59 protein-coding genes are annotated in these 42,406 nt (G+C 36.8%); 5 read left to right on the top strand and 54 right to left on the bottom strand.

Features of this window, described 5'->3' with window-relative positions; genetic code table 11:
* Positions 1 to 347: 347 nt before the first annotated feature.
* From BM203_RS07660 to BM203_RS07400, 54 genes are all read right to left on the bottom strand, one after another.
* On the bottom strand, positions 348 to 848 hold the full coding sequence (locus BM203_RS07660) for a hypothetical protein (RefSeq protein ID WP_090094052.1): 501 nt from the start codon (positions 846 to 848) through the stop codon (positions 348 to 350).
* A gap of 204 nt (positions 849 to 1,052) precedes the next feature.
* The gene (locus BM203_RS07655; RefSeq protein ID WP_090094050.1) at positions 1,053 to 1,862 is read right to left on the bottom strand and encodes a DUF1828 domain-containing protein; all 810 of its coding nucleotides are present in this window, start codon (positions 1,860 to 1,862) and stop codon (positions 1,053 to 1,055) included.
* A gap of 24 nt (positions 1,863 to 1,886) precedes the next feature.
* Positions 1,887 to 2,360 (bottom strand): DUF6978 family protein, encoded by a 474-nt coding sequence (locus BM203_RS08535; RefSeq protein ID WP_205755868.1) that lies wholly within the window; start codon positions 2,358 to 2,360, stop codon positions 1,887 to 1,889.
* 121 nt (positions 2,361 to 2,481) lie between these two features.
* A complete protein-coding gene (locus BM203_RS07645) occupies positions 2,482 to 3,027 on the bottom strand; it encodes a peptidoglycan recognition protein family protein (protein ID WP_159428302.1) in 546 nt (181 codons plus the stop codon).
* On the bottom strand, positions 2,993 to 3,343 hold the full coding sequence (locus BM203_RS07640) for a phage holin, LLH family (RefSeq protein ID WP_090094046.1): 351 nt from the start codon (positions 3,341 to 3,343) through the stop codon (positions 2,993 to 2,995). The genes BM203_RS07645 and BM203_RS07640 overlap by 35 nt, the downstream gene beginning before the upstream one ends.
* Before the next feature lie 3 nt (positions 3,344 to 3,346).
* Positions 3,347 to 3,703 (bottom strand): hypothetical protein, encoded by a 357-nt coding sequence (locus BM203_RS07635; protein ID WP_133158286.1) that lies wholly within the window; start codon positions 3,701 to 3,703, stop codon positions 3,347 to 3,349.
* 56 nt (positions 3,704 to 3,759) lie between these two features.
* Complete coding sequence (locus BM203_RS07630; RefSeq protein ID WP_090094043.1) at positions 3,760 to 3,921, bottom strand: XkdX family protein; 162 nt, start codon at positions 3,919 to 3,921, stop codon at positions 3,760 to 3,762.
* A complete protein-coding gene (locus BM203_RS07625) occupies positions 3,921 to 4,325 on the bottom strand; it encodes a hypothetical protein (RefSeq protein WP_090094041.1) in 405 nt (134 codons plus the stop codon). The genes BM203_RS07630 and BM203_RS07625 overlap by 1 nt, the downstream gene beginning before the upstream one ends.
* Before the next feature lie 27 nt (positions 4,326 to 4,352).
* Positions 4,353 to 6,257, bottom strand: coding sequence for a hypothetical protein (locus BM203_RS07620; protein WP_090094039.1), 1,905 nt, complete (start codon positions 6,255 to 6,257; stop codon positions 4,353 to 4,355).
* The gene (locus BM203_RS07615; RefSeq protein WP_090094037.1) at positions 6,254 to 6,835 is read right to left on the bottom strand and encodes a hypothetical protein; all 582 of its coding nucleotides are present in this window, start codon (positions 6,833 to 6,835) and stop codon (positions 6,254 to 6,256) included. The genes BM203_RS07620 and BM203_RS07615 overlap by 4 nt, the downstream gene beginning before the upstream one ends.
* The gene (locus BM203_RS07610) at positions 6,825 to 8,009 is read right to left on the bottom strand and encodes a baseplate J/gp47 family protein (protein ID WP_228150096.1); all 1,185 of its coding nucleotides are present in this window, start codon (positions 8,007 to 8,009) and stop codon (positions 6,825 to 6,827) included. Before BM203_RS07610 ends, BM203_RS07615 begins: the two co-directional genes overlap by 11 nt.
* A complete protein-coding gene (locus BM203_RS07605; RefSeq protein ID WP_090094035.1) occupies positions 7,999 to 8,382 on the bottom strand; it encodes a contractile injection system sheath initiator in 384 nt (127 codons plus the stop codon). Before BM203_RS07605 ends, BM203_RS07610 begins: the two co-directional genes overlap by 11 nt.
* On the bottom strand, positions 8,382 to 8,828 hold the full coding sequence (locus BM203_RS07600) for a hypothetical protein (protein WP_090094033.1): 447 nt from the start codon (positions 8,826 to 8,828) through the stop codon (positions 8,382 to 8,384). The genes BM203_RS07605 and BM203_RS07600 overlap by 1 nt, the downstream gene beginning before the upstream one ends.
* Before the next feature lie 10 nt (positions 8,829 to 8,838).
* Positions 8,839 to 9,879 carry a hypothetical protein gene (locus tag BM203_RS07595; protein WP_090094031.1) on the bottom strand — a complete coding sequence of 347 codons (1,041 nt, stop codon included), beginning with the start codon at positions 9,877 to 9,879 and terminating at the stop codon, positions 8,839 to 8,841.
* A complete protein-coding gene (locus BM203_RS07590; protein WP_090094029.1) occupies positions 9,879 to 10,289 on the bottom strand; it encodes a phage baseplate plug family protein in 411 nt (136 codons plus the stop codon). The genes BM203_RS07595 and BM203_RS07590 overlap by 1 nt, the downstream gene beginning before the upstream one ends.
* A gap of 30 nt (positions 10,290 to 10,319) precedes the next feature.
* Positions 10,320 to 11,279, bottom strand: coding sequence for a LysM peptidoglycan-binding domain-containing protein (locus BM203_RS07585; RefSeq protein ID WP_159428301.1), 960 nt, complete (start codon positions 11,277 to 11,279; stop codon positions 10,320 to 10,322).
* Between the two features lie 12 nt (positions 11,280 to 11,291).
* Positions 11,292 to 16,604 (bottom strand): phage tail tape measure protein, encoded by a 5,313-nt coding sequence (locus BM203_RS07580; RefSeq protein ID WP_090094025.1) that lies wholly within the window; start codon positions 16,602 to 16,604, stop codon positions 11,292 to 11,294.
* On the bottom strand, positions 16,604 to 16,750 hold the full coding sequence (locus BM203_RS08465; protein ID WP_159428300.1) for a hypothetical protein: 147 nt from the start codon (positions 16,748 to 16,750) through the stop codon (positions 16,604 to 16,606). The genes BM203_RS07580 and BM203_RS08465 overlap by 1 nt, the downstream gene beginning before the upstream one ends.
* Before the next feature lie 64 nt (positions 16,751 to 16,814).
* A complete protein-coding gene (locus BM203_RS07575; RefSeq protein ID WP_090094023.1) occupies positions 16,815 to 17,186 on the bottom strand; it encodes a hypothetical protein in 372 nt (123 codons plus the stop codon).
* A gap of 11 nt (positions 17,187 to 17,197) precedes the next feature.
* Entirely contained in the window at positions 17,198 to 17,617 is a 420-nt protein-coding gene (locus BM203_RS07570) for a hypothetical protein (protein ID WP_090094022.1), read from the bottom strand.
* Positions 17,618 to 17,634: 17 nt separating this feature from the next.
* The gene (locus tag BM203_RS07565) at positions 17,635 to 18,750 is read right to left on the bottom strand and encodes a DUF3383 family protein (protein WP_090094021.1); all 1,116 of its coding nucleotides are present in this window, start codon (positions 18,748 to 18,750) and stop codon (positions 17,635 to 17,637) included.
* Positions 18,750 to 19,304, bottom strand: coding sequence for a phage neck terminator protein (locus BM203_RS07560; RefSeq protein ID WP_090094020.1), 555 nt, complete (start codon positions 19,302 to 19,304; stop codon positions 18,750 to 18,752). Before BM203_RS07560 ends, BM203_RS07565 begins: the two co-directional genes overlap by 1 nt.
* Positions 19,291 to 19,665 carry a hypothetical protein gene (locus BM203_RS07555; protein WP_090094019.1) on the bottom strand — a complete coding sequence of 125 codons (375 nt, stop codon included), beginning with the start codon at positions 19,663 to 19,665 and terminating at the stop codon, positions 19,291 to 19,293. Before BM203_RS07555 ends, BM203_RS07560 begins: the two co-directional genes overlap by 14 nt.
* 13 nt (positions 19,666 to 19,678) lie before the next feature.
* A complete protein-coding gene (locus BM203_RS07550) occupies positions 19,679 to 20,281 on the bottom strand; it encodes a phage virion morphogenesis protein (protein ID WP_090094018.1) in 603 nt (200 codons plus the stop codon).
* A gap of 1 nt (position 20,282) precedes the next feature.
* A complete protein-coding gene (locus BM203_RS07545) occupies positions 20,283 to 20,681 on the bottom strand; it encodes a DUF4054 domain-containing protein (protein WP_090094017.1) in 399 nt (132 codons plus the stop codon).
* Between the two features lie 19 nt (positions 20,682 to 20,700).
* Positions 20,701 to 21,579 (bottom strand): encapsulin, encoded by an 879-nt coding sequence (locus tag BM203_RS07540; protein WP_090094016.1) that lies wholly within the window; start codon positions 21,577 to 21,579, stop codon positions 20,701 to 20,703.
* The gene (locus tag BM203_RS07535) at positions 21,579 to 22,094 is read right to left on the bottom strand and encodes a structural cement protein Gp24 (protein WP_090094015.1); all 516 of its coding nucleotides are present in this window, start codon (positions 22,092 to 22,094) and stop codon (positions 21,579 to 21,581) included. Before BM203_RS07535 ends, BM203_RS07540 begins: the two co-directional genes overlap by 1 nt.
* The gene (locus tag BM203_RS07530; protein WP_228150097.1) at positions 22,094 to 23,260 is read right to left on the bottom strand and encodes a DUF2213 domain-containing protein; all 1,167 of its coding nucleotides are present in this window, start codon (positions 23,258 to 23,260) and stop codon (positions 22,094 to 22,096) included. The genes BM203_RS07535 and BM203_RS07530 overlap by 1 nt, the downstream gene beginning before the upstream one ends.
* 2 nt (positions 23,261 to 23,262) lie before the next feature.
* Positions 23,263 to 23,670, bottom strand: coding sequence for a LysM peptidoglycan-binding domain-containing protein (locus BM203_RS07525; RefSeq protein WP_159428299.1), 408 nt, complete (start codon positions 23,668 to 23,670; stop codon positions 23,263 to 23,265).
* 75 nt (positions 23,671 to 23,745) lie between these two features.
* Positions 23,746 to 24,144 (bottom strand): type II toxin-antitoxin system HicB family antitoxin, encoded by a 399-nt coding sequence (locus tag BM203_RS07520; protein ID WP_090094012.1) that lies wholly within the window; start codon positions 24,142 to 24,144, stop codon positions 23,746 to 23,748.
* A gap of 40 nt (positions 24,145 to 24,184) precedes the next feature.
* Positions 24,185 to 24,367: a type II toxin-antitoxin system HicA family toxin gene (locus BM203_RS07515; RefSeq protein WP_090094010.1), complete on the bottom strand. Its 183-nt coding sequence runs from the start codon at positions 24,365 to 24,367 to the stop codon at positions 24,185 to 24,187.
* Positions 24,368 to 24,455: 88 nt separating this feature from the next.
* Positions 24,456 to 25,301, bottom strand: a complete 846-nt coding sequence (locus BM203_RS07510; protein ID WP_159428298.1) for a phage minor head protein — start codon at positions 25,299 to 25,301, stop codon at positions 24,456 to 24,458.
* Entirely contained in the window at positions 25,276 to 26,703 is a 1,428-nt protein-coding gene (locus BM203_RS07505; protein ID WP_090094007.1) for an anti-CBASS protein Acb1 family protein, read from the bottom strand. The genes BM203_RS07510 and BM203_RS07505 overlap by 26 nt, the downstream gene beginning before the upstream one ends.
* Positions 26,704 to 26,715: 12 nt before the next feature.
* Positions 26,716 to 28,164: a phage terminase large subunit gene (terL, locus tag BM203_RS07500; RefSeq protein WP_090094058.1), complete on the bottom strand. Its 1,449-nt coding sequence runs from the start codon at positions 28,162 to 28,164 to the stop codon at positions 26,716 to 26,718.
* Complete coding sequence (locus BM203_RS07495; RefSeq protein ID WP_133158287.1) at positions 28,157 to 28,666, bottom strand: helix-turn-helix domain-containing protein; 510 nt, start codon at positions 28,664 to 28,666, stop codon at positions 28,157 to 28,159. The genes terL and BM203_RS07495 overlap by 8 nt, the downstream gene beginning before the upstream one ends.
* Before the next feature lie 356 nt (positions 28,667 to 29,022).
* On the bottom strand, positions 29,023 to 29,496 hold the full coding sequence (locus BM203_RS07490; RefSeq protein ID WP_090094005.1) for an ArpU family phage packaging/lysis transcriptional regulator: 474 nt from the start codon (positions 29,494 to 29,496) through the stop codon (positions 29,023 to 29,025).
* An 11-nt stretch (positions 29,497 to 29,507) separates the two neighbouring features.
* Positions 29,508 to 30,002: a hypothetical protein gene (locus BM203_RS07485; RefSeq protein ID WP_090094004.1), complete on the bottom strand. Its 495-nt coding sequence runs from the start codon at positions 30,000 to 30,002 to the stop codon at positions 29,508 to 29,510.
* A gap of 5 nt (positions 30,003 to 30,007) precedes the next feature.
* The gene (locus BM203_RS07480; protein WP_090094002.1) at positions 30,008 to 30,205 is read right to left on the bottom strand and encodes a hypothetical protein; all 198 of its coding nucleotides are present in this window, start codon (positions 30,203 to 30,205) and stop codon (positions 30,008 to 30,010) included.
* On the bottom strand, positions 30,195 to 30,536 hold the full coding sequence (locus tag BM203_RS07475; protein ID WP_090094000.1) for a VRR-NUC domain-containing protein: 342 nt from the start codon (positions 30,534 to 30,536) through the stop codon (positions 30,195 to 30,197). Before BM203_RS07475 ends, BM203_RS07480 begins: the two co-directional genes overlap by 11 nt.
* A gap of 5 nt (positions 30,537 to 30,541) precedes the next feature.
* Entirely contained in the window at positions 30,542 to 30,763 is a 222-nt protein-coding gene (locus BM203_RS07470) for a hypothetical protein (RefSeq protein WP_090093999.1), read from the bottom strand.
* Positions 30,756 to 31,154 (bottom strand): hypothetical protein, encoded by a 399-nt coding sequence (locus tag BM203_RS07465; protein ID WP_090093998.1) that lies wholly within the window; start codon positions 31,152 to 31,154, stop codon positions 30,756 to 30,758. Before BM203_RS07465 ends, BM203_RS07470 begins: the two co-directional genes overlap by 8 nt.
* The gene (locus BM203_RS07460; protein ID WP_090093997.1) at positions 31,147 to 31,413 is read right to left on the bottom strand and encodes a hypothetical protein; all 267 of its coding nucleotides are present in this window, start codon (positions 31,411 to 31,413) and stop codon (positions 31,147 to 31,149) included. The genes BM203_RS07465 and BM203_RS07460 overlap by 8 nt, the downstream gene beginning before the upstream one ends.
* Positions 31,414 to 31,593, bottom strand: a complete 180-nt coding sequence (locus BM203_RS07455) for a hypothetical protein (protein ID WP_090093995.1) — start codon at positions 31,591 to 31,593, stop codon at positions 31,414 to 31,416.
* A gap of 192 nt (positions 31,594 to 31,785) precedes the next feature.
* Positions 31,786 to 31,929, bottom strand: coding sequence for a hypothetical protein (locus BM203_RS08460; RefSeq protein ID WP_159428297.1), 144 nt, complete (start codon positions 31,927 to 31,929; stop codon positions 31,786 to 31,788).
* Between the two features lie 13 nt (positions 31,930 to 31,942).
* A complete protein-coding gene (locus tag BM203_RS07445) occupies positions 31,943 to 32,695 on the bottom strand; it encodes a DNA-methyltransferase (RefSeq protein ID WP_228150098.1) in 753 nt (250 codons plus the stop codon).
* A 2-nt stretch (positions 32,696 to 32,697) separates the two neighbouring features.
* Entirely contained in the window at positions 32,698 to 32,919 is a 222-nt protein-coding gene (locus tag BM203_RS07440; RefSeq protein WP_090093993.1) for a hypothetical protein, read from the bottom strand.
* On the bottom strand, positions 32,873 to 33,679 hold the full coding sequence (locus tag BM203_RS07435) for a DnaA ATPase domain-containing protein (RefSeq protein WP_090093992.1): 807 nt from the start codon (positions 33,677 to 33,679) through the stop codon (positions 32,873 to 32,875). The genes BM203_RS07440 and BM203_RS07435 overlap by 47 nt, the downstream gene beginning before the upstream one ends.
* A gap of 9 nt (positions 33,680 to 33,688) precedes the next feature.
* The gene (locus BM203_RS07430) at positions 33,689 to 34,513 is read right to left on the bottom strand and encodes a conserved phage C-terminal domain-containing protein (RefSeq protein ID WP_228150099.1); all 825 of its coding nucleotides are present in this window, start codon (positions 34,511 to 34,513) and stop codon (positions 33,689 to 33,691) included.
* 4 nt (positions 34,514 to 34,517) lie between these two features.
* Positions 34,518 to 35,357, bottom strand: a complete 840-nt coding sequence (locus BM203_RS07425; protein WP_090093991.1) for an ERF family protein — start codon at positions 35,355 to 35,357, stop codon at positions 34,518 to 34,520.
* On the bottom strand, positions 35,358 to 36,386 hold the full coding sequence (locus tag BM203_RS07420) for a DUF1351 domain-containing protein (RefSeq protein ID WP_090093990.1): 1,029 nt from the start codon (positions 36,384 to 36,386) through the stop codon (positions 35,358 to 35,360). It lies immediately after the preceding gene.
* Positions 36,387 to 36,458: 72 nt separating this feature from the next.
* On the bottom strand, positions 36,459 to 36,686 hold the full coding sequence (locus tag BM203_RS07415; RefSeq protein WP_090093988.1) for a hypothetical protein: 228 nt from the start codon (positions 36,684 to 36,686) through the stop codon (positions 36,459 to 36,461).
* Positions 36,687 to 36,698: 12 nt separating this feature from the next.
* Entirely contained in the window at positions 36,699 to 37,034 is a 336-nt protein-coding gene (locus tag BM203_RS07410; protein ID WP_133158289.1) for a hypothetical protein, read from the bottom strand.
* Positions 37,035 to 37,125: 91 nt separating this feature from the next.
* Positions 37,126 to 37,932 (bottom strand): ORF6N domain-containing protein, encoded by an 807-nt coding sequence (locus BM203_RS07405; protein ID WP_090093985.1) that lies wholly within the window; start codon positions 37,930 to 37,932, stop codon positions 37,126 to 37,128.
* Positions 37,925 to 38,137, bottom strand: a complete 213-nt coding sequence (locus BM203_RS07400) for a helix-turn-helix domain-containing protein (protein ID WP_090093984.1) — start codon at positions 38,135 to 38,137, stop codon at positions 37,925 to 37,927. The genes BM203_RS07405 and BM203_RS07400 overlap by 8 nt, the downstream gene beginning before the upstream one ends.
* 235 nt (positions 38,138 to 38,372) lie before the next feature.
* Between BM203_RS07400 and BM203_RS07395 the strand changes: the two genes are divergently transcribed.
* From BM203_RS07395 to BM203_RS07380, 5 genes are all read left to right on the top strand, one after another.
* Positions 38,373 to 38,732, top strand: coding sequence for a helix-turn-helix transcriptional regulator (locus BM203_RS07395; RefSeq protein WP_090093982.1), 360 nt, complete (start codon positions 38,373 to 38,375; stop codon positions 38,730 to 38,732).
* Between the two features lie 3 nt (positions 38,733 to 38,735).
* Positions 38,736 to 39,557 (top strand): ImmA/IrrE family metallo-endopeptidase, encoded by an 822-nt coding sequence (locus BM203_RS07390; RefSeq protein WP_090093981.1) that lies wholly within the window; start codon positions 38,736 to 38,738, stop codon positions 39,555 to 39,557.
* A 59-nt stretch (positions 39,558 to 39,616) separates the two neighbouring features.
* Positions 39,617 to 39,775 (top strand): hypothetical protein, encoded by a 159-nt coding sequence (locus BM203_RS08455; protein WP_159428295.1) that lies wholly within the window; start codon positions 39,617 to 39,619, stop codon positions 39,773 to 39,775.
* Positions 39,776 to 39,972: 197 nt separating this feature from the next.
* Positions 39,973 to 40,956, top strand: a complete 984-nt coding sequence (locus tag BM203_RS07385; protein ID WP_090093979.1) for a hypothetical protein — start codon at positions 39,973 to 39,975, stop codon at positions 40,954 to 40,956.
* Positions 40,957 to 41,115: 159 nt separating this feature from the next.
* Complete coding sequence (locus BM203_RS07380) at positions 41,116 to 42,243, top strand: tyrosine-type recombinase/integrase (protein WP_090093978.1); 1,128 nt, start codon at positions 41,116 to 41,118, stop codon at positions 42,241 to 42,243.
* The last annotated feature ends 163 nt before the right edge of the window (positions 42,244 to 42,406 follow it).

Here is a 42,406-nt window from a genome sequence, read left to right as displayed (position 1 = left end):
AATGACCCCGGTGGTCTATTTAATATATATTTTAGAAAACCTTAGAAAATAAAAATGCTTATCTAAAGGATTTTTTAGTTCCAAGAAGCCTTTAGAAAACTTAAAAAACAAAAAAGTTGGCTAACATTTTGGCTAACATAAAAGCCACTCTGTAAAGAGTGGCTTTTTTATTTGTTTTTTCTTGCATTTAATTTTTTTGCATAAAATCAAATAAATATTTTTATTTGAAACGTTGATGTATCAGGCTTTATGATATATTATCGAATATAAATTATTTTTTGCATAAAAAAAGCCACCCAGAATCTAATCTGAGTGGCGTTTAATTTTATTATTGTGCGCTTGAATTATCAGTATTTAAAACCTAAATAACGCTGATTCTTTAATTGTCTTGCAAGTTTTAATGATTTGTACGAATGGCTTGAACCACTAATTGGTTCTCCTATTGCAGTAGTTAATACATAATGACCATTAAGTTTCGAAACATTGTAATGTGTTCCAAAGCCCATCATTGCATTCCAACCTTTTATAGTAATCCATCTTCTACCATTGACTTGTCCACGATCAAAAAAATAAATCCAATTTTGTGTTTTATTAGACATCTTAGAATTGTTATGTCTGACATGTAAATAACTTACATATTTGTGACCACCATCATAAGATATATATTTCTTAGGAGTAATAACAGTTTTATTACCATTTCCACTATACCATGTACCCCGTATTTTTTTCGGAAAAACTGCAGTATTAATCTTTGCATCAACAATTTTGGCATTATTAATTGTGCAGACTGTACTTACTCCCATAGTCGCAATTAACACAATTGCAATTATATATTTCTTTATTTTCATTTCTTTCCTCCTTGCTAAAACTGTACCAAATAATTATATTATTATACTTATAAATAAGCCACCCCAGAGTATTAACTCCAGAGTGGCTTATTTAGCTTATTTATTTGTTGAAACATGACAAAATATATCATTTTAGTAAAAAGATAGACTTTACTCAATTCGTAAGCTTAAAAACTGATATATAAGCATTTTACAAAAATTATTTTATGCTGCAAAACCATATTTCTTTTTCAGTTTATCTTTCCTAGTAAAGTCCATTACTGGAATATCATGACTCCTAAGACTATCAGCTAAATTAAAATCATTATCAGTTTTTAGATTTGGTACAATAAGGGAATATGATGCGTTTTTGTTCTTATCCCTAAACTTCTCTGTATCAAAATAAATTCCTATCGTTTTCTCAACCAACCCTTTTGAAAGAGAGTCTACTACTTGTGCTATATCACTTTTACCGTTTTTATGATTAAATAAAAAATCAATATCATAAGTTAAATTAGATTTCCCACTCATTTTTAAATCAGCTAGATACTTAAAACTTTTATTAGACTTGAAATATTCATTGACATCATCTATAAATATTTTCTGCGTATTAGTTACATTAGAGAATGCTAAATTAGATACTTTCAATACTGCTTGAGTAACGTCATTTAACATTTGAGGTATATTTTTATCAGTTCCTATTTGAAATATTTCATTATCATCAGAAGAAAGTTTCACATTTTCAAATTCCACAATTGAATTTAATATCTGATTTCTTTTAGAGTTTTTACTTTTAACATTTATGTTTCTTACTGTTAAATTCCAAATAGTATACCCCTGATCAGTAACCTTATAATAATTTCCGTCTCTACTTATCATTAAAGATATACTATCTCCAAAAGGGTCTGTAATTGGGGTATCTACATTAACATGACTATTATCTATTAGTCTAAATTTGTTTTCATTACTAACAAATTTAAGCCATTCACTAGCTATCACATCTACATCTATTGTATCAGTTGCTTTTGTTGTCATTTTTATACTCCCTTCTCTACAAAATTACAGAACTTTAATAAGATTAAAATAAACATTAACTTTATTACTTTTTACGACATTAGCATAAGTTAATAGACTATTTAGAGCGTCACTAAAGTCATCTGTTTTCTTAAAACTTTTATATGGAAGCTTATATGCTTTCCAATAAGTAAATCCATCATTTTTTTGATTATATTCCTTTTCAGAAAATAACTCTACTCTATTTCCCCTTATTATTTCTTTATCAGCATTTTTATGAAACTTAGTGTCCAAATTTATTCTTACTAATGTCAATTTAGTTTTATCATCAGTAAAATTTAAATGAATATCATTCAATTTATATCTATAATACAGATTAAATTTATGCTTACCACTCTTGGAACTAATCAATATCTTACCAACTGGTGAGGTATCAAGATTAATGTCACATTTTTTAAGAATAACTTTGGCCAAATTAATTAAATCTTGAGCTTGTTTATCCGTTAAAGCTAATACCATTTTATTTATCCATCTTTTCTAGGTAATCTTAATCCTATGTAATTTTAACAGATATTAATTAATTCAACTAAAAAAACCGTCTATAGAGCAATTATACTCTATAGACGGTCCTCTTTTTAGTTTATTTAGTTAATGCAATGTTAGTGCCAGAAAAACCTTTAGTTAAGTCTTTAGCAAACTTGGCCTTTGATACACCAATTTTAGGCAGGTATTGCCATGGGTCAACGTGGTCGGTATTACTGTAGCCGTGCTGTACAAGCCATGAGTGTGTCTTAATGCCACGATATGAGTTAGTGTCTAGAGCTAATGGTATGCCATACTTTTTAGCTGACCATCTGAGCCAATTTACATAGTGTTTGTAGGCTTTTAGGGCTCTTCTGTGATTGCTAAACTCACACAACTCAATTTGTACTGGTGCCAAACTATTAGCTGGACTACCAGCACCCCATGCTACATAGCCAAGCTCTCCCACTTGATATATGCTTTTATCATCAATAACTAAGTGAACATAAGTCTGGCTTACATTGATACCTGTCTTCATATTGTGCGCAATCGCCCACGCCTCGCCATTTGGTGTAGCTGTTGAGTGGGCAATAATAAATCTAGGTGTGGCTAACTGGCTACTACCTTCGTTACTTGCCAGATTGTACTTGTTGTTTATCTTCAACTTTGGCATCCTCCTTTTTTTCTGTATTCATCTTTGCTACTTCTTTTTCAGCAAACGCTCTGATTACAGCTTCAAGTGTGGCATCCACTTTTATACCATGACTCACTAAGGCATCTTCAACACCTGAAATAACATTATCCATTTTTGTTTGTCCGTCTAAGTCAGTGGTTTCAGCTTGTCTAACAAAGGCTGCAGCTAAGTCCTCTATGAAGAGTAGTGCCTTGTTTTTCGTTGCATGCTTACTAGCATATAAACCAGTAAAAATTGCCAATAAAAATAACCCTGCGTAAACAGAGTCAAAGATTAATTTTGTCATGTTTTAATTCTCCTTTTGCTTAATCGGTAGTTTTGAAACCTGTTCATAGAGCTTAGTTCCAGAACCGTTACCACCCAGTGTGTGGTACGTGTTGTAAATCTGCGTTAGTCGATTGTACTGTTGCTCTGTCTGGTAGCCCTGTTCTTCAATCTGGTGGGCTAGTTCGTCTAATTCAACGTGTAAATCTTCTGTTTCTCCTTTTTTAAGCTGGTCGACCGTCCCTTGAATCTCATGAATGGCGTCAATGATTTGTGGTAGTTGATCTTCCAACTTCTTTCTCTGTTGGTGATTGGTGTAATAATTTTTGATTAATTGGGCAATCCAGCCAAAGAATCCCACAGATGCCAGAAAGTCGAACACGTACTCCCAATCGAGGTTGATAAAATGTATCACTTGCCAATATCATCCCTTTCTGCTTATACCACTGGACTAGCCACATAGTCGTCACCTGTGATTGCCTTGTAATCGTCAGCTGTAATAGCATTATAGCCAACAAAGTAAGCCACATTATTATTGGTATAACAGCCAAAATTATAATAAAACTTTATCAAATTAAACATAATTTCGTGTGTGTCCATTATTTATTACCTCCGTCAGTTGGTACTTGTGGCGTTGTTGGTGTGGTAGTTGCAGATGGTGCTGCTGGCTTACCAACAATTTTAGGGGTTAACATTTGTAACAGTTTTGCCTGGTTTTTGGCGAGGTCGCTCAAATTAGTGGCATTATTACTGTTAGCATTTTTGATTTGTGTGACGGTTTGCTTCAAGTCGTTTAATTGTGCCGCTTGGCTTACCTCTGTGTTTTCTACCCATTTTTGCCCTTCCCAAATAAAGATAGGTGCCTTAATGCTTGGTTCTGGTGCTATTTCAGTAAATGGATATTTCACTTCAGCTTCTTTGGGTGCGAACCAGATTTCAAATGGTACTTCTCCCGTTGACTTGTAGACTTGTTTGAATGTGTTGTTGGTATTATTTTCGGTCATTTTAGTCTGTTCTCCTTTTTATTCTTTTTATTTTAAAATCTGCTTAAAGCTGTTATTAAAATAATTTTTTGCATTAAATCCTCTAATGTATACGCCTATAACATCATTAAATGTTCCTGTAAGAATAAGTCGCTCTAGCATGGCACCATTATAATTGCTTACTATTAGCCAGCCGTAATTATATGTTGACAAATTTACGTTTACAAAAGTGTCACTCCCGTTGTTACTAGATATTAATGAGCAACCATTTAATACAAAAACACCCGAAGCGACTTTGTCAACATCAAGTGTCTCATTGGTGGAAATAACGAAGTCTGGTTGATCTAAAGTGCTTAATTTACTTTTTAATTTTCTAGTAACGTCACCGGTGGTTTCATATGTGCCATTTAGAGTTATATTTCCATTTGAGTCCGGTCTATATCCATCTATTGTCTTAACTCCACCAGTATCATCTGGACTTGGCAGCCATGTCATATCTGGTGGCGTGTTGTTGTCTTGCCATTGACTAGCTTTAAGACAGCTATATTTCCCTGTGTAGCTAGAGTTGCTAGTGAGTAGAATTTTCACCCAAGGGCAGTTGGGCAGTGTTGTAAAGGTAATGCTTACTCTGCCCTTAGTGCCCTCTGCAATTGTTTCACTGTCTACTAGTATTCCACGGTTATTTACTTGCAACTTACACCCAGCTGTACCAGATGGACAATTGCCATAGTCTATATCAACGGCAACTGTATACTTAGTGTTGCTAAAAGTGGTTAGATGGATAACATCAGTTGAGGTATTTGGTGGTATATCTCGGGTTTGTTCACTGGTACCTTTTAAAAGGTTGGCGGCATAAGTTGGAACCGATACGTTGCCACTACCATCTGGCTTTACACCATTTACTGCACCAACTTTACCTGCAATCGATTCCGTTAAACCACCTAAATCTGCTTTTTGGGCAAATTGATCTGTTAAATCAACATTACCAGATTGATCAGGTATATGGTTATTTACCTTTTTAACGAATCCCGATAAATCAGGTTGTGGGATATTTACGTGAGCTACCCCCGTTTCGTCAGGTTCAACTGGCGTATCACCGTTAACGCTAATCTTTTTAAGTTTCCCAGCTTGATCTAATTTTTCGTTAATATCGTTAATTACGTCATCAAGTTCCTTCTTGTTCGCCAGCCTTTGCCATGTGCTCCAATTATTACTATCACCATTAAACTGGGAAACATAAATATGATTGCTATAACTATCATAGATCAGATGACAACCATCTTTTTGCGTATCATTTGAACCTACAGTAATCAAGTAACCATGTCCGCTAAAACCATCTGGCATATTATCTACAGTCTGACCGTTAATGTTAATAATCGCTGTATTGTGATAATTATTAACATCGTCATTATTAACAATTTCATTCCCTGTATAAATCAGTCCTTTACTGAGCAAACCATTTAACCCAGCTTGCAAATCATTACCATTAATTGCTCCAGAAGTTGTTGGATTTGCTTGCACTTGCGTATTATAATCCAACGCAATATACAGATTAAGTCTGATTGATGCTGTTGCAGCATTATGAGCACCAGCAGGCATAGTTTGAGTTCCAACTGATGGTGTAACTGCAAACAAAATCTCGTTGGGATTATCTTGCGTTCCCTTAGCGTACCAACCTACAGAATTAAACTGATAGTCAGATGTGACATTATTATTTTTAAAATCAACACCAATATTAATTGTATTAGTATTTTTATCAATAATGGTAATTGGACTAGATTGTCGCTGATCAGTTAACTCAGTTAAACCAGTTAATTGTTCATCTGTTAGACTATTAATATCTTGTGTAGATAGTACTGCTCGCGTGTAAATCATCTTGTCACGGCCTTCATTAACTGAACTAATCAAGCTTTGTCCTACCGAAGTTACTGTTGAGTCTTTAAATTGTTTCAAATCATCATCTCCTTAATTTTAAGTTGCTGAAATTCCGAATAAAAAACACCAGCTCCCACATGTAGAATTGGTGTTTTTGTATATATTTCAAATTCAATATTGTCAAGCCACGTTCCTAACATGATTGCTTCTTTCAATCTTGTCAGCATCACTTTAGTTTTTCTTGTATCATCAGCATATTCAAATGCAATACCACTGACTTTAATATGATACTTGTGATCAGTTCTTTCAACACGAATTTTTTTAATATCAATATCAAGTGACAAGGCGACAGTGCGTGCAATGTCATCAACTGTTCCATTTGATTTTGCCGTAAGCTGCTTCATTTTAATCATAAAACGATAAAAGCCATCATCACTATCAATTCTGGACACACCATATTGTTGACCTACTAAGTCAAGTGTTGAGCCTTCTGCCTTATCAATCATGCGCCAATCAGCAATTTTTTCTGTTAGGTCACTTAAAGCTTCTTCATGCGAATTGAAAATATCTAATAACTTATAAAAGTTCGATTCATGATTTTTAGGCCAGTGATCTGATATTTCAGCCATAAGTTGATCTGTTGTGCTATATGCCATTAACTATCACCTCAACATTTTCTACGCTACATTTTGGTGCTTCAAGTGGTGTTGTTGTTATATCGCTACTAGACAAATTTTCACCATTTTTACCAATCGTAATTGTCGCTTCATCAATACCATCAAGGCTATATACACTTGGGTACATCTTAGTCACGATTACCGTGTTGCCCATTTCAAGCGAATTGATGTAGTTAATAACATCCTCTTTGATAGCTGCCACATCATCGTCACTATTAAAATTGGCATTTACGCTAAGACTAATATGTACATAAATAGGAATTTCGGTAGCATAGTCCCAGTGATATTCACGCTTATCACCTGTCATATCTTCTGCAATTACTGACTCACTGCCAACAAAAACTGGTCCATAGCCTTCATATTTTACAAGAGTATTTGCTATATCTTGTTTAGCGCCACCTAAAGTATAGATATGGACTGAATACGGTGGGTTACCGTAGCTGTCTGTTTGTCCTTTTGGGTTTTCAACAAAGCCAACTCCACGAACACCTGAAACGTTAAGTAAAGCAGACTTAATGCCATTAACTGTAGCACTAGGATTAGCAGACGACTCAATTATAATTCGCCGGCGATATTCTTCATCGGTTTCATCATCTTGTCCGCCATGCATTGCCTGCGGGTTAATAACTGTATCAATATTATCGTCAGGATTGCTTACAACCGTAACTGTTCCTGCCATAACATTGCTAAAGCTACCTGTTTCATCAGCTTGAACTATCCCTGTCGCTTGCCAAGTATTATCTGCTTGCTTAACTGTAACTGTATCATTGATCAGATTAAAGACAATACCATCTTCAGTTTCAAATTGTTCTCCAGCTTGAATTAGATATTCTTCTTCAGTTGTAATTTGAATCTCACCCATTGCTGGTGTGGCAACTTTCCGTGTGATACTCATATTCGCACCAATGCGGTCTAGCGCCGTATCAGTTGCCGTTGATACATAGGCAGCATAATAAACCATCTGCGCTTCTTGGCTTTGTTCAGTTAAGCGCCAAGCCATAATTCTGATAATAATGCCAAAATTTGAATTACTAGTTAATGTAATATCTGTGCCAAATCGCATTTGAAAATCATTCTCGAGTATATCAACCCACTCATCATAAGTTGGTACACGAAAACCTGTAGCAGTTAACCCATATTGATTAGTAGTCAATTGTATAATCTCCTTTCAGCTTATGCTCTATCTTATCTGGATCTTCGTACGATACCCAAAACGTCACTGCTAGTCTACGATTAGACATTTTTTTAAATTTAATATCATTAACACTAGTTACCTCTGGAACTGCTGCTGTAATTGCTGCTTGCATGTCTGCTGCAGCAGCAGCTTCATTTAAGTTTTTACCTAAAAAATTCCTATAATCTGCACCTATTGTTGGATCAAGATTGGGCATCTCTCCAAAGCGAATATCAAGTGTTGCTCTAATACGCTGTGCAAGTTCATCAGCATCAGTTACTAATGCCAAATCATGCGTATCTGGATCAATTACTAAATCACCATTATCATCAACCATTAAGTCTATTGCCACTATATTACCCCCACAATTATTGAATCGTTGGCATCATGCTGTCGATTCGTTTCCGGCGTAAAAGTTACTCCTGTGCCGTCCCAGTTGTCCGTATTGCCATCTAAGCAAACAACTAGCACAACTGCTCCTTTTTTCATTTTAGGCTTCTTAGGTGCCGATTTTGCTAATTTAGTATCAATTTTAGCATCGATGGCTTCAAAGTCGGGTTTAACTTTCTTTAGCCAGTCATCAAACCTGTAGCAATTCTCTAGCATTGGTACTTCCAAGAATTGTGCTGAAGATTCCCCATACGAAGTGTTCATTAACGGTAGGATATCAGCAACATGTTTTTCATCATCATACCTAGTTACAACTGCAAGATAAGAACAATCAATACTTGCTACAATGCCATAAATGATTTTTTGAAAAGCTTCATACCAACTACTTTGTAATCTCTTTTGACTCATTAAATTTCTCCTATGAAACTTTCTTAAGTGACATTTGTGTTTGTGGTCTAGTACCATCGCTAGAATGCTGACCAGCAGCCACATAAAATTTCCCCTTAAAATATTTTGATTCCATCTTGATACCAACATTGACAGTAACATCAGGCAAAAGCGGCGTGGTAATTTCCCATGTATTGCTCTTACCATCACTGTCATCATTCATTGTCGGTGGATTCATCAAGCTATCATCATCAATGACTACCCAGCTACGCTTCTTTTTCTTAGGGTCAACAACTTCAAGTTTGCCGCGGACATACGTCATCTTTGAATCACATTTTTTAACTAACGCCTTCAACAAAGTCAGCGGCTTACCTTTAGCCGTGTACGCTTTTTTCATTGTCGGGTTCTTAGCTAATTCAATCTTGGAAATTTTAATGCCCGCTTGTTTTGCTATGGCCTTAATAATAAATTTGTAGCTCTTACCTTTTTTAAAAGTTTTGTTCGTTAAAAAAGTTTTGGTTATCCGCGTTTTAATGCGTTTCTTCTTAACAGTAGCTTTTTGGTAAACGCGCTCAGTTTTATAGTGACCAACACGTTTACCATTTTCAGTAGTGTAGTAATGTACCCTTTTATTAACGTACTTTCCAGGCACCATTTGTTTGATTGTCTTATAGTGATTAACCTTTTTGTCTTTCTTAACCTTCAACTTACGTGCTTCAACGTTTTTATAGTCTGTGCCTTCGGTAAAAGTTAAGGTTAAAGATTCGGTTACACCATCTGACTGATTACTAGCAATCTTTGAGATATACCCCTCACTAATCAGCTTCTTTTCATCGCCCCAGTTAAAGTACAAGTAACACTTCTGCTTCTTTTGATAGAAGTTGCGGTGTCCTTTAGACATGTTATACAAGGTAACTGTATTAACTGGCGGGCTTGCCGTATCAGAGAAATTTGCTTCAAACGCAAACGGATAGTTATGTTCCGGTGTTTCGTTATTTTCAACTTCTAGCTCATTTCCTGCATCATTAACAACTTTAAACCACGCATGTGGGTTTTCAGTTATCACGGTCATTAAATCGCCACCTCATCATCAGTTTCATCATCACTATCTTCATCTGGATCATAGCCAAACGGTGTAATAGTTGGATCGGCGGTTTCTGAACCGTTTGGATCAACCACATCAAGATAAATTTGTACTAAATCACCAAAATTTTGTTCACCGGCATCCTTAGCTTGACCAGTTTCATCAATAACGCGTAAATCAACTGTTGGTAAATCGGGATCAGGGATGTCAATTGCTACCAGTTGCCCAAGAACAAGTGGTTCCTGCGTAACTATCGTGCGCCCATCTTTTTGAATAGTGGCCGTATAAAAGTCAGCCACTGAGTTATAGTCCACCCGAAATACATAAAGGTCGCCTGCCAACGTAATATCAAAAATATCTGGCAAATTGTCAGTATCAATTGGTACATATTGCCGCATTAATCTTCATCTCCCTACTAAAAAAGGAACTTACGACACCCGCAGCTTTTTACCTGTATAGATCGTTGTCCCTTTAATATGATTTACTTTTTGCAACCAAGCTACTGATTTGCCGTATTTTTGCGACAATCCCCAGAGTGTATTACCTGGTTTAAGTGTAATTGCCGCGTACTTTTTATTACGACTGCCTCTTGTTGTCTTACTCGACTTAGAAGTTTTCTTTTTGCTCTTTTTATTGGTGCTAGTCGTGACTTTAGCCGCATAAGCAAACTGAAAAGTTAAATTGCACTTGATGTTATCGCGGTAACCGTCATAACTACGATTAAGCCCTGTCAAAATCAAGTGCTGATAGTAAATGCGGCCTTTATATGTCAATTCGTAGTGATGCATTTTCCACGCTTCCAGTTTAGCGTACTTATTTTCTGCTTCTTGCGAAGTATCACCAGTAATCAAACCAGTAATTGTAATTGTCTTGCTTGAAGTACGCGCATAATCTTTACGTGGTGCTCCCTTATCAACTGCCCACGTAGTCAAATCAGTTGCATTGTCTTCATTTTCACCACCTACAGGTGAGATAAAGATAACTTCAGTAGAATTCCCATCACTACGATAAATTGCCGCATTACCTTCATTTTTGCCAAGTGTAGGATGTTCTTCAACCTGATCAGCAATTCCTTGCAAATTAGCTTGCCTGCTTGCTAAAATACCTATTTTTTCTTTAGCTTTAGCAACTTTTAACTTTTTCTGATCACGAGACATCTTCTTTTTAGTAGATTTGACTACTTCTAACCATTTTTTATTAAGCTTGATGTACTTACTTTTTTTAACCGAGTCAGACGACTCTTTGGCGAGCCGCGAGTATTTGTTAGTTTTACTTTTTGCATTAGTATACTTATTCTTATCTTTCTTAACTAAATCCTTACACTGCTTAACAGTTAGGGCTTTTTTAGTTTTACTTTTCGTCTGCTTTCGAGCAGTTACTGCTACCATATGCATCTCTCCTTAAAAGACTGACAGGTCAAGTCCGAACTCATCAGCAATCTTCTCTATCATGGCATTGACAGCTTCTTCAGCTGCTTTCTTCATCATCGCTTTAATGCCAGCTTTATCAGCTGCATAAATCGGTGCATTGAAGTTGATATTAATTACTGGTGCTTGAGCTTGTTGCTTAGGTTTAATTAGTTTAGGTTCATCAAATTGTTTAGATTCACTATTACTGTAGACATGTACTGGCTCTTTGAATTGCGCATATTCTGGACCATGTTCGCCAACTTTGACGACTTTACCGACAGCAGGGTCACCACCATTAGCGTAACCCAGAATTTTTGCAACATTTTGTGCACCAGCAACGTGTTGTGCAGTATAACCACCACGTTCCCATTCACTGGAGAACTTAGCAGCAAGTGAACTAACTGAGCCTTTACCCTCAAGAATACCACGCAAAGTTGATGAGTCAGACCCATCACCGTGCAAAGCAAAGTTAAGTTGTGCAGCTGCACTCTTCCAAGATTGACCATGCTTCTTAGCATACTTCTTCAAGTTTGCTGCACGGCCACCTAGCCACTGACCTAAACCAGTAGCGCCAATTGAGTTAGTGATATCGGGATTAAGACCAGATTCAAAGCTCCAGTTACCGATAATAGCCGCAATTCCAGTCTTGGTGGCACTCGGATCAGCCGACTTAAAAGCCTTAGCCAATGCTCTTGCCCTATCAGCAACATCCCCACCAATTGCAAAACTTCCTAGTAAACTATCTTCACCAAGATTTTTGCTAATCCATGAAAGTGCCTTGCTACCTAATTCACGTTTAGCTAGCTTTTCTAGTCGACTATCAGCATGTTTAGTAGCTGCATTATGCAGTCCTTTAACTCTGTAATAACCATACCCCATACCTTTATCGTCAGCAATTGATGTAACACGTGCACGAGGCGGTGTTTCGTTAAACATTGAACCCGTTACCGGATTCTTGATAATTCCAACATGACCTGCAGCTCCAGTGCCATGACCAAAGATAACAATGTCGCCAGCAGTAGTCTTAGACAAATCTTTTCCAAGGTACTGAACACCAGAACTATTTTGCATAGCTACCGTAGTACGCCCAATATTGACACCAAAGTGAGCTAATGCTGAACTGATCATTCCTGAACAATCGTAGTCACTTGAACCCGTTGCACCCATTTGATATGGTTTGCCAGAGTAATGTTCTTCAGCATAATCTAAGAACTGTTCACGAGTACCGCCTTTGCCAGCACTGAATTTGTCTTTAATGACATTCCAAATCGCCTGCATCCACGGCACACCATACTTAGTAGACGAATTCTTAGCTAACGCTGTGGTTCCTTTTTGTAGGTCAGGTGCCTGCTCTTTTACATGACTGGTAAAGTTATCGCTAAAAGACTTTGACGGATTAGAGGCTCCATTTTTGGCTATTTCACGTAGGCGCGAATAACTGACACCAGACCCTTGGGCAAAGTGTGGCAGTCCTTGCATAGTTGTCAATTCTTGTAATTGACTACCATTCAAGATTTCATCACCTGCTTGTGCATGGATAATTCGATTGTCACCCCGAGGGATGTATAACTTATTGTCTCGCACAACAGCTTCTTGTCGTGGTCCAGTGGACGCATCGTTAATCACAGCCCATTGGTCATGATCCAAACGTCCGTTAGAACCACTGGCAAACTTAATTGGATTGATAACAGATGTATTACCACCAAATTGTGATAATGTTTTATCGATACCGCCAATACCATTATTTAACTGAACAATGGTATTTTTCATTGCCGAGTGGGCATAATTGTCCATCTTGCCAAGTGCTTTACCGAAACCTTTAGAAGTATCTTCAGCAAGATCAACCACACAATTTTTCATAGCAGTCATAGTGCTATTAACACCATTTTTCATGGTTTTATAACTCTTAACTGCTGCTTTCTGGGTTTTAGTAGTTTGGCTTGTAGTATCAGAACTAATTGCTTGCCAAATACTCTTGTTCTTCTTGCTTAAAGTAGAGAGCAAATTAGTGGCATTCTTAGAAGTAGTTGCTATAGATTTAGTAACTGTGCCTTTACCGTTAGCATAACCAGGTAAAACTGTTCCAAAACCAAGACCACCATTTAAAACCTTGGCCGTGTGCGCTGCCGGCAAAATATTTTCTCCAGAGTGTACTTTGACAACTTCTGGACCATTGGCACCAAGCAAACGCGCACTTGAGCCGTTAATACGATAGCCAAGCTCTGGTCCAGCTTCGCCAACTAAAGCATAGTGACTAGCACCTCCACGGCTACCTAAAGCATGAGCGCCAAAGAATGAACCTATACCTTTACGAACATTGGAATTTTTATCTGTGAAGTCAATTGAGTGGCCAAAGTTACTAAAGTTCTGTTGTGTTTTGTTAAACCATGATTCAAGGCCTTGCCACTTATCCTTGAACCACTTGATTACACCCTCAACGCTTGATTTAAAGCCACTCCACATATTATGTGCAGAATATCCTAAGTTTTCCAAACTCCAGAAATTCTTAGGCGGCTTATTTGCGTTCCAGCCAGTTTGTACTGACTTAGCTGCTCTTCCAGCAGCATCCCCTATAATTGCAGGCCAGCCTCCATGTTTGGTTGCCCAGCCTAAATATTGCAATGAGAATATCTTTTTAGGTGGCTTTTTAGCATCCCAACCTTTCTTAAACGAACCCATAGCTAACTTAGCACCATCACTGACTTTCTTGACCGTATCATGTGTAGACCAACCAAGATTTTCAATTGACCAGAATTTTTTGGGCGGCTTTTTGTCATTCCAACCATTTTTAAAACTGTGAACAGCTTGTCCGCCCCATTTACCAGCTAACTTGCCAAGTTGTGAACCTAAAGCAGCGCCTAGCGGACCACCAAAGTACAGTCCAATCCCACCACCAATGCCTGAGCCTATACCAGCTCCTATATTTTGATAGCGTTCCTTAGAACCGGCTTTTGCTTTGATTCCCTTATAGATACTTAAACCAGCGTCTGCGGCAACTCCTACTGTAGCTGCACCTGTAGCAACTTTACCAGCTGTCGTGAGATTGTCAAAGCCATCAGCAGATTTAGTAGACTGTAACATACCAGTAAGCCTACCTGATGTATTTTGACCAAAGAGATTATTGTTTGAAACAATACCTTTAATTTCAGGCCATGCTTTAGTTTTGATATAAGTTGTTGCAGATTTAGCGCCTCTCTTGATACCATCTGCCGCCTTACCAGCACCAGTTTTAGTTCCAGACCAAGCTTTACTTGCGCCTGAGCCAATCTTACGTCCAGTCCACTTAAAGCCATTCTTAGTAGCGTTATATGCTCTTGGGATAGCACCTTTAGTTTTAACAACTTTTCCGGCTTCATTTTTAGTTTTAGAGCCAAATAGCCAACCTGATAATTTAGGAATATAACCTTTATTAAAAATTCGCTTACCATCTTCATTTTCACTAAATGAACCGATAAGCTTTTTGCCTATTCTGCCAACTATTCCACCTTTAAAGTGAGTACCAAGTAAAAAATTACTGCCTTTTCCTAAAAGATTGGTAGCAGCTTGCATACCAACAAGACCACCAACAACACCTGTGATATTCTGAATTGGTTTAGGAACATGTGAGAGTGCTTTACTAGAACTCTCCATAAAGCTGTTTACACTCTGTAAAAATTTTGTTGCATTGGGTAATACTTTCATTACCAAATCTTGTGAAGTGTTTTTCCAAATATTTTTAAATCTTGCTATTTGATTATCGTATGATTCAGATTTCTTTTTAGCCATACTGTCGACAGCCTTACTGGTCTGACTTGGATCAGCAGTATTTTTAGCTAATTTTTGTGCCTCAGAACCATGCTTTGCTAATACAATAGCTGCATTGGAATTTTGTCTTCCAAACAAATTAGAGTAAATCTGATTTGTTTCGGAAGAGCTAAGGTGTCGTGCTTTAGCTCTCTTTTGAAAATCAGCAAAGATGTCAGTTAACTGCTTCATCTTTCCCGTTTTCTTATCTACGAAATTACCAGCAAAATCATTTGTATATTGGATATTACCCTTTTTATCACGTTTAATTTCACCGTGACTAAGTTTTACACGCTTGGTATATGTATAACCTAATCTAGCAAGGGCATTCTGCTGTCTATCCGTTGTTGGATTATTTAGTACAGATGTTATACCAACTAAGTTAGTACCTGCACGTGAGCCTTCAATATGAGCCTGTGAAAGTGTACCTTCAAGCGCCAGTGCAGTATCCATACTCTGATTATTTGATTTAGCAGTTGAAGCAAAATATGAGTTAGCTTCTGTTAACGAACTAAGACTTGATACTGTCTCATTAGCCACATAAGTAAGCTTATTCATCGTGGACTTAGTATAGCGAGCCATTTTAGCTGCACTATTACCCGCCTTTTGTGTTAACCCATAAGCTTCCATGACAGACGTACCAGCATCAATTGCATCTCTATACGATTCTTCTAGTGTCTGGCCAGTTTCTTTAGCAGCTACAGCAGCTTTAGCATAAATTGTATTCGAGCCAAGGATAGCTGAACCATTATAGCCACGCTTAGAAAGTTCAACAGCTTGGCTACCAATAGTATTCTGATCAATACCATATTTATTTGAAGTAGCTTCAGAACTAGCCTTAATCCTATTAACATCAAAAGCTGCAGACTTTTTGCTTTGCCCGTTAGCTTCTAACATTGCATCTAATCCCAAATAAGTAGATTGTAATGCTGAACCGCCTTTAGCTGCTTGATCGAAAGCAAGTGCAATTCCACTCACTGCAGCAGTAACAGTACCAGCTGTAATGGCAACTTTACCTAATACGCTTTTTACTTTTCCAAAATGTCCACTTGAATTGGACACTTCATTATTCATTTTCTTAATATCATTAGTGTTGATATTAAGTTTTGCAGCAAGCTTATCTAATATAAAACTAGATTTTTCGCCAGCTTTCTTTGCATCGTTGCCAGCACTCTCAGTTTTATTTTTTAGTTTGTCTGCTGATTTGCCAGTTGATAAAATCTTACCATCAAGCCCAATAATAGCATTCTGGGCTTCATGCATACTGCTAGCAACTTGACTACCTGCGGCTTTACTTGCACTTTCATACTTATGTAAAGAATCTGCCGCTGCATTTGCTGCTTCCCTAGCTTTTCTAAAACCAGAATCAAGATTATTGGGCGACTTAAGATTATGTAGTAGCTGGTTAGCTTCACGCATCTTAGCGACAAACTTGTTTGTTTCATCATTGGCTTTAACAATTTCGGAATAGTCAACTTTTGCATGAAGATTAAATCCTTCTTGTCTAACTGCACCAGCCACTACTTGTCACCTCCCCATGCACCAAGATTTACTGCATTAGCCATGATATTTCGATTTGCCTTCAAATCACGATTAACCAATTCTGCATATACCAGCAGTTGATCAGTCGTTGCTCCCTCAACCAACCCTTTCGGAACACCATGCATAATTAACCAAAAAGGAAGCTCGATTTTATCTGCTTCCTTTTCAATTTCAAATTTATTCCTATGACTAGTTAAGCCGCTTTGTAAGAAAGGAAATAATAGCGTTAGCTAGGTCAATGAATCCGTGGTGGGTGTCAAAGAACGTTAAGTCAGTAATTGCTGGCGATACGATTACACCTGCATCAATTGCCTGTTCAATTACAGCACTGTAAACAAAGTTATCAAAGCGGTTCACAGAACCATCAATAATTCCAGCAGCTGCAATGGTACCCGGATAACGTAGAGTCACGGATAACTCATGTCCTGTACCTTTACCCAATACTACTTCTTCTGTTTGTCCAGCACGATTAGCAATTAAACTTGTTTTTACTTGTTCAGCTTGCTTTTTCTTAGTCTCAGCAATTTCTTTTGTAATTTTTGTGTTTTTTGAATCAGCCATTATTTTTCTCCTTAAATATATTCAGTTTGTAAATCAGCAGCTTTAATTGCAAAAGTTCTAACACCAGCATTATCGCCATAGCCCATGTCTGGTAGTTTTGAAATATAAGCCTGAGCTGACCATGTATGCTCTGTACCAGCATTAAGATCAACTGGAACAACCTTATTACTATTACAGATGTCACCTAGTTTCTTGCAACACGGTGATTGTTGATTCAGGTTTACTGTAATCGTTCCATCACTTTTATTATTAATTGAAAATACAGTTGTTCCCATCGAATCAGGGTCAGCAGTTACTTTATCAGAACTGTATGCTACTGATACCGAATCAGTCCCGCCTTTAAAGCCATACATCTCTTGACCATCAACTACTAATGTTATTTGGGCAGCATCATATGTACGCATTTCTGAAGTATGATTTGCATTAACCATTTTATTTATACCTCCTTTTAAGCAGCAATTGTATCTGATTTAATTAAGCCAGTAATTGTAACACTATCAATAGCACCAGCACGATGGTAAGTAAACTGGATACCACCATAACGACGAGCAGACAAGTCAACTAGTGATTGTACATTCCTACTTGAAGCAGTAACACTGTAATCACCATGCTTAGTAGCTTCATTAGTTAAGATAATGCCTTGTTGATATGCCTGTTCAAGTGTATTATTGACAACACTTTGTATCAGGTTGATTCCGCTTTGTTCATAAGCAATCTTGTCGTTATTCTGAAGTAACTTTTGCACATTGTATTGAATCATCGCTTTAATCCAAATGTCACCATGCAATTGATCTATATATTGACCAGATGAAGTCCAACCCGCGCTAGTTTCACCAACATCAGCAATATCAACATATACAATGCCGTGATGCTGGTCAATCGCCTTCTTTTCACTAGCAGTTAATTCCTGTGGTGTAATACCAATCAGCTGTTTAAACTTCCAGTTTATCGATCCTACAAGTGAACTAGCACAACGGCCAAGAAATGCTGTATCAAATGCTTCATTCATGGGATGTACAAGATTAACAGTATAATCATTGCCCTCCCAGCTAGCATAATCAGTTGGTTTAACAGATTGTGTTACTAAAAATTTACTTTTGTTAATTTCAAAAATATTTGAAGCCGTAATTTCATCATCAGGATTAGGCTTATCAAAAACAGCAAAATAAAAATTATTAAACCAAAAATTTTTTAATGCTGGCAAAATCTTACCTGCAGGATAAGACAAAACAGCAAGTCTATCTGACGGATTCTTTTGTGCAAAATAGCTTGCCGCTTTTCTATAAATATCTGTTGTTTCTGGATAATCTAACGCAATTGCATCAAAGTTACCATACTCCTTATAGACCGCCTGACTTTCAGGATCAGTCTTACTCAAAAGTAATCCGTCTTTATCAGTAGCCACATTGGGCACGCCACCACCGGTACCATCCGACCCAGCTGCCGGAGTAACCGTCAAAATACATATGTTGCCAAAACCAATTTTTGGACTCGGTGACTGTAGGTTGACTACAACATTAACATCTGACACACGGTCAAATGGTGCAGTAATAACATCTGCCATTATTTATCTCCTTTATTTACTTCAATATTCGATTGATTATCAATCAAATCACTAATATTTACGCTCTCAATGCTTGTCTCAGCACTGTAATCAAAGTTAAGTTGGTCAATATCGAACTTATATCCCGCTCTAACTTGAAAAAGCACATCAAAGCCAAAATCATAGTCGTAATTGACACCTTCAAGCACACTACGACTTGCCGAATTACTAAGTTGACCAGGTACAATATCACACTGACTAAAAAAGCGTCGATAACCAGGGTCATTCAACGCTTCAAATAATTTTTGCGATAAGTTGCAGGCTTGCCAGAAATCGTCAGCATGTGCGTCAACTTGGATGTAGCAATTATAAATTCTGTGTTTGTTAATCCAATCTGACGTTATTTCTTGATCAGCCTGAATGATACTAAACGTAAAAAACGGGTATTCCGTACGTCCTGATGCTAAATCAGCAGCAATCAAAGGCGTATTGCATGCCCGTTCTGTTACTTTACTTAAAATTTCAATCAACAACTGTTGGTCAGAAAGAACAATTGCTTCACTAATGCTGATCATCTCCCTTGAGTTCATAGACAATCAAATCTGAATAGTCTTGCCAATTAGCAATTGCAACAACTTTAAACTTACGGTTTAAATTAGCCACTTCCACAATAGTATCCCTAGGAAATCTATGCGTTGATAACCATATCAGGTCGATTTGTAACTGATTACCACCCGTGAGGTATGTCGCAAGCTGTGACCTCTCTGAATATGGATATATCACTTCATGTAAAACTTCAGCTTCTTCAGCTGTAAGAAATACTTTTTGCGGAATACCTGCAATATTTTTGCTAGGTTTAAACTTGTCTGCATCCCAAACCTTGATATCATGACCAAAATCTCTAATTAATTCTTTTACTGGAATATACATTCCCACTTGGATCACCTCCCTAGATGATTCTATAAGTGATGCTCCGCTGAAGATTACCTGTATCAACAAGTGGATTTGAACTCTTCTTACGTGCTATCGTAGCTGGCGCATTAGCTGGCTTGCTAAGCGTAATACTTGATTTTCTGATATCAGCAACCGCAGTAACACCAAGCTTGGTAAGTACCTTTATAGCATTACTGCCATTAAAGGTAATATCTTCAATACCTTGCTCAATCATATGTTTATATTTTTCAGTATTTTCAATTAGAGCTAACCGAATAAACGGTCGACTAGGGATGTTTACTTCTTTCACTAAGTAGTACATGACTGTCAGAGTACCATCATTATTAGAAAAAGCTAAGACGTTCTTACCTTTTGGCTTAAATAGCCCCGGTATCTCTTTTGCAGACTTAGGAGCACCATCTGAACCTATTGGAACGTTCTCAGTTGGTATCGTCAGCCATTGCCCTTTCTTAGGTACAATATGCGCACCGTATTCGTTAGCTCTAACAATTGTTAGCAACTGAGAATTTTTTTCACCAAAAAAGCCTATTGCCACTGCATGCTTGTTTAAAGATTCAAGCTGCCTGATGACCCTAGGCCAGTTATTATAATGTTCCATTTTAATGCTCCGCTACTATCCATGATATGTCATCAACCTGACCATATTGATCAAGTAATCGTTTATATCTACGCCCCCAAATTGAGCTATCAATCCACCTTTGCCCTTGAATATTTTTAGAAAAGTATTGTCGCTTTATTACGTCAACCTGTTCTGCCTGAATACCTTGAGCTGACTTACTATCCATTGAGCACAAATGCAATGTAAAGTAACGTGCTGCTTCTTCTCTGATAGGCAATTCTTGACCGCCTGCCTGTACATGCTCTGGAAATTGATCACTCAACACCTGAGACGTTGCATCTTGGATTAACATTTTAAGCGTATCATCTGACATAGAATTTGTTAGGTCTGGTGCTGTATTTTTAACTGCCTCAGCCGTTGTTAATGGTGTAATCGCCATTTCTATGCCCTCCTAAAAACTAAACTTTATCGATCGTTAAAAATGCGCTTGGATAAAATACTACAGCACCAGCAGTCCGCATTCGATAAGCAATCTTCACACCAGTAAGTGTTTTGACTTGTCCAGATAAGCTTACTGGCATTGCGTCTTTGATTTGCACAACATCTGGCGTATTAACAAACATTAAGCCAACATTATTCTTTAATCCGCTCTGCTTTTTATCAAGCTCATTAACCTTAACAATTTGAGAAAACCAACCACGATTAATCAATAGCTGTAATAGAGTTGTTGGTTGATAGTCGTTATATGGTACATCTAAAGCATCATAAGCATCCCCAGGTAATGCTAATACTGGTGTCGCATTTTCATAGCCAACCTTTTGTGTAATCATTTGCCTGTCAGCCTTAAGTTCTGCCATTAATGCTTTAGGATCGTTACTTGAAAATTGCTTACTTGCAGTAGTAGTTTGCCCATCTTTGGTGTTGATTAATCCAGGAATACCATAATCTGTATTTCCATTAAAAATCAACTTATCATCCGCTTCAGCAAAACCACGATTAACTGCCTCTGCTTGCTGTGTATCAAGATTGACACCAGCTTGGCGTGCTTGACCTAATTCCTTATCTGAATATGTAATACCTAGACCAAAGTCCATGATATTTTGCCCAGCTTCCGTTGCGTCAACATCAGTAACTGGAAAATCTTCAGCATGGTCAGCCATTGGTTTAGCTTCGCCAAAACTGTTAACAATTTGATATTTGTAGTAATCATCCCATGGATGTAAAGTACTACTACTTTTAATTAATTGTCTTCCAAGCAATTGCCCTTTTTTAGGTGTCCGAACCACCTTATCAATAGTAGTCAGCATTGATTTAGGAATTAATGATGTAACTGGCATTAACTATTACCTCCTTGTTTTGGCTGTGCCGATTGTGATGTTGGTGCCACTGATTGTGGCTGTGCATTAGTAATACGAATTTGCAAATCCACGCCTTCACCAGCATTTGCAGCTGTTCTAAATAGTCCAACCACAAAATCATTGGTATCTGCCATTTTAAAATTACCATTAGCGTCCACTGTTGCCGGCGTGTTTTTATTAACATCTTCTGTTGCGCAAACTTCAATAGTTCCATCACGCATAACAGATACTGTTTCACCAGTGTGCCATCTTGCAGCAGCCTTAGTTTCTTCATTCACTGCATAGCCATCAACATATTGTTTTGCCCACGCGACCCCGTAAATTGGTGCATGCGTAGCAGGAACAACTTTACCATTACTATCAAAATTGACAGCTTGACCATATTTAATTTCTGCGCCTGCAGTATCAGAATTAGTAATATTAGGCTCTAGCGTTGCTGGTTTACCAAAACCAATTTGTTGTCCTTGGTAAAAAGTTCCATCTGGAATAGCCATTATCTAGCCTCCTTGTTGTATAAATCTGCCCAAGGGTTGACTCCAAGTTCATCACCATTATCACCCTTGAAGCTTGGTGAGCCTATAACTCTGCCTTTAGTAGCATTCTTAACTTGACTATCAAAATAAGCGTCAATATAATCATCAGACTTATCTTTCTCGTCAAAATTAGAATCAACAGCCTTAATTGAGTCAACCTTTATAGTCTTCTCATTTTTTCCGTTGAAGTCATAGCTATCACCAACCAATGTTCTAGCCGTATCAATTAATTGCAATCTATTGTTAACTAATTCATCAACTGAATCAGTCTTGAACTTATCCAATTTAGTTTGCAGTTCAATTTTATCTTTTTCAGCTGAATCTGCTTTTGCTTGAGCAGTATCTGCTTTCTTTTTCTTATCAGCAGCATCCCCCTCTGCTTTTTTCACCTTAGCTTCTAAGTCAGCAACTTTTGCTTGTTCCGCCTTAAGCTGTTCCTTTAGAGATGCTAACGATGAGTTAGACTTGGTAACTTTATCAGCGTCATCAGTAGCTACCGTGATATTTTCACCATCAAGTCTTACCTTTGTAGTTTCCATCTGCTCGTTTGTCCTTTCTCGATTGTCATCAATCACGCTTTCTGCGCTGTCACCTGTTAGCCGCACCGTATGACCAGCACGTCCACGGTCAACAATCGCAACATGATTAACTTGAATATTTTTCTGTACGGCATCGAATGCCATACCCTTATATGTGCCTTTGCGTGGTTCAACTTCTGTCTGAAAACCAATTGATAGTTCTTCCTTACCGTTTTGAACTTCTTTGATAAGCTCTGGATCAGAAATAGTCATATCAACCCGTAACGTATTATCGCTACTATCAACATGTGCATTTGAGGCAGTTAAACCTTTCATGTATTTGGCTGAATTACCTCTATTAACTAACACATTCTCCCCATTTTCACGAGGATGATTGTCTGTAATTGGTTTGCAGTTAACAGTAGCTACCGTATCATCGGACAATAACTCTTCTGGCAGCTTTGCTTCCATAAGAAATGAACCATCAGCTTTGCGATATGAGAACACTCCTGCGCGTGCAATTGGCACATTTTTGGCAATTAAAAAGCCAGTCAAACTATCAAAATTCAACTGGTTGATTGGTGCTGTATCATATCTTTCTACCAGCACAATTATTCACCTACTGGAATACTAACAAAATGTGCAGGAATGATAATTTCCTGACCGACACGAATCTTCATCGTATGCTTATTGACATTGTTATAGAACCGCAGTTGTTGCATCCCTACATGATATTTTTGTGCGATGCTATAAATACTATCGCCTTCCTTAACAATAACTTTGCGGTCACCATTAGGCAGCAAATCTGAATTATCCATTTGATTCTCCTTACTTGTTGAACTACTAGTAGCTGATTCACTTACAATTGTTGAGTTTGAAGCACTATTCGAACTTAACAACTTATCAATGTTGTCACTAGCTGAATTAACAGTGCCAACCGACTCAGCATGCACTTGCTTACTTGGTTCAGTTGTTTTATCAGGCATCTTGGTATCTTCAGTTGAAACATCCTTTGACATTTCCATCACCTCCTTCCAATTTGAAGTAAAAAAATAAGCAGGCTTACGCTCTGCTCATAATCAATATTGTTAATTTTATACGCCTAATTCTTTTTCTAAAGCCCTAGACATAAGCTTACTATAATTAATATTTTTCTTATCTGCTGCATCAGCAAGATATTTAGGTATAGTAAGATTTTTTCTAACCTTTTCGTGCTTAACAGTGCTTTCAATTTCTGCTTTTGTTACTTCAAAAGGTAGTTGAAAAGCTTCATCGTAGTCTGACCTATTAAAATCAACCTGTTTTTTAAATTCAGTAGGCTTAGGAAAATTTGTTTTACCATCTAAAGCTAAAATTAACGCATCTTTGCCATAACTGTAAGCTTCAGCAGGAGTTTCACCAAAAGTTATTGCTTCAGGAAAATCTTCAAATTTAACTTCCCAAACATTATCTGCAATATTATGTAATAACGTTCCAAAATATTTATATGCCATTTTTATACCTCTTCTCATATAGGAATACACCAAACAAGGCTTATCTAAGCCCTGCTTGCTTCATCATGGAATGTTCAATTCCCTTAGGCAATTCTCGTGCATGTATTGGAACTATAACTTGTCTAGTTCCGTTTCTGTATTTTGCATGGGAGCCTGTTTGTGAAACCTTTACAAAACCATTTCTTTTTAAAAGTCTCACAAATTCTTTTGTTTTCATCGGCATTGGTGTTTCCTCCTTACGTATATTATTATGCACTATTAGTGCATAAAAGTAAAGGGATATTTTAAAAGAATTTATTTTTTTATCATCCCTAAAAGATTGGTACTGCAACACATCTGCACCTTATTGGCTCACCTGGCAATTGTCCATCATCACCACCGTCTGGATCATCGTAGCTCTGCTCTGTTTGGTCAAGCTCGGCATGTGCTGGACGCACACGTTCATCTTCCATTGACTGCCAAATATACTTTTGTGCGCCTGCGGCCTTTGAGCGATAGCTATCCAATTGACTGATAATCGTACCTGTCTGATCATTGGCGATTAATGCAGCATGTTTGTTAGTTACTTCGCCTGTCTTAGTAATTGCCTTAGTCAGGTCGGAAATACCACCGCCTTTGGTAATTGAATTGTAAATTTCACTCTGTAGCTTATCAACATATTCCGACCTCAACCGTTTTATTCGACCAGCATTCTCTGCAATTTTGGCTTTAATGTAGTCGCTAATTGCTTGATTGCTACTGATTGGGTCAATATTAGCAATCTTAGTTTGCATTTTGACGTTAAGGTATGAAAAATTATCAATACCATTAACTAATCTTGTCGCCAATTTAGTAAAATCTTGCTCTGTTTGGGATGCAAGTATGGCATCATCAATCATTTTCATAGCTTGATTCATATCATCAACCCAGTTATGAACCGGTGGCATATCTTGGCTATGTCTATCTTTTTTATTATCAGCTAAAAAAGCAGCCCCACCGCGGACGTGTTCCTTTACTAGTTGGTCAAGATAAGTTGTAGCAATCGCTCGCCATCTAGTTACCAACTTGCCAAGTTCTCGTGCATACCAGTCTTCTAGTTTTCTGGGATACCTTGTAGTGGGAATGCCATGTGTAAGCAGTCTAACCTCTTCCTTAATCAGCTTCTTGCTTTTTGTCATCTTGTGCATCCCCATGAATAAAGCTAATCAATTGTTGCCTCATCTTCTCAATTTCTTTTTCAGTCAACTGTTTATCAGCACTATCAGTCTTAGCACTTACTGAATTATGTTGCCCTCCAAGCATTTGTTTAGCTTCATCAGGGTCTAAAATACCAGCACTAACCAAAGCATTTGCTGCTTGTGCATTTTGCAGCAGTGTTTTACTTTGCGTTACATCATCAGCTGTCCAGAGAGGATTAAATTCTATATGCCAATCAATTTTATCGGGATCATCAAAGCCACCTGCAACATCAGTTGAATACATCAGCAATTTAACGATGTATTCTATCTGTGGCTTTAAAATTGTTTCTTGCTTCGCTTTAATGCCATCGTAATAGTTAATAACATCATACTGCGCACCTGCTAAAGTTCCAGCTTCCTGCCCCATTAATACTGATTTGGGAATATCACTTGCTGCAGCTAATTGCTGCCAAGCAAATTCATAAAGTTTATCAATACCGCCAACATTCGTACCTAATTTTGTCATGGTTTCATTATCACCAATAGCAAAAACTGATTCGGTTGACATCCCTTGATTTAGTATGGCTTGCGCCTTTGCACGTTCTTTAGGATTACCTTCCATATCACGAATTCTGCTAGACTGGAAAATCTTCAACGTATATTCGTACAAGATTTTACCGTCAGAATATAACCCTGAATTAAGCACTTTTAATGGATCACCACATGTTGTTAAAACAGATGTTCCTAAATCATTATCTTCAAGTTTACCTATATCAACGTGAAAATAACGGCTTTTATCAATAATAACTTGGTAATTTTGAGGTTGCTGTGGCATTGCAAAACCATATTTATTAATCGTACTGCCTGCAGTTGTCGGCTTAATAAATATTTGTTGTTCTTGGCCATAATTTATATCAGTTGGATCATCATTTGCCTTAGTCTTTTGCACGTGTTTTTGACCAAATGCATGAACAAACGAAACATTTTTAATGTTTTTAAAATCAACTTTGTCAGATTCCGAACTTGGCTTTATTTCTTTAAGACCAATATTGGCATAGCCATCACCATGAAGTCGCATATAAATTAGTTCTTTTTTAAGCTGCGTAGTTAAATGTAAGTTATCCATTGCCTTTTGATAAATAGCTTGCCTATTCGGATCATCTGGTATAACAATACGCCAACCATTTCTTGTCATATCTTCTGCAGGTTTTCTAACTACTTTCTGTGCCAATCCATTTTCTTGGTACATGTTGTTAAGCAAGTCATAATCATGTGAATCAACAACAAATTGTGGTCTAGTATCACCAAATCGTGACGGTGTTACTCCCTTTGACCAGTAATCATCGAAGTCAAAACGGTTAACTTTAGTTTTTGCATTTTTCTTATTGAAAAACCAACCCATCTAATCACCTTTCTAATACTTATAAACTTCAAAGAATGATTTTTGCTTACCCATGTAGTTCAGTGCTTGCGTCATGGCATCAACCCAATCATCATGTGGACCATTAGGAAAGTTAAAGATTTCCTCAAGCATTTCTTCAATTTCAGGCTTCCACAAGGGATGTGGAACATAGACGTTGCCTGCTTCCCATAAAGGACTAACAGCACTAGCACGGACTTCTTTACCACCATCTGGCTCAACCGGAATAATGCCCTCAATCTTATTTTTAAGAGTATCAATTATTGCGCTACCGTTAGCCTTATCTTCGATGTATTTACTACGTGCATCAGGATGTTTAGCTGTCATCGTTGTAATAGCCGCTATCGTTTCTGTAAAAGTCATACGAGCATGTCGCCAATCCAATAGAAAATAATTAGCATCTCTCTTGCCCCAAACCTCGCCAGCAACAAAGTCATCGTTCTCCTTAGATTTAAATGTTGCATCCCATGACTGTACCTTTTCTGTAAAGTGTAGTGGCAAAACCATTGCTTGCTCATTGGTCAGTTGCAGCTCTGCTTGCATTTTTTTGGTTGGAACATAGTATTTTACCCAATCCCGTCTAAAAATGTTGCCAGCAGCTAAACTAGGTCGTTGCTGATATAGTGCAGCAAACTTCTGTGATCCCATATCATGCTTATGTATCTTAAGTGAGTCAATCGTATGCAGTTGTGGGCAAAGGGCATCCCCGTTATGCCGACCAATTGCATCAGTCTCTCCATCAGGGATGTCTTCTGCAATCGCTGGTAACTTCAACTCTTCCCATGGTAGTGACTTTTTCTTCATCAATCTTCCTGCTAGGTCATCAATTTGCCACCTAGTCATGATGACTATAACTGAACCACCTTTTTGCAGACGTGGAAAAAAGGTTAGGTTCCATTCATTCCATATCTTATCTTTAATCGTAGTTGACATTGCTTCCTCACTGTTCTTGATAGGATCGTCAATGATTAGCAGGTCAGCGGGTCTACCAGATGCACCACCAAGCATTGATGTAGCATAAAAAGTCCCACGATGATCTTTAACGTGGAACTCTTTTGAAGTATTTTTTTCTGGTTGCAATCCAAAAAGTGGATAAGCCCATTCTTCAAAATGCTTTCTGTTCGCATCACTAAATGTAGTAAATAGGTCTTGTGAGTATGCTGAAATCATGACTCTTTTGTCGGGATGCCGCATAAGATAATAACTTGGAAAAGTTTGCGTAATCGTCATAGATTTTCCATGCTGAGGCGGCATTTCTACAATGTAGAATTTGCGTTCACCATCGATTATCTTTTGCATTTTCTCACAAATGTATTTTGTGTGAGCAAATAGTTTTGACTTGGGATTTGCCAAACTAAAATAGTCAACGTAATTACGCCTAGCCAGTTCCTCTTTAGCTCTTAAGGCAAGTTCAGCCTTATCATCCATAGTTAAATTAATCATTGTCATCATCAGCTAATTTGGTTAGTTTACGTAAATCTTCGTCACTTAACTTATCAAGATTACTATTAGTCTTAATGCTACCATTAATACCAATTTCTTTTTGCTCGCGCCAATGTTCTGGATCACGGTTTTTTAGCCAAAAAATACCTGCTGTTGTATCTGGTGGGACAAACTTTCTTATTCTTGATACAACCACCATTTTTGAACTTCCATCGTCCTGCTTAATCAATTCCTCATGTTCTTCAACTGTCATATATCCAGTTGCCCGTTTATGCAGGGCACTTTCAACTTTTGCATCTGCTGGAATGCGTCCTTCTTTTAGGGCGTCGTAAATGTCTGATTTCGCTTTTTTCCAGCGATATAAAGTGTCACGGCTGACTCCCATGTTATGAGCAATATCGTCATTAGTAAGTCCATTTCTTGCCCAATGCTTAAGTGTTTCTAGTCCTTCTGGTGTTAGCCAGTCATTTACCCTACCTTTATATTGCTTTTTCTTTACCACTATTTGTCTCACCTACTTCCACGCATACAACACAAATTTAATTTCTTCATAAAAAAAGCACCGCTAAGATGCTTGTATATCGTTTATTTTCTTTTTAACACAGGCCCGCTCGCCAGTGCTAACTCTTAAAGCACTTCAATGGGTCGTCGCGGGCTATTGCGGTAGCAGGACTCGAACCTGCTTACAACCATTACCGCAACTTGTAAATTATACTTCTAGAAAGGAGTTTTTTTAAACCTTGAAAAAAAGAAATTTATTGTCGAAAGATTAAGGGAAATGGTTTTTCGACAATACCATAATACAACGTATTATCTCTACTCAACCTATGATAATCCTATGCAAAACCTATGATGATTCTATGATTTTAAAAAAACTCGTAAATCACTAATTGAAGCACTATCTTTTTTCCGCCAGTAATCAAGGCGTTCTGCAAACTCAACACACGCACTATTTTTCAATTGATAATAGCGAGCTGACTGATAACCTAATCTTTCTGCAATTTTTGTATCTGGCATCTTTTTTATAAAAAATAAATATAAAATTATTCCACTAGAATAATTGCAACTGCTAAGAGCATGATCAACCGCTCTTACGCAAGCTTGAGCGTCGAGATTAACAACTATGCGTTCATCTTGATGATTGCGTCCATCATGTCCACCAACGTTATTAGGGTCAAGAGTTGGGCTTGATATGTCGCTTAGGTGTTTGTTGGCCAGATTAAGATAATGACCAAAGTCTTCTGTAAAAAAATTTTTAACTGCTTGCGCTGTTTTTGCTTTATCTAATTTCGCTTTCTTAAACAAAACTGATTGCTCAACTCCAATCATCATCCATTACCGACCTATTCTTTAATAAAAATTTTCGTATTATTCTTAGGAACCATATATCTACCACCTTGGGGTATGTCGCACCAATGAGTGCGTTTAGTTATCAGATTAATGTGTTTCCGCATTCGCTTATAAACTTCATTGGAATGATTGCTTTGTGAGATACCAAAATATTGCAGATTAGTTGTAGCGGCTAAATAAATTTCAGGTTGATTTTCTGGGTTAACAACATACTTAAAAACAGGTCTAGTATGATAACCATATAGCACTGCTATTCTGCGACAAGCGCTAGGATTGTGACCAACTTTTGCGCTAATTTCGCGATAGTTATAGCCGAGCTTTATCAACCTAATTATTTCCTTGTCGTAATCATGTTTTACAAATTCTTGAGCTACACCCATCTCTTTATGCAATTTAACCATTAACGGGTTATCGTCAGGTATGACGAGCGTTCCATATTTATCTTCTATTTTATGTATTAAATCCCAAACTTTTTGCGATAATCTCATTTTTATCACTTCCCTTTTAAAGCCCTACCACACCAAGGGCAGTAGTTTATTTGATACGAAACGCTTGCCCAACCATAGTTGTTGTCATCTTTAATTTGTGTATTTAACAAATTTTCACGAATTTTAATTTTACCCGTATAACCATTTAATTTTTCAACTATTACTTCGCTTTTTTGGCAATATTTACAGATTTCAGTACCCATATCCGACTAACCCTTCTTTCACGATTTTTAAAGCGTCATCTGCGCTCCTAGCTATACCATGCACAATTTTTCGTTTTTGTAGCATGTTATGAGATCTGATTTGTTCTGGTCGCGGTTTACCCGTTGCCGACTTTACTTCAATGAAAAAGATTTGATTATCAATCCACCGAAAGCCAACTAAATCAGGAAAACCTTTAGGTAAGCCTGTATCAAACCAGCGACCGTCTTTCATCAGAACTTTACCCACGTTCGCGCGAAAAACTGTACACTGATTGGCTGATAAATTTAATTGAATTTGTTTTTGGATTTCGTGTTCCGATTTGATTCCCATAGCATTTATATATCTAAAATTTCGGTTAAAATAATTGGTATGCCAAGAAAAAAGTCAAAAAGAACAAAAGCGACACTAACATCTTGAACATCCGATTTACTCATTGGATAGCCAATAATTCTGAATGTGTTAACTATTATAGCTAGTAATACCAAGGTCAAAATAGCTAAAGAAAACACAGAAATGGCAATCACGATTAATTTGTGTTGTTTCATAAAATCAACCATCAACCGGCACCTTCTCGCAATCCTCTAAGTGAAATTTCTTAATTTCTGCTTCGGTAAATTCGCAATAATCTAGATCACCCTCATCACTTACAACTGATAAGCCTAAACCGTTTTTACAGTACATATTGTTTTTAGTATGTGGGACAATAACGTGATACTCTTTCTCTGGAACAGGTTTACTATACTTATCCCAGAACTCATCAATGCCTATAATATCGACCACTATCTTACCGATACCATATACGCCACTTTTTAAGTCATCATAAGTAAACGGGTCAGCTTTAGGATGCCTTTCATCCAACTCATGAATCATAAGAAACTGATTACATCCATAATTTTTGAAATATGCGCAATATTTACCGTTGTTAAATATTCTTTTTTCTTCAGTCATTTTTACCACCTAGAATTAATTTGATTTCGTCAGAACTATATATACGATTAAATGGATATTCCCATAAATATTCTGTCAACTCAGAGCTAGTAAATTTACACTGCTTGATTACACCTCTAACTAGATCAACTAGAGCATATGTACCGTCTAGATTGTCAGCAATCATTAAGTACTCTGCACGTTTCCCGATTAATCGATTAGTCCTAATTATTGAACCCTGTTTAATTTTAGAGTTATCTTTAGTTATAATTTTCATCATTTACCACCCCCAGCTAGTCCACCACATATACTTTTCAAACAAACCAGCTACAACCGCTAAGACAGCAAATATTATAAAGAATGACCAACCTAATTTTTCGTTATCTAGGTAAAAACACACGAACGCTGCTATGCATGCAATTGCTCCCAAAAAGCCGATTAAAATTATTAATAATTTCATTGGTTACCCGCCTTTGCTTTTAAGTAATCCACGCACCAGTCATAGTCCTCTTTGCTGACCTCATGTCCTCTATCCACAAAAACTAGCATGTAAAACACTATGTGTGCTCGTACGTATATGGTCGCACCACGCAACTTTTTTAAAGGCTGTTCACAAGTTTCGCCATTTAGAACATCATTGAAGACAAGTGTCTTATTCCCTTTTATTTCCATTTTTCGTTACCTCCGTATCTGCGAATTTCTCGTTTTCACCCAATGGATAGTTATCTGGCACGTGCCCAAGGAACACGTACTTGCCATTTTTGCTTTTGCGATATAGTTTTTTAACGTGTGTCATTGCTAGTCCTCCTTTAAAATAGTGGCACTTCGGCATGCTTTAGCATTTTTTTCGCGGCTTTTTGATACATTTTTTTATCTATTTCAAAACCGTAAGCGTCACGATTCAGCTCAATAGCCGCTCTTAAAGTTGACCCACTCCCAGCTACAGGATCAATCACCACATCTCCAGGGTCGGTAAAAATTTCAATTAAACGCCTCAAAACTGGTATTGGCTTCTGCGTTGGTGCTATTTTGGGATAGCTACTATCAATGTCCCATGTGAACCAATTTTTTACCATACGACCATCGTTGTTAAATTTCGGCAGTTTATCTCGATATAGGACTAGAGCGTACTCAGTAGCTCCAACAATTTTCATATTTACTTTTAAAACTTGTGCAGATGTTTGTTTGATAAAAATCAGTGGAATGTAGTGCTGGAATCCATATTTTTTACCATACTCGATAACCATCCCCAACTGCTGAAATGCACAAAACACAATCATAGCTGGTGCTTTATTCGTTGCCTTAGGCTCTTTGATCAACATTTTTGAACAAAAATGCATGTACTCAGCCACCCTAAAATCTACGTCGGTATTAAAAAATGCTGAGTTAGCCTTATCACTTTCGCCATTTTTAATTTCACCATTTTTGTACCATTCGGGGCTACTAGCATAAGCATCATTAGCGATATTGTAGGGTATGTCTGCTATAACTAGTTGTGCTTTAGGAAGCTGATATCTTTTGTAGTTTTGAAAATGGTCATTAAACAGTTTCATTTTTACCATTGTTAATCCCCCATATACTTCTTTTCAAAATCAGCGAAAAACTTGTGTGCCTTTTGTAGTTCTTCTTTTTCTTTACGTTGAAATGCGCCAATACCATGTTCACAGTCGTATTCATACTGCTGGTCTGCTCGTTCATGCCATATCTTTGAGTAGATGCTGTCCCAGTCAGACGTCCATTTATAGCCTTGAGCGCTTGTCGGCGATTCTCGTAAAATCAATGACATGACCCTTGTCTCCTTCCTGCATTCTGCTAACCAATCTAGCGTGGTATGTTCGGTAGAGTTCATCCATGCTCAAGTTGGTGGTCGTAATAATGCGCTGATTGCTTTCATAAATATCGAAGATAGTGTCTTGCACAAAACTGGTAGCTTCACTATTGGCACTCTCAGCGCCCAAATCATCTAAAACTACCAAGTCGGCAGTACGAACTACATCTGTCACATGTTTAGGCGACCAAATGCAGGCTTTGTCGTTAAACCAGTTTTTCATCTCTCGGATTAATTTATTGACACTTAGAAATAGACACTTCTGCATTGGCTCTGCGTTGTCATTAACAGCATTTAAAATAGCCATAGCTAAATGAGTCTTTCCAGCTCCAGCATTGCCATAAAACAAGCTATTCCCCTTTTTGTCAGGATATTTAAGATATGCTCCTGCAATTAGTCGAGCACTCTGCTTTGCTACTGCCTCGGTAGAATTGTTTTGTGCTTTAAAATCATCAAAAGTGCAGCTGAACACATCTCTACGGTCAACTAATGACGCTCTCTTTAAAAAGCCCTTGTTTTGCTGTATTCGCAAATTTTCGTGCATCCGTCTATCCTGTTCTTGGATTTGCTCATGCTGGCAAACTTCACAGAATGGTGTTACTTTGTCAATTCCACTTAGATAGACTAAGTGACTTTCGGGATGCTTAGGGCACGTCTTATCCGACTTACGGAGGCGATGCTCAATCATCCTGATAGTTTCCTGTGTAATTCCTGTCATTTTATCCTCCTAGAACGGTAATTCGTCCTCATTCACGCCCTCAATCTCACCGTTAGTAAATGCATCTGGAGCAAAATCAGCGTGTTGTAGCACATTCGGCGTTTTTTCGTTGAGATACCCCTCAAACTTAGTCCCAAACAATGTTTCTGGACGTAGATACTTAGCCATTTTCTTATCTCCACGCCATTGCGCACATTTAGTATCAATTACTTTCTTAAAATCTGGGATATTAAAGCCGTCATTAACTCGTGCATTGATTAGTCGCTGTGTAGCTTTAGACGTAGATTTGTACTTAGTACCTGCTTTCTCATTAAGATAGTCAATTACTTCCTTGTAGATAGCTGGTTCTGCCTTGGCGGAACTATATATATTTCTATTATTATTGTTCTCTTTATTAATGCTCTCTTTAGGTGACATGTGTGTCACGGGGGTAGTGACATGTGTGTCATGAGGGGTAGTGACATGTGTGTCACGGGGGGTGTCACTCATGTCTTCAGAAGTGCTTTCCCATCCTAAAGTAAATGATTTGGCAAGTTTTTCACCAGCATAAATTTTTCTGTGGTCAATATCTCCATTTTCATTTTTTATATTTTTTCGCTTAATCAATTTATGGCTTTCCAAAATATCAAGATATCTAATGATAGTTCTTGTAGAGCAATCCAATCTCTTACTTAAAGTAGTGTTGTTAATATAGAAAACTCCTGTAACATTAAGCATTGATACGATTTCTCCCAAAAGTAAAATTGCTTTAGGATGCTTTAACAGCGACTTATCATGTGCTGAACTCGCTGGAATCATCAAAAAAGCTTTAGATCCGTTTAGTACTTCGGTCATATGATCACTTCCCAACTTGATTAGCAAAAGGATCCGCTTTTGCATCTTGCTGAACCTTGTTAACAGCTTGATTTAGTTCCGTTTCTCTATTTTCTGATTTTGGCTCTACCTGTTTGGACTTTGTATCGTCAGTATCCACTGTTGACTTAATCAGTTTGTAAGCATCGTTAATGGCATCAACATACTTAGCAAAATTCTTGTTCTTTTTGCGTTCGTTTTTGATATACTCTTCAGCTTTTTGATTACCTGCTACAGCCAACATATAGACTTCAACTAATCTCGTCTTTTTATCGCCAACCTTGACAGTAACTTTGCTTAAAGCCTCATTGTCAATGAACTTAGTTTTAACTTGTACCTGTTGTGGTTCTTGTTTAGCACCATTACCGTCAGTATCTTCTTCCGAAGCAATTCCAAAGATTGCACTGATTGAGTAACGTCTGGCATAAGTTAGGACAGCTCCTTGATCTTGCGTCTTACCACTGCTTTTTTTGATACCAACATCAAGCAAGCATTCACCAAAATCAATCAGTGCCCCCTGAGAATTTAAAATAATATTTCTAACGCCAACTTTACCGTCTTTAATAACCGGTAATTGACTGATCGCAATATCCTCATCTTCAGTTGCTTTATAAATTGCTTTAAAAACTTGGTCTAGAGAGGTGTAATCATAGCCATAACCATGTGCGCCTTTATTAGGTTGCTCAATTTTTTGTTGAACAGTGCCAAACGTTTTCATCAAAGCTTTTTTTGCTTTTACTGCCTCTTCTTGTTTCATATCAGCAACTGTCTTAATTTTTGGAAAACTAACTGACTGACCTGTATTCTGGATCGCTTCTTCAGTCATTTAGTCCACCACCTTGTACGCAATTTTGTTTTCTCTAAAGAAACTTGCCAAGGAAGTTAACTGCTCTGACGTTCCGCTAACCACAAACGTATGCTCATAAATCTTAGGCTCTGACTTAGCAACTGTTTGCTTTACTTCTCCAGTATCTGGATCAATTAACTTATCACCATGTTTCTCTAACTTTTGAGTCGCTAATTTTCGCTTCTGTGCATCTTCGGCTTGCTGTTTTGCAAACTCTTCTTGCCTTCTCTTTTTGTCCTCAACGACTTGTTTTAATTCTTTAGCGTGATTATCCATTGCTACTAAAATATCGCTTACGGGCTTGATTTTTAGTTCGTCAATCCAATGCTGAACAGGCAATGCTAACTCATCTGCTTTTTGTGATATTTGCTTTACACCGTCTAGGTATGTGGCCTGTTGTTTTACAATTACTTCAAGCTGCTGACTAACTTCATTTTCAAAGGAAACATTTGAATAACTCTTGTTATCCCAGCGTTGATTATATTTAAAGTTGAATTGCCTTAAATCTTCTTCGGTTAATCCAGCTTGACTTGCAAACTCAGAAATTCGCTTGATATTCCGATTATGCTTATATTGTTTAACTTTGTTGTCATAGTACGTCAATCCACTGCCAATTTGGTTATAGATGTCGTCAAGTTCAGATGTCATTGACTTAACTTGTTCTTTAAAAACTGTAATTGGTTTACTAGCTTCATTAACGACTCTTTTTTTCTCATCATTGATTTGTTGCCTAAATTTACTAATTTTAGTCCGCAGCGCTTTATCACTTTTGTACGTTTGCGGTGTAACCTTGTAACCGTCTAGTTGTGCATGTAGTTCGTCAACTTTAGCCTTCATTTCATCATAACCATGGAATTCCAGTTTTGCCGGTTGAAATGAAACTGTCATTTCATCATCAACATTTTCCAACGAAATTAATTGTTGCGTTTCAGTTTTTGCTTCATTCATGGTATAATTCTCCCGAGTAGTATCTGCAATCAGTTCTAGTGAATGCAGATTTATATCCATCGAAGCAGTTGCTAGCGATTATTAAGTTCTCGTAGTACTGCTTTTTTTCTAGCCTTTCTTTTAGCTTCTTTATCATTTTTCGTCACGCTTTAAAAAGTAAACTGCACTGATAAACAAGCCAATTGCAACAACAAGTAAAATTGCACCCACATCTTCTAAAAAGCGTGTCACGTTTGTCAGCCACAGTCTGTTCGCGTCATAGAAAGCAAATTCAACAATGCTCATTACTAGTAATGCAATCAATGCCTTAGCTGCATTATTCTTATCCTGCTCAATTTTTGGATTTTGGTTAAAATTCATTCTTCTCACTCCCTAAATAGTTTTTGCGTTCCAGTCTATTTCATGCCGATGTTCTTTCATCCATTGACTGGCTTCATCTTCATGAATTCGAAATGCCTTTCCCTTGCCAGGATGAATATCTTCGACCCAGCTCGGCTTAAACTCATAAAAGATGTTTTGCTTAATCCAGTCTGGCGTTTTCTTAACGTATTTTTTATTAAACTCATTAAGATTAATAATTCGATTGACAGTATCTTCTATCATGGTTTTTCGATCGCTTTGTAATTTGGCAATTACTCTTGGTTCCAAAAGTTCAACAATTTTATCAATAGACTTAGATGACAGTTCAACCGTTATTCTTTCGCTCATCTTCATCACCGCCTTTTGCTAACTTGTTCTTCAACTATTTATTTTTTTCTCCTTCTTCTTTTGTATACTTCATTTCAGCTTTCTCCTATTGTCATCTTCTGTCTAGGCTAATTTCCTTTTTAATTGCCTGTAATCCCTTTTCGGTATAAAACCACTGTGGAACTTCTTTATCAGAATATTTAGATTTTGAATTTGCCCATCTGCCATATTCATTTTGTCCTGGCTGCTCAGCTTTAAGTCCTAATTTATTAGCAATCATTCCAACTTTTTTACCGCTTATGTTCAGTTCTTTGGCAATTTTGCCAGCTGAATATTCTTTTTTCTTCATGACTGGAACTGTCATTTCACCGGTTAGGACTTCAGCACTCTTTGCAATTAATGCCTGTTTAGACGATTCAGAAGTAGTAGCCATCGCTAATTTATAAAGCATATTTGCTTTTCGAGTTGCTGAGTTTTCTTCCATAATTGATAAACGTCTTTGTTGAACTAACGACGGCTCATTATTCTTAATCGCTACTCGCATGTTGAAGTAGTTATCAACCAGCTGATCGTATATATCCCAAGCCTTATCGTCATCTAATATTTTCAGTAACTTTGCATATCCTCGTTCTGATAAAAGATAGATGTGATTCGCATTACCCCATTGAGCTCTTGTGAAACCAAGTTCTGAAAACAGGTCAATTTGATTGACCTGTTTTAAGTCAACTAAATCAATCCCTTCTCTAAATCGACTACGATTCATATTAATAGCCTGGTTAATCGCCTTAACTTCTTTACTATGAATTTGCGCAATATCTTTAACTAACATTGCTTTTTTATTTTTGCCAAAGCCACCCTCAATTCCGGTGAATTCAACTTTTCCAATGTGCTCTGTTCCAATAACTCTTAAATTATTCATGAATATTTTCCTTTCTAGCTAAAATAAATAAATACTGTGTTGTTACTCCCAAATAATCTGCAACCGCTTGAAGTGCATCAGCTCGCGGAATACTCTTATTCCACTTACTAATCGAACCGTTTGATAAATGGAGATCCTTTTCAATTTGATAAATTGATTTATTATTTTTATTTGCAACGGTTTTTACTGCTGAATATAACGACATGGTTTCACCTCTTTTCTAAATAATTATATTGACAGAGTATTAGAAAGTGTTCTATCATATAAGTATGCTAAATAAACCAAATTTATAGCTTCTTACATTTAGAACGGTTTACTTTAGTTCAACAAAATAGTTTCCTGACACCTTTTGATGAACTACGATTAGTATAATCGAACGTTTTCTAAAATGCAAGTGGTTTAGCATAGAAAGTTTTATAAAAAATAATGCGAGGAAAATCATGAGTGCTAAAGATAACGTTATAAGACTTTGGAAAAACAAAAGGCCTGATATTCAATCTATTGCAGAGTTAGAAAGAAAAATAAATTTAAGTAATGGTTTAATTCAAAAATGGGATTCAAAAACGCCCTCAACCAAAAGTGCACAAAAGGTAGCGGACTTTTTCAAAGTTCCTTTAAGCGATATTTTGAATGATGTTTCTGATGATTCTGTAAAGTTAGATGTGGATGACCAAAAAGTTTTGACCTTATTCAGAAAGGCAACAGAAGGCATGCCAGAAGATGAAGTAAAAGATTTTACTAATTCTATGGGGATTTTAATGAATACTGCAAGAGAATTAATCCGAAAAAGAAGGCAATAATTTATGACAATTGAATATCAAACCATTAGTCATGATGAATACGATTATTGTAATGAAATAGCTAACGATATTTTAGAAGGAATATCAAATAAATATAACGTTGCAAAAGATGATATACACTATAAATATGTAATTGATTATTTAGTAGATATAGCGGGACCATCTAATCTTTGTTTATTTGTCAGCAAAAAGTTTTGCAACTCATCATTCGAATTTAATAAAATAAATCCTAACAGTTTAAAAATCACTTATAATTATAAATTCAGTACACAAAAAATACCTTTACATGCTGAAACTATTGATGTTCTATCGGGAAATTTTTGTCAAATCGTGAGTGGCTTTACTATTTTCCCTCAAGATGGGTCCATTATGTTTTTAAATGCAGAAACCAGAACTTGGGCAAGGACTATTTTTACAATTATTCATGAACTAGTTCATTCTTATCTGGCAACAAGTAGACCTAATTATAAAAAACAAGTAGCCTTGATTAATCAAACGAATCTAAAAGGAAATCCATATCCCGAAGATTTACAATTAATCGAAGCGGAAACAAATACTATTTCCTCACTGCTTTATGCTCCAACCTGTTCTCTAAAAAAAGAAATTCTGAAAAAAGATTTTTCAGAATTATGTTATCAATACGGTATGAGCTATTCAGCTATGCATAATAGATTGTTTAATTATTTTTATCATGATTATAATTTTACTTTTTATTCTGCAAAACAAGCAGTATTCTCTTTTAGAAATAATAACAAAAAAGAAATCGAAAAATTAAGAAAACTCCTTAATACTGAATATTTAGAAATGGATGATTTGTTTTTCTAATTTTTCCGTCTATAACACCAGTGACAATAAACCTAGGATAATGTTTTTAGGAGGGAAAAATGATTAAGTTGAATAATGCGTTAACTGCAGCTACTACTGCTCTAATTGCCGTATCTGTTGTAGGCCGTTCCAATGGTGAGTCTGGCAGCAAGAATGCCAAAACGACACAGCAAGCCAAGAAAAACAACTACTGGGACTTTAACTGTAAGATCATATAAATACCCTCACATGCGTGGGGAACACCCTACTGATATTATAAACTACGTAATCAAAATTATTATCTAAAATTCGAAGTAAGGAAAAAAGCTTTCAAGACTAGAGTTGATAATTGAGTCTTGAAAGCTAATAGACAATACACTTAAATGATAGCGCTTGCCATATAACAATTTTATCATACTTTTAGGAGGTTTAAAATATGAATGAAAAAGAAGATAGTGGCAGTCGTGAAACTAACGCTAACACGCTACCATCAAGTGGAAATAAAAAAGCAGATAGTGATAGTAGTGGATGCTGGGGTTGCCTAATAATCATTGTTATTATTGCAGCTATTATTTTTTGCATTCATAGCTGTAGTAAAAGTAATAACAGTAATTCATCTCAACCTACAATTCACTTAACCAAAAAGCAAAGAGGCGAACGTCAAAAATTAGTCCATAACATGAATGTTTGGGCAGGCTCCTATCATAAATATGGTGAAGTCTTTATCGATAAAAATAATCATGCAGTCTTAATGCTTACAGATGACACCATTAATAATTCTTCATATAAAGATTTAAATAGCATCGCAAGCACTTTCAGTACCAAAGTTGATGCTCAAAAAGGACCAGACAATATTGATAAAGTTAATACCAAAGTAGATCATGCTGTCATTGAAAATGGTAATGGTCAAATTATGAGTAAATATCATGACGGTACAATTGACATAGTTAATCATTGGCGTTCTGCTCACACTAAGCATAAATTTACCACTATGGATAAATTTGCTGCAGCACAAAGAAAAGTTGATGAGCAAGCTAATGATTTACCTAGTGAGTATTCCAAGGCTCAAAAGAAAGAATATAACCAAAATTATGCAGCTTTAAAAGCTGACTTTAAGAATTGGTCAGACAGCAACGTTGCAAAAGTAACGGTTAGACGTGAAAGCGGAGTAATGATAACTACTATTACTTTAACCGCTAATTCTGATGATTTATCTAAATCAGAATTGCGCAACAAAATTAAATCAGCATGGCAAATAGCTCTTTCAAAATACAATGCTCACCTACCATATATGGCTAAAGAAGATGGTAGCGATATTGATGCAAAAATCAATGATGCAAATGGTGAATACTGCGCTATGGGAATGACTAATTCTCAAAATTCATCAACTGAACTTAATTATTACGGTCCAGCATATTAAAAACCACAATGCAAAGTACAGAGGCGGTAAAAAAGCCCTCAAGAACTGAAGTTTGGCGACCCTGTTCTTGAGAGCTGTAAATATGTAAACAAAAGATACTGATATCGTATCGGTGTCTTTTGTCTACTCAATTTTATCATATTTAAAGGAGTGATTTAAGTGGCAATATATAAGCGAGGCAAAACTTGGACTGTTCAGGTATCTTGGTACATTCTTGATACTAATGCTAAAACTGGCAAAAAGAAAAAGTATAAAACCAAGGGAGGCTTTCTTACCAAGGCCGAAGCTAAAAAATGGGAAATCGAGCAGATTTCTGCAAAAAATTCTAATCAAATCACCAATGTAAACCCAATATTTGTTGACTTCTTCTGGGACTGGGCCACAACCTACCGCATTCCAGGAACAACTGATGCGACTAAAAGACGGTATACAAGTCAAACTAATATTTTAAGAAAGTACTTTGGCTTGACTAAGATAAATAATATTAATCGCAATGATTATCAAAAATTTATCAATTATTATGGCGAAAACCATTCCAAGATAACAGTTAAGAAACTGCATGGTGTCATCAAAGCATGTGTTTCCGATGCACAAGATGAAGGAATTGTGCCACAAAATTTTACTAATAGAATCAATCTAGTGTGGAACGATAAGAAAACACACCATATTGAATACCTATCAATTGCAGAAATACAAAAATTAATTGATGTTACCAAAAGTTCGCTAAATCATATTTATACAACTCCATATATGATTTTAACTGCAATTTATACTGGCATGCGCTTAGGTGAAATTATGGCCTTACAATGGTCTGATATTGACGAGAAAAAACAAACAATCAGTATCAACAAATCATATGACTATATCTCACAGAAAGTCAAAGCTCCCAAGAATGCCAGTTCAAAAAGAACAATCTATATTTCAGAATCACTGATTAAAATTCTTAACGAATTAAAACAAAATAATCACAAATTTATCTTTGCTGAAAATAATAACAAGCTGCCAAGTAACAATGCAGTTAATCATGCTCTTAAAATCCGTATGAAAAAAGCAGGCATTAACAAAGTAGGATTTCATTTTCATAGCTTAAGACATTGCCATGTAGCATATTTAGTTGCCCATCATGTTGATTGGTATGAAATCAGTAAGAGACTTGGACACTCAAATATAGGGATCACTATGGATACATATTCTTACATGATTGATGAAATGAAAGCTACCCAACAAAAAATACTAGCTCAAGCATTAGAATCGATGGACAAACCTCAGAAATTGCATTTAGCTTAACTTGGCTAACATTTGGCTAACATTTCAAGCTAAAATCATTGATATATCAAGCATTATAGCTATATTTCAATGACCCCGGTGGTCTATTTAATATATATTTTAGAAAACCTTAGAAAATAAAAATGCTTATCTAAAGGATTTTTTAGTTCCAAGAAGCCTTTAG

The organism is Lactobacillus bombicola (assembly GCF_900112665.1).
Lineage (GTDB): Bacteria > Bacillota > Bacilli > Lactobacillales > Lactobacillaceae > Lactobacillus > Lactobacillus bombicola.
Note: the sequence above shows the minus strand (reverse complement) of the source record. Positions and strands in the feature narration are given on the sequence as shown.

What these genes read in the sequence shown, in the direction of transcription:
- BM203_RS07660 (WP_090094052.1), bottom strand. Translation starts at nt 848, where the DNA reads ATGAAAATAAAGAAATATATAATTGCAATTGTGTTAATTGCGACTATG.
- BM203_RS07655 (WP_090094050.1), bottom strand. Translation starts at nt 1,862, where the DNA reads ATGACAACAAAAGCAACTGATACAATAGATGTAGATGTGATAGCTAGT.
- BM203_RS08535 (WP_205755868.1), bottom strand. Translation starts at nt 2,360, where the DNA reads ATGGTATTAGCTTTAACGGATAAACAAGCTCAAGATTTAATTAATTTG.
- BM203_RS07640 (WP_090094046.1), bottom strand. Translation starts at nt 3,343, where the DNA reads ATGACAAAATTAATCTTTGACTCTGTTTACGCAGGGTTATTTTTATTG.
- BM203_RS07630 (WP_090094043.1), bottom strand. Translation starts at nt 3,921, where the DNA reads ATGGACACACACGAAATTATGTTTAATTTGATAAAGTTTTATTATAAT.
- BM203_RS07625 (WP_090094041.1), bottom strand. Translation starts at nt 4,325, where the DNA reads ATGACCGAAAATAATACCAACAACACATTCAAACAAGTCTACAAGTCA.
- BM203_RS07615 (WP_090094037.1), bottom strand. Translation starts at nt 6,835, where the DNA reads ATGGCATATAGCACAACAGATCAACTTATGGCTGAAATATCAGATCAC.
- BM203_RS07600 (WP_090094033.1), bottom strand. Translation starts at nt 8,828, where the DNA reads ATGAGTCAAAAGAGATTACAAAGTAGTTGGTATGAAGCTTTTCAAAAA.
- BM203_RS07595 (WP_090094031.1), bottom strand. Translation starts at nt 9,879, where the DNA reads ATGACCGTGATAACTGAAAACCCACATGCGTGGTTTAAAGTTGTTAAT.
- BM203_RS07590 (WP_090094029.1), bottom strand. Translation starts at nt 10,289, where the DNA reads ATGCGGCAATATGTACCAATTGATACTGACAATTTGCCAGATATTTTT.
- BM203_RS07585 (WP_159428301.1), bottom strand. Translation starts at nt 11,279, where the DNA reads ATGGTAGCAGTAACTGCTCGAAAGCAGACGAAAAGTAAAACTAAAAAA.
- BM203_RS08465 (WP_159428300.1), bottom strand. Translation starts at nt 16,750, where the DNA reads ATGCATGGTGTTCCGAAAGGGTTGGTTGAGGGAGCAACGACTGATCAA.
- BM203_RS07575 (WP_090094023.1), bottom strand. Translation starts at nt 17,186, where the DNA reads ATGGCTGATTCAAAAAACACAAAAATTACAAAAGAAATTGCTGAGACT.
- BM203_RS07570 (WP_090094022.1), bottom strand. Translation starts at nt 17,617, where the DNA reads ATGGTTAATGCAAATCATACTTCAGAAATGCGTACATATGATGCTGCC.
- BM203_RS07565 (WP_090094021.1), bottom strand. Translation starts at nt 18,750, where the DNA reads ATGGCAGATGTTATTACTGCACCATTTGACCGTGTGTCAGATGTTAAT.
- BM203_RS07560 (WP_090094020.1), bottom strand. Translation starts at nt 19,304, where the DNA reads ATGATCAGCATTAGTGAAGCAATTGTTCTTTCTGACCAACAGTTGTTG.
- BM203_RS07550 (WP_090094018.1), bottom strand. Translation starts at nt 20,281, where the DNA reads ATGGAACATTATAATAACTGGCCTAGGGTCATCAGGCAGCTTGAATCT.
- BM203_RS07545 (WP_090094017.1), bottom strand. Translation starts at nt 20,681, where the DNA reads ATGGCGATTACACCATTAACAACGGCTGAGGCAGTTAAAAATACAGCA.
- BM203_RS07540 (WP_090094016.1), bottom strand. Translation starts at nt 21,579, where the DNA reads ATGCCAGTTACATCATTAATTCCTAAATCAATGCTGACTACTATTGAT.
- BM203_RS07535 (WP_090094015.1), bottom strand. Translation starts at nt 22,094, where the DNA reads ATGGCTATTCCAGATGGAACTTTTTACCAAGGACAACAAATTGGTTTT.
- BM203_RS07525 (WP_159428299.1), bottom strand. Translation starts at nt 23,670, where the DNA reads ATGTCAAAGGATGTTTCAACTGAAGATACCAAGATGCCTGATAAAACA.
- BM203_RS07520 (WP_090094012.1), bottom strand. Translation starts at nt 24,144, where the DNA reads ATGGCATATAAATATTTTGGAACGTTATTACATAATATTGCAGATAAT.
- BM203_RS07515 (WP_090094010.1), bottom strand. Translation starts at nt 24,367, where the DNA reads ATGCCGATGAAAACAAAAGAATTTGTGAGACTTTTAAAAAGAAATGGT.
- BM203_RS07510 (WP_159428298.1), bottom strand. Translation starts at nt 25,301, where the DNA reads ATGACAAAAAGCAAGAAGCTGATTAAGGAAGAGGTTAGACTGCTTACA.
- BM203_RS07505 (WP_090094007.1), bottom strand. Translation starts at nt 26,703, where the DNA reads ATGGGTTGGTTTTTCAATAAGAAAAATGCAAAAACTAAAGTTAACCGT.
- terL (WP_090094058.1), bottom strand. Translation starts at nt 28,164, where the DNA reads ATGATTAATTTAACTATGGATGATAAGGCTGAACTTGCCTTAAGAGCT.
- BM203_RS07490 (WP_090094005.1), bottom strand. Translation starts at nt 29,496, where the DNA reads ATGATGATTGGAGTTGAGCAATCAGTTTTGTTTAAGAAAGCGAAATTA.
- BM203_RS07485 (WP_090094004.1), bottom strand. Translation starts at nt 30,002, where the DNA reads ATGAGATTATCGCAAAAAGTTTGGGATTTAATACATAAAATAGAAGAT.
- BM203_RS07480 (WP_090094002.1), bottom strand. Translation starts at nt 30,205, where the DNA reads ATGGGTACTGAAATCTGTAAATATTGCCAAAAAAGCGAAGTAATAGTT.
- BM203_RS07475 (WP_090094000.1), bottom strand. Translation starts at nt 30,536, where the DNA reads ATGGGAATCAAATCGGAACACGAAATCCAAAAACAAATTCAATTAAAT.
- BM203_RS07470 (WP_090093999.1), bottom strand. Translation starts at nt 30,763, where the DNA reads ATGGTTGATTTTATGAAACAACACAAATTAATCGTGATTGCCATTTCT.
- BM203_RS07465 (WP_090093998.1), bottom strand. Translation starts at nt 31,154, where the DNA reads ATGACTGAAGAAAAAAGAATATTTAACAACGGTAAATATTGCGCATAT.
- BM203_RS07460 (WP_090093997.1), bottom strand. Translation starts at nt 31,413, where the DNA reads ATGATGAAAATTATAACTAAAGATAACTCTAAAATTAAACAGGGTTCA.
- BM203_RS07455 (WP_090093995.1), bottom strand. Translation starts at nt 31,593, where the DNA reads ATGAAATTATTAATAATTTTAATCGGCTTTTTGGGAGCAATTGCATGC.
- BM203_RS08460 (WP_159428297.1), bottom strand. Translation starts at nt 31,929, where the DNA reads ATGACACACGTTAAAAAACTATATCGCAAAAGCAAAAATGGCAAGTAC.
- BM203_RS07445 (WP_228150098.1), bottom strand. Translation starts at nt 32,695, where the DNA reads ATGGTAAAAATGAAACTGTTTAATGACCATTTTCAAAACTACAAAAGA.
- BM203_RS07440 (WP_090093993.1), bottom strand. Translation starts at nt 32,919, where the DNA reads ATGTCATTGATTTTACGAGAATCGCCGACAAGCGCTCAAGGCTATAAA.
- BM203_RS07435 (WP_090093992.1), bottom strand. Translation starts at nt 33,679, where the DNA reads ATGACAGGAATTACACAGGAAACTATCAGGATGATTGAGCATCGCCTC.
- BM203_RS07430 (WP_228150099.1), bottom strand. Translation starts at nt 34,513, where the DNA reads ATGACCGAAGTACTAAACGGATCTAAAGCTTTTTTGATGATTCCAGCG.
- BM203_RS07425 (WP_090093991.1), bottom strand. Translation starts at nt 35,357, where the DNA reads ATGACTGAAGAAGCGATCCAGAATACAGGTCAGTCAGTTAGTTTTCCA.
- BM203_RS07420 (WP_090093990.1), bottom strand. Translation starts at nt 36,386, where the DNA reads ATGGATATAAATCTGCATTCACTAGAACTGATTGCAGATACTACTCGG.
- BM203_RS07415 (WP_090093988.1), bottom strand. Translation starts at nt 36,686, where the DNA reads ATGAATTTTAACCAAAATCCAAAAATTGAGCAGGATAAGAATAATGCA.
- BM203_RS07410 (WP_133158289.1), bottom strand. Translation starts at nt 37,034, where the DNA reads ATGAGCGAAAGAATAACGGTTGAACTGTCATCTAAGTCTATTGATAAA.
- BM203_RS07405 (WP_090093985.1), bottom strand. Translation starts at nt 37,932, where the DNA reads ATGAATAATTTAAGAGTTATTGGAACAGAGCACATTGGAAAAGTTGAA.
- BM203_RS07400 (WP_090093984.1), bottom strand. Translation starts at nt 38,137, where the DNA reads ATGTCGTTATATTCAGCAGTAAAAACCGTTGCAAATAAAAATAATAAA.
- BM203_RS07395 (WP_090093982.1), top strand. Translation starts at nt 38,373, where the DNA reads ATGAGTGCTAAAGATAACGTTATAAGACTTTGGAAAAACAAAAGGCCT.
- BM203_RS07390 (WP_090093981.1), top strand. Translation starts at nt 38,736, where the DNA reads ATGACAATTGAATATCAAACCATTAGTCATGATGAATACGATTATTGT.
- BM203_RS08455 (WP_159428295.1), top strand. Translation starts at nt 39,617, where the DNA reads ATGATTAAGTTGAATAATGCGTTAACTGCAGCTACTACTGCTCTAATT.
- BM203_RS07385 (WP_090093979.1), top strand. Translation starts at nt 39,973, where the DNA reads ATGAATGAAAAAGAAGATAGTGGCAGTCGTGAAACTAACGCTAACACG.